The sequence below is a fragment of the Streptomyces sp. NPDC085932 genome (genome assembly GCF_044540525.1).
GTDB lineage: Bacteria > Actinomycetota > Actinomycetes > Streptomycetales > Streptomycetaceae > Streptomyces > Streptomyces levis.
In genome coordinates this window covers 302327-359997 of record NZ_JBITSJ010000006.1, presented here as the reverse complement: position 1 = coordinate 359997, position 57671 = coordinate 302327, and the positions used below count along the sequence as shown (strand labels likewise).

The 57671-nt window shown below is 72.7% G+C and carries 36 protein-coding genes and 1 pseudogene (1 of these 37 cut by a window edge); 25 read left to right on the top strand and 12 right to left on the bottom strand.

Going from position 1 to position 57671, the window contains the following annotated elements:
• Positions 1-127: 127 nt before the first annotated feature.
• On the bottom strand, positions 128-1057 hold the full coding sequence (locus tag ACIGAQ_RS28780; protein ID WP_399787779.1) for an SDR family NAD(P)-dependent oxidoreductase: 930 nt from the start codon (positions 1055-1057) through the stop codon (positions 128-130).
• A gap of 140 nt (positions 1058-1197) precedes the next feature.
• On the bottom strand, positions 1198-2085 hold the full coding sequence (locus tag ACIGAQ_RS28775) for an SDR family NAD(P)-dependent oxidoreductase (RefSeq protein WP_399787776.1): 888 nt from the start codon (positions 2083-2085) through the stop codon (positions 1198-1200).
• A gap of 72 nt (positions 2086-2157) precedes the next feature.
• Between ACIGAQ_RS28775 and ACIGAQ_RS28770 the strand changes: the two genes are divergently transcribed.
• Positions 2158-3072 (top strand): LysR family transcriptional regulator, encoded by a 915-nt coding sequence (locus tag ACIGAQ_RS28770; protein ID WP_311678446.1) that lies wholly within the window; start codon positions 2158-2160, stop codon positions 3070-3072.
• Between the two features lie 172 nt (positions 3073-3244).
• On the opposite strand, the gene ACIGAQ_RS28765 is transcribed toward ACIGAQ_RS28770, so the two are convergent.
• From ACIGAQ_RS28765 to ACIGAQ_RS28750, 4 genes are all read right to left on the bottom strand, one after another.
• On the bottom strand, positions 3245-4444 hold the full coding sequence (locus tag ACIGAQ_RS28765) for a S8 family serine peptidase (RefSeq protein WP_399787773.1): 1200 nt from the start codon (positions 4442-4444) through the stop codon (positions 3245-3247).
• A 487-nt stretch (positions 4445-4931) separates the two neighbouring features.
• Complete coding sequence (locus ACIGAQ_RS28760; RefSeq protein WP_399787771.1) at positions 4932-5312, bottom strand: hypothetical protein; 381 nt, start codon at positions 5310-5312, stop codon at positions 4932-4934.
• 24 nt (positions 5313-5336) lie between these two features.
• Entirely contained in the window at positions 5337-6533 is a 1197-nt protein-coding gene (gene lysA / locus ACIGAQ_RS28755) for a diaminopimelate decarboxylase (RefSeq protein ID WP_399787768.1), read from the bottom strand.
• A 14-nt stretch (positions 6534-6547) separates the two neighbouring features.
• Positions 6548-6889: an SAV_915 family protein gene (locus ACIGAQ_RS28750; protein ID WP_362284647.1), complete on the bottom strand. Its 342-nt coding sequence runs from the start codon at positions 6887-6889 to the stop codon at positions 6548-6550.
• Between the two features lie 345 nt (positions 6890-7234).
• On the opposite strand from ACIGAQ_RS28750, the gene ACIGAQ_RS28745 reads away from it, so the two are divergent.
• A complete protein-coding gene (locus ACIGAQ_RS28745) occupies positions 7235-8179 on the top strand; it encodes an SDR family oxidoreductase (protein WP_362284650.1) in 945 nt (314 codons plus the stop codon).
• Positions 8180-8242: 63 nt separating this feature from the next.
• Here the strand turns inward: ACIGAQ_RS28745 and ACIGAQ_RS28740 are convergent, their stop codons facing one another.
• Complete coding sequence (locus ACIGAQ_RS28740; protein ID WP_311678453.1) at positions 8243-9115, bottom strand: LysR family transcriptional regulator; 873 nt, start codon at positions 9113-9115, stop codon at positions 8243-8245.
• A gap of 259 nt (positions 9116-9374) precedes the next feature.
• Here ACIGAQ_RS28740 and ACIGAQ_RS28735 point away from each other — a divergent pair, with 259 nt between their 5' ends.
• A complete protein-coding gene (locus ACIGAQ_RS28735) occupies positions 9375-10247 on the top strand; it encodes an aldo/keto reductase family oxidoreductase (RefSeq protein ID WP_399787763.1) in 873 nt (290 codons plus the stop codon).
• Here ACIGAQ_RS28735 and ACIGAQ_RS28730 read toward each other — a convergent pair.
• Both ACIGAQ_RS28730 and ACIGAQ_RS28725 read right to left on the bottom strand, forming a co-directional pair.
• Positions 10244-10711: an antibiotic biosynthesis monooxygenase family protein gene (locus tag ACIGAQ_RS28730; RefSeq protein WP_399788445.1), complete on the bottom strand. Its 468-nt coding sequence runs from the start codon at positions 10709-10711 to the stop codon at positions 10244-10246. The genes ACIGAQ_RS28735 and ACIGAQ_RS28730 overlap by 4 nt on opposite strands.
• Positions 10691-11068, bottom strand: a pseudogene (locus ACIGAQ_RS28725) (RidA family protein); the annotation flags it as partial. The pseudogene ACIGAQ_RS28725 and the gene ACIGAQ_RS28730, both read right to left, overlap by 21 nt.
• Before the next feature lie 72 nt (positions 11069-11140).
• Here ACIGAQ_RS28725 and ACIGAQ_RS28720 point away from each other — a divergent pair.
• On the top strand, positions 11141-12052 hold the full coding sequence (locus ACIGAQ_RS28720) for a LysR family transcriptional regulator (RefSeq protein WP_399787760.1): 912 nt from the start codon (positions 11141-11143) through the stop codon (positions 12050-12052).
• Positions 12053-12156: 104 nt separating this feature from the next.
• Positions 12157-14181 (top strand): FxSxx-COOH system tetratricopeptide repeat protein, encoded by a 2025-nt coding sequence (gene fxsT, locus ACIGAQ_RS28715; protein ID WP_399787757.1) that lies wholly within the window; start codon positions 12157-12159, stop codon positions 14179-14181.
• A gap of 187 nt (positions 14182-14368) precedes the next feature.
• Here fxsT and ACIGAQ_RS28710 read toward each other — a convergent pair whose 3' ends face one another.
• Complete coding sequence (locus tag ACIGAQ_RS28710; RefSeq protein ID WP_399787754.1) at positions 14369-15544, bottom strand: serine hydrolase domain-containing protein; 1176 nt, start codon at positions 15542-15544, stop codon at positions 14369-14371.
• A gap of 121 nt (positions 15545-15665) precedes the next feature.
• Here ACIGAQ_RS28710 and ACIGAQ_RS28705 point away from each other — a divergent pair, with 121 nt between their 5' ends.
• The 7 genes from ACIGAQ_RS28705 to ACIGAQ_RS28675 all read left to right on the top strand — a co-directional run bounded on the left by ACIGAQ_RS28705 (position 15666) and on the right by ACIGAQ_RS28675 (position 23700).
• The gene (locus tag ACIGAQ_RS28705) at positions 15666-16112 is read left to right on the top strand and encodes a hypothetical protein (protein WP_399787751.1); all 447 of its coding nucleotides are present in this window, start codon (positions 15666-15668) and stop codon (positions 16110-16112) included.
• 168 nt (positions 16113-16280) lie between these two features.
• Positions 16281-17390 carry a glycoside hydrolase family 43 protein gene (locus ACIGAQ_RS28700; protein ID WP_362284667.1) on the top strand — a complete coding sequence of 370 codons (1110 nt, stop codon included), beginning with the start codon at positions 16281-16283 and terminating at the stop codon, positions 17388-17390.
• A 121-nt stretch (positions 17391-17511) separates the two neighbouring features.
• Entirely contained in the window at positions 17512-18180 is a 669-nt protein-coding gene (locus tag ACIGAQ_RS28695; RefSeq protein ID WP_399788442.1) for a class I SAM-dependent methyltransferase, read from the top strand.
• Between the two features lie 334 nt (positions 18181-18514).
• Positions 18515-19135, top strand: a complete 621-nt coding sequence (locus tag ACIGAQ_RS28690) for an SRPBCC family protein (RefSeq protein WP_399787748.1) — start codon at positions 18515-18517, stop codon at positions 19133-19135.
• Positions 19136-19171: 36 nt separating this feature from the next.
• Positions 19172-21484, top strand: coding sequence for an FdhF/YdeP family oxidoreductase (locus ACIGAQ_RS28685; RefSeq protein ID WP_399787745.1), 2313 nt, complete (start codon positions 19172-19174; stop codon positions 21482-21484).
• A gap of 177 nt (positions 21485-21661) precedes the next feature.
• Positions 21662-22504 carry an alpha/beta fold hydrolase gene (locus ACIGAQ_RS28680; protein ID WP_399787742.1) on the top strand — a complete coding sequence of 281 codons (843 nt, stop codon included), beginning with the start codon at positions 21662-21664 and terminating at the stop codon, positions 22502-22504.
• Between the two features lie 197 nt (positions 22505-22701).
• Entirely contained in the window at positions 22702-23700 is a 999-nt protein-coding gene (locus tag ACIGAQ_RS28675) for an aldo/keto reductase family protein (RefSeq protein WP_399787739.1), read from the top strand.
• A gap of 26 nt (positions 23701-23726) precedes the next feature.
• On the opposite strand, the gene ACIGAQ_RS28670 is transcribed toward ACIGAQ_RS28675, so the two are convergent.
• Positions 23727-24467 carry a mannose-binding protein gene (locus ACIGAQ_RS28670; protein WP_399787736.1) on the bottom strand — a complete coding sequence of 247 codons (741 nt, stop codon included), beginning with the start codon at positions 24465-24467 and terminating at the stop codon, positions 23727-23729.
• A gap of 1009 nt (positions 24468-25476) precedes the next feature.
• Here ACIGAQ_RS28670 and ACIGAQ_RS28665 point away from each other — a divergent pair.
• The 4 genes from ACIGAQ_RS28665 (at position 25477) to ACIGAQ_RS28650 (ending at position 32117) form a co-directional block, all read left to right on the top strand.
• Positions 25477-26175 carry a type VII secretion system-associated protein gene (locus ACIGAQ_RS28665; protein ID WP_399788439.1) on the top strand — a complete coding sequence of 233 codons (699 nt, stop codon included), beginning with the start codon at positions 25477-25479 and terminating at the stop codon, positions 26173-26175.
• Positions 26172-27422, top strand: coding sequence for a ricin-type beta-trefoil lectin domain protein (locus ACIGAQ_RS28660; protein ID WP_399787733.1), 1251 nt, complete (start codon positions 26172-26174; stop codon positions 27420-27422). The genes ACIGAQ_RS28665 and ACIGAQ_RS28660 overlap by 4 nt, the downstream gene beginning before the upstream one ends.
• 145 nt (positions 27423-27567) lie before the next feature.
• Positions 27568-30885, top strand: coding sequence for a right-handed parallel beta-helix repeat-containing protein (locus tag ACIGAQ_RS28655; protein WP_311678472.1), 3318 nt, complete (start codon positions 27568-27570; stop codon positions 30883-30885).
• Entirely contained in the window at positions 30882-32117 is a 1236-nt protein-coding gene (locus ACIGAQ_RS28650; protein WP_399787730.1) for a S8 family serine peptidase, read from the top strand. Before ACIGAQ_RS28655 ends, ACIGAQ_RS28650 begins: the two co-directional genes overlap by 4 nt.
• A gap of 94 nt (positions 32118-32211) precedes the next feature.
• Here ACIGAQ_RS28650 and eccCa read toward each other — a convergent pair whose 3' ends face one another.
• The gene (eccCa, locus tag ACIGAQ_RS28645; RefSeq protein ID WP_399787727.1) at positions 32212-36213 is read right to left on the bottom strand and encodes a type VII secretion protein EccCa; all 4002 of its coding nucleotides are present in this window, start codon (positions 36211-36213) and stop codon (positions 32212-32214) included.
• Positions 36214-36665: 452 nt separating this feature from the next.
• On the opposite strand from eccCa, the gene eccD reads away from it, so the two are divergent.
• The 9 genes from eccD to ACIGAQ_RS28600 form a co-directional block, all read left to right on the top strand.
• Positions 36666-38066 carry a type VII secretion integral membrane protein EccD gene (gene eccD / locus ACIGAQ_RS28640; protein ID WP_311678475.1) on the top strand — a complete coding sequence of 467 codons (1401 nt, stop codon included), beginning with the start codon at positions 36666-36668 and terminating at the stop codon, positions 38064-38066.
• Between the two features lie 42 nt (positions 38067-38108).
• The gene (gene eccB / locus ACIGAQ_RS28635) at positions 38109-39683 is read left to right on the top strand and encodes a type VII secretion protein EccB (protein WP_399787723.1); all 1575 of its coding nucleotides are present in this window, start codon (positions 38109-38111) and stop codon (positions 39681-39683) included.
• Positions 39684-40225: 542 nt separating this feature from the next.
• Positions 40226-40561, top strand: coding sequence for a hypothetical protein (locus ACIGAQ_RS28630; RefSeq protein WP_311678478.1), 336 nt, complete (start codon positions 40226-40228; stop codon positions 40559-40561).
• 87 nt (positions 40562-40648) lie between these two features.
• Entirely contained in the window at positions 40649-40957 is a 309-nt protein-coding gene (locus tag ACIGAQ_RS28625; protein WP_094053083.1) for a WXG100 family type VII secretion target, read from the top strand.
• Positions 40958-41064: 107 nt separating this feature from the next.
• Positions 41065-41535 (top strand): type VII secretion system-associated protein, encoded by a 471-nt coding sequence (locus ACIGAQ_RS28620; protein WP_311678481.1) that lies wholly within the window; start codon positions 41065-41067, stop codon positions 41533-41535.
• 129 nt (positions 41536-41664) lie between these two features.
• A complete protein-coding gene (locus tag ACIGAQ_RS28615) occupies positions 41665-45327 on the top strand; it encodes an AAWKG family protein (RefSeq protein WP_399787719.1) in 3663 nt (1220 codons plus the stop codon).
• Between the two features lie 158 nt (positions 45328-45485).
• The gene (locus tag ACIGAQ_RS28610) at positions 45486-45941 is read left to right on the top strand and encodes a YbaB/EbfC family nucleoid-associated protein (RefSeq protein ID WP_094053085.1); all 456 of its coding nucleotides are present in this window, start codon (positions 45486-45488) and stop codon (positions 45939-45941) included.
• Positions 45942-45944: 3 nt separating this feature from the next.
• Entirely contained in the window at positions 45945-46322 is a 378-nt protein-coding gene (locus ACIGAQ_RS28605) for a hypothetical protein (RefSeq protein WP_399787716.1), read from the top strand.
• 81 nt (positions 46323-46403) lie between these two features.
• Positions 46404-57671, top strand: the 5' portion of a protein-coding gene (locus ACIGAQ_RS28600; protein ID WP_399787713.1) for a hypothetical protein. The gene runs 10260 nt beyond the window's last position; only the first 11268 of its 21528 coding nucleotides appear in the window; it begins with the start codon at positions 46404-46406; the stop codon falls past the right edge of the window.

The following is a 57671-nucleotide window of genomic DNA, read 5'->3' as shown; positions in this document are numbered from 1 at the left end:
CGGAGATCAGTAGAAGACTGGCCCGAAACCGGGGTGGCGACCGGCCGGAGACCGGGTGACGACCGGCCGGAGGTTGGGTGGCCACCGCGTGCTGACGGTGGGCGGCGGTCGTGGCCGGCAGAGGTGCTCAGTGAGCCTGCGCGAGGAGTTCCCGCGACAGCGCCCACAGGCGCCCGGCGTTGTCCGGGTCGACGGCGTAGCGGGCGACGCCGTGCAGGGTGCCGGTGCGGCGGTCGACGACGTCGCTCTCGTTGCAGTCGACGAAGTAGCGGCCGCCCACGCCGTCGAGGAGCGGTGAGGCGGCGAGCAGGACGGAGGTCGCCGCTCCCTGCTCGACCGTCTTGATCAGATGGTCGGGCACGAGCCCGCTGCCGCGGCCGGAGGTGTGGCGCTGCAGGTTCGTGTGGATGGCTCCGGGCATGCACGCGTTGACGGTGATGCCGTCCGCGGCCCAGCGGCGGGTCGCTTCGACCGCGAAGAGGACGTTAGCGGTCTTGGACTGGCCGTAGGCGAGCCACGGATCGTAAGGGCGGAAGGCGAAGTTCACGTCGTCCCACACGATCGGGGAGCGCTGGTGACCGGAGGAGCTCACCGCGACGACACGCGCGTCGCCGGCGGCGGCCAGCGCCCGGTGCAGGCCGGTGGCGAGAGCGAAGTGCCCCAGGTGGTTGGTGGCGAACTGCCACTCCCAGCCCTGCACGGTGTACCGCTCGGGGCAGGCCATGACGCCCGCGTTGTTCACCAGGACGTGCAGTGGGCCGCGCCAGGCGGCGGTGAAGGCACTGACGGCGGCGGGTTCGGTCAGGTCCAGGTGCGCCACGTGCACCTCGTCACGTCCGGTGGAGGCGGCGATGTCCTTGGCCGCGCGTTCGCCGGAGGCGACGTCCCGCACGGCGAGAGTGACTTCCGCCCCTGCGGCCGCCAGGGCCCGGGCCGTCTCGGCGCCGAGCCCCGACGAGGCACCGGTGACCACCGCACGACGGCCGGTGAGATCGACGCCCTGCGTCACCTCGTCCGTCGTGCTGGAGAAACCGAAGGGGGTGGTGATGAGGCTCATGGGTGAACTCCTCGATGTGGATGTTCTGTGTGGTCGGAGCGGGCCATGCCTTCGACCGGCCGTGTCTGCAGGCCGGCGTGACGACCCGGCGCGACGACCCGGCTTTTTGAGTTGGCGTCCTGACTCGGCGTCTTCGGGGGTCAGGGGGTGAGCATCCGGTCCTGTTCCACCGGAGGTGTGCCGTCGTGCCAGGGCAGGACCTTTCCGAACCGGACCAGTTCGCCGTACAGGGCGGGATCCACGTGCTCGGCGAAGACGAGGTCGAGCACGGCCTCGGCGGCTCGGGCAGGGGTCTGGGCCCGGCTGTGGTCACCGAACCAGGGCCGCGAGGTGGCCGTGTCGACCATGCCCGGGCACACGGCCGCGATCAGGGTGCCGTCGGCCAGGTCGCGTGCACGGCGCTCGGCGGCGACGGCACGGACGGCGGCGACCTGAGCGACCTTGGACGGCACGTTCAGCCACAGGGGCCAGCCCGCCTCCTGCGCCGTCCTGCTGTGGATTGCGCTGCGCCAGGACTCCACGGCGTACTCGACCTGGTCGAGGCTCGCACCGTCGAAGAGGTGATGCAGCCGGGTGTCGAGATGGCCGAGCGTGCCCAGGCTGCTGGCCACGACCAGGAGCCGGCCGCCCGGGCGCAGAACGGGGCCGAAAGCCCGCAGCACCGCGTGCGTGGCGGTGTTGGAGACGTCGATGAATTCATCGGCCCGCTCGGCCTGCGACTCCTCGGGCGACAACCGGGCGACCGCGTTGGACAGCACGACGTCGACCCCGCCGTGGCGCGCTCGGAGCTCGCCAGCGAGACGGGCGATGGCATCGGTGTCGGTGACGTCCAGGACGTGGCCCTCGACGCGGGCGCGTGTGCCGGGCAACCGGCCGACCTCGTGGGCGGCCTCCCCCACCCGCCGGTGGCTGCGGCCGGTGAGCAGGACGAGATCGTCCGCGTTCATACGGGCCGCCAGCCCCTCGGCCAGGGCGCGGCCCAGCCCCTGGTTGGCGCCGGTGACGAGAGCGATACGAGAAGCGTTCATGCCTGCCACGCTAAGAACGCGGCGCGTCATGCGTCCAACGAAAGTTCGGCACATCTGGTATGCGTAAACGTCATGGACTTCGAGGATGTCTCCCTCACCGCGCTGCGCGTCTTCCGCGCCGTCGCCGAACACGGGACCTTCACCGCGGCCGCCGCCTCTCTGGGCTACACCCAGTCCGCCGTGTCCCGGCAGGTGGCCGCGATCGAACGGGCCGCGGGCACGCAACTGCTGCAGCGCCGGCGCGAAGGCGTCCGGCTGACCGCGGCCGGCCGCACCGTCCTGCGGCACGCGACGGTCGTGCTCGACGAGATCGAAGCGACCGCCAGGGAACTGTCCGGCCTGCCCCCAGCGGCCGGTACCGTCCGCCTGGGATGGATCCCCAGCGCGGGAGCCGTCCTTCTCCCCCGGGCCCTCACCGAACTCAGCCGCACCGACCCGGGTCTGCGCGTGGTCAGCCGTGAGGGCACCACCCCCGTCCTCGTACGCGCCCTGCGCGCCGGCAGCCTGGATGTGGTTCTGCTCGGCTCAGCGCCGCCCTTCCGCTCGCCGGACACCGAGACGCCCCCGCTCGTGGTGGAGACACTCACCGAGCGTTCCCTGCGCCTGGCGGTACCGGTCTCCCATCCGCTCGCCCGGGGCGACTTCGTCGATGTGGCCGATCTCCGCGGACAGCGCTGGATCGCGGGCCCCTCCTCCGGCGAGGACCGCCTGATGGGCGTATGGCCGGGCCTGGACGAACGCCCCGAGATCGCCCACACCGCACGCGACTGGCTTGCCAAACTCCACCTCGTCGCCGCGGGTTTGGGGCTGACCACCGTGTCGGCGGCGCTCGCCCCGGCCGCACCCGAGGGTGTCCGCATCCTGCCGGTGCGCGGCGGACCTCAGGAACAACGGCGCCTGCTCCTGGCCCGCCTCGATCGCCCGTCCACGCAGCCGGTCGCCCGGGTGGCGGCTGCCCTCCGCGCCGCCGCCCTCGATACCACCTGACGGCGACTGCCGGCCGCGGCCGGTGCCGGCGGTGCGGTGTGCGGGGGTGGGGGGTTGCCGGCGCACGGACGAGGGCCGTCGGCGGTCGGCGGCGGGCAGCCGTCCCGGCAACGGCCGGCGCCCGCCGCGGCCCCGGTCGGGGGCGGTACGGCGGGCGCCGGGTCGGCTGTGGCTACTCGACGATCTTGAGCAGCTTGTTCGCGGTGCCCTGCGACGGGTTGGAGATCTTGTCGGGAGTGGCGCCGTCGGTGAGGGCCTTGGCCACCTGGTCCGGCGTGGCGTCCTTGTGGCCCGCCAGGTAGACGGCCGCGGCACCTACGACGTGCGGGGTGGCCATGGACGTGCCCGAGATGGTCTTGGTGCCGTCATCGCTGTCGTTCCACGCGGAGGTGACGTCCGAGCCGGGGGCGTAGATGTCCACGACCGAACCGAAGTTGGAGAAGTCGGACTGCTGGTCGTCCTTGGTCGAGGAGGCGACGGTGATGGCCTCGGCGACACGGGCCGGGGAGCCCTGCCCGGCGTCGGCGGAGTCGTTGCCCGCGGCGACACCGAAGGTGACACCGGCCGCGATGGCCTTCTTCACGGCTTCGTCGATGGCCGGGTCGGCGCCACCGCCCAGGCTCATGTTGGCGACCGAGGGGCCCTGGTGGTTCTTGGCGACCCAGTCGATGCCGGCGATGACCTGCTCGGTCGTTCCGGAACCGTTGTCGTCGAGCACCCGGACGGCGACGATCTTCGCCTTCTTGGCCACTCCGTGGGCGGTGCCGGCGATCGTACCGGCGACGTGGGTGCCGTGGCCGTTGCCGTCATTGGCGTCGTTGTCGTTGTCCACCGCGTCGAAGCCCGAACTGGCCCGTCCCGCGAAGTCCTTGTGCGAGATCCGTACGCCGGTGTCGATGACGTACGCGGTCACCCCCTCGCCCGCGCCGTCGGGGTAGGTGTACTTGCTGTCGCCGGCCGTGTCCGCCTGGTCCAGGCGGTCCAGGCCCCAGGAGGGCGGGTTGTCCTGGGTGGCGTCGATACTGAACTTCTTGACCTGTACGACCTTGGCGACCGCCGGGTCCGCGGCCAGCCGCCTGGCCTCGGCCGATGACAGGCCACTGGCGGAGAAGCCGTTGACGGCGGTCGAGTACGTGCGCCGGAGCTTGCCGCCGTACTCCTTGGCGAGCGCGGACTTGTTCGCCTTTTCGTCCAGCGTGACGATGAAGCTGCCGGGAACGGCGTCCTTTGCGCCGAGTCCGTACACGGTGCCTTCTGCCGGGGTGGGTTCGGGTGCCGTGTGCGCGTGGGCCGTACCGATGGTCGTCAGGGTCGCGACGACAGCAGTAGCGGTGAGGAGCTGCATTCTGCGTGTGAATGCGCGAGATGCCATGTGAGGGTTCTCCTCGTCAGGTGGTGTGGGGGGTGTGGAGTTCGGACCGAACCTGCGTCGGGTCCGCCTCGAACCTGACTGATTGATGTGCGCAGATCAAGGACTTCAAGCGGATCGGTGCCGTAAGCGCAGGTCGACAGCACGTGAACCAGCCATCACGTCCGCACACTTGGCCCTCACATGGCCGACGCTCATGCGGACATCGTGTCGAGAATATGTGCCCATACAGGAGAGGCCGACGTGGCCGTGCGAAATGCGGGTAGGCGCCGCCGGTTTCACAGCAAGCGATTGCGGAACCGGCGGTCCGACCGGGCCTGAAATTGGTGCAGACCGCGTCGCGGCCCGGAAAGCAGGCCGGTTTGGAACCCCGGAAAATGCGTGGGCGATGAACCGGGATTCATCTGTTTTCTCCCGCAACAATTGAAGGGGAGGCGTGAAAGCGGGCAGGGTGCCATGCACCCTGCCCGCTCTCCTTGCCGACTGTGCGTCAGAAGGCTTTGCGCAGTTTCTCCTTCCAGCTCGCAGAAGCAGGGACCTCGGCCTCGCTCTCCGCCTGCTGGTGCATCAGTCGGGCGACGCTCACTCGTACGTGGGCTTCGCGGCCGCGCTGCCTGACGGACACCACCCACGAGCCGTCGGGAGTGAGATAGGCCTCCCTCGCGGGCTGATCGCCGGGTCTGGCATGCCGGGCGATCACGGCCGGCACGTGCCGCAGGGCGAGCCGCTCGGCTTCCGCGGCCGCCTCCTCCGCGGTCGAGCCGACGCCCCGGGTGGCCACCAACTTCCACCGGTGCAACTTGAGTTCCACGCCCTCGGCGTACTTGGTCTCCCGTGTGTCCTCTTCCACGAGGACGTACCAAGTGGTCATGGCAGGAGCTTAGGCCCCGCGCCGCTACAGGCCCATGTCCCGGCTGCGGACATCCTCCAGGGACTCCCGGCGGACCAGGAGGCGGGCCAGACCGCCGCGTACGGCGACCACGGGCGGGCGGCCGACCACGGTCGCCCGGGCCGGGCCCGCCGTGCTGCGGCGGCCGATGAGGCGCGGTGCGTAGCGGACTCCGTACAGGGCGGGGTGGTTGTCGCTCATGCCGCCGTCCACGGCCACGAACACGGTACGGCCCGTGTGTTTGACGGACAGGACACGGTAGAGGGCGACTCCGGCCGGTCCGACGATCGCCCGCCCGGGCTCGATCACGAGGCGCGGCACCGGGATGCCGGCCCGGCCGCACGCCTCGGCCGGCTCGGTGCGGACCCCGCTCGCCAGGGCCGTCAGGTCGAGGACCTGGTCACCGGGGCGGTAGGCGATGCCGTGTCCGCCGCCGAGGTCGAGTTCGGGCAGGACCAGGCCGTGCTGTTCGTGGAGGCGGCTCATCAGGCCGACCATGCGGCGGACGGCGACGAGGTACGGCCGCACGCTGGTGATCTGCGAGCCCACATGGCAGTGCAGGCCGGTGAGCCGGAGTTGCGGTTGGCCGAGGATGCGCGCGATGGCGTGCGCCGCGTGGCCGTCGGCGATGGACAGGCCGAACTTCTGGTCGTCGGTGCCGGTGCGCATCTTCTCGTGTCCGCCCGCGCTGACACCGGGCACGACGCGCACCATCACCCTCTGGTGCCCGTCCGGGCCGACCGCGGCGGCGAGCCGGGCGGTCTCGGCGGGGCTGTCGATGACGACCCGTCCGACGCCCAGGCGCAGTGCGGTGTCCAGGTCGCGCGGAGACTTGGCGTTGCCGTGCAGCACGATGCGCTCCGGCCGGAAACCGGTGGTGACGGCCACTTCCAGTTCCCCAGCGGAGCAGACGTCCAAGCCGAGACCCTCCTCGGCCGTCCAGTGGGCCATGGCCCGGCACGGGAACGCCTTGGCCGCGTAGAGGACCTCGGCGTCGGGGAAGGCCTGGCGGTAGGTGCGGCAGCGTTCGCGGACCTCGGCTTCGTCGAGGACGTGGACCGGTGTGCCGAAACGGTCGGCGATCTCGTTGAGCGGAACGCCTCCCACGGCGAGATCACCGCGCACCGGCTCGGTGGTGGACGCGGGCCACACCGGCACCCCGGCGGGTGTGGGCGTGGTGGCGGGTTCGTGGACCGTGGTCATGGTGTCGGCCCCTCTCAGGCGGTCAGCAGCGCGACGCTGGACGCCGATGCGGGAGTGGTGACCGGCGTGGGAGCCGGGGCGGCGAAGAGCGGGTCCACCGTGACGGTGGTGATGCCGAGCGGGGCGGTCAGCGCGCGCAGGGCCGGTTCGGCGAGTCGGATCCACCGCTGGTGGGGGCCGAGTGTGCCGGTCAGTGTGCGTTCGCAGGTGAAGCCGACGGCCGTACGGACGCCGAGGGGCGTGCGGAACAGCCGGGTCACGTATCCGGTGGGTCCCGGCCGGACCGGCACGTACAGCGCTCCGGCCGGGAACCGATCCGGAGGTTCGGACGTGTCACCGTCGATCAGTACTGCCATGGGGGCCTCCAGCGGTCGGAAGGTGTGTTGTCGAAGGCCCCGGACGCGGGGAGGCGGACCGGGGCTCACCAGCGACGTTATGCCCGGTGCTCCGTGTCGCTGGACGCCTCTGACGGAACACTGACGGAACTCCCGGCCGCCTTGACGGCATGCTGACGCGGCTGCCGTGGGCAGGTGCCGGCTTCCCGGCTTCCGCCCTCGCTGCTCGCTGCTCACTGCTCGGCGGCTGGGTGGCGGTGCCGCCGAATGCGCGTTGTATCTCGAACGCATCCATGCGGCCGGGTATGACGGAAGGGGTGCGAAGGCGCCGTCGGCGGGACGGTGTGGGTACGGAGCGAGGGACGTATGAGTGAGATCCCCGGGTCGGGAGGAGCTCCGGAGGTGGCGGGCTCGCCGCTGGCGGGGCGGGTCGCGGTCGTGACGGGTGCCGCCCGCGGTGTGGGTGCGGCTCTCGCGCGGCGCCTGTCGGACGCGGGGATGCTCGTCGCGCTGATAGGGCGCGAGGAGGCCACCCTCCGCCAGGCCGCCGCGGCTCTGCCGGGCCGCAGCCTCTGCGTCGAGACCGACGTCACCGACCGGGACGCGCTCGACCGTGCCGCCCGCGAGATCAGTGAGGCCCTGGGACGGGCGAGCGTGGTCGTGGCGAACGCCGGGATCGCCACCGGCGGGCCCTTCGTCCACACGCCGGCCGACCTGTGGCAGCGGGTCATCGACGTCAATCTCACCGGCTCCGCCAACACCGCCCGGGCCTTCCTGCCTCACCTCAGGGACACCCGCGGCTACTTCCTGCAGATCGCCTCCACCGCCGCCTTCGGCTCGTCCCCGATGATGAGTGCGTACTGCGCCTCCAAGGCCGGAGCGGAGTCGTTCGCTCTGGCCCTGCGCGGCGAGGTCGAACCGGACGGGGTCGGGGTCGGCATCGCCTACCTGCACTGGACCGGAACCGACATGATCACCGGCATCGACGACCACCCCGTCCTGAAGGCCCTGCGCCGCAATCAGCCCGCCTTCGCTCGCAAGGTCCACAGCACCGAGCAGGTGTCGGCATGGCTGGCCTCCGGCATCAGGCGCCGTGCCCGCCACATCTACGCGCCCCCGTGGCTGCGCTGGTGCCAGCCGCTGCGGCCCGCCTTCCCCGCCCTCGTCTCCCGCCTGGCCCGCCGGGAGCTGCGCCGGCAGCCACCGAGCCGGCTCGCGGCGGACACCGGCGTCCTGGGCGCGGGCGGCAGGGCCGACTACGACGCCCACCAGGCGGCGGCACGGCCGCACCCACCCGAGCAGCGTTCCTGACCAACCTGCGAGCCGGCATCCGCGAGACGTACGGGAAGGACCAGGCGTCTCCTCGTGGAGGATTCAGAGACGTGTGGCCGTGCGGATCAGTGCCGCGAGGGCCTGGGAGCGGCTGTGTGCGGGCCAGGCGATGTGGGTGACGACCTCAGGCGCGTCGGTCAGGGGGACGGCGGTGTGCTCGGCCCAGAGCCAGGCGCGGGCCGAGTCGGGGAAGATCGCCACGGTGCGTCCCAGGGCGATGAGTTGGGCCAGTTGCGTCTGGTCGTGGATCTCGGGGCCCGGGCCGGGGAGGGTGGTGCCGTCGCGGGTCCAGCGGGCCAGTGGGAGGTCCGGGATGTCGGTGACGTCGGCGAGGGTCAGTGTCCTGCGCGCGGCGAGGGGATGTCTGGCGGGCAGGATGGCGATCTGCCCTTCGGTCAGGAGCTCCTCGCTGTCGAACCCGGCGAGGGAGTTGAACGGTGCGTGCATGAGCGCCACGTCGGCGCGGCCGTCGCGCAGCATGTCACCCTGCTCGCAGGTTCCGCTCGGCAGCACCTCGACCTCGACCGCGTCCGGCTCGGCGGCGTAGGCGTCGAGGAGTTTGTGCAGCAGTTCGTGGGAGGCGGCGGCCTTCACCGCCAGCACCAGGCGGTTGCGGCGGCCGCCGGAACCGTCGGCGCCTGCGGAGCGGCGGGTGCGGCGCGCGGCGGCGGTCACCGCGTCGAGGGCTGCGCGCCCCTCGTGCAGCAGCATCTCCCCGGCCTCGGTCAGGGCGACGCCGCGGCGGTTGCGATCCAGCAGGCGGACGCCGAGCCGCCGCTCCAGCTGCTGGATGGCCCGGGACAGAGGCGGCTGGGCCATGCCGAGGCGCTCGGCGGCGCGGCCGAAGTGCAGCTCCTCCGCGACGGCCAGGAAGTACCGCAGCTCCCGGGTCTCCAGGGTTTCCAGGGTCTCCATCGGTTCAGCGTACGCGGTGATACCCGCCGGGTATGACAGGGCACCGCATCGGTATTGGTCGTATCCCTTCCGGGCGGGTGAACATCGACGGCATCGGGGGCAGCGCATCGCGGTCCCGTGGCCGGCACGGGCGCTTGCCGCGAGCCGAGCGCTTCGACGCGTCGAGCGGTGGGGACGCGCTGAGCGGTGGGACGCGCCGCGGTGGGCCACGTGACACGCAGCCCCGCAGGACATCCCGCTCAGCCAGGAGGAGACAAGCATGAACACAGTCACGACCCCACTGCCCGGCGGCGTCCGGCCTCTGGGCGACCTCACCGTCACCCGCTTCGGCTACGGAGCCATGCAGCTCGCCGGTCCCGGGGTCATGGGCCCGCCCGCCGACCGCGAAGGGGCACTCGATGTGCTGCGGGAGGCCGTCGAGCTCGGCATCACCCACATCGACACCGCCGGCGCCTACGGGCCACGCGTCACCAACCGGCTGATCCGTGAAGCGCTGCACCCCTACCCCGCGTCGCTGCGCATCGTGACGAAGGTCGGTGCGGTCCGCGACGCGCAGGGCGGTTGGCCCCCTGCCCGGGAGCCCGATGAACTGCGCCGCGCCGTCCACGAGAACCTGGAAGACCTCGGCGTCGACGTGCTCGACGTGGTCAACCTCCGGCTCGGTGACGCCCAGGGTCCCCGGCCCGGTTCCCTCGCCAAGCCCTTCGAGACGCTCGCCGAACTCCAGCGGCAGGGACTGATTCGCCACCTGGGGGTGAGCAACGCCACCGCGGAACAGGTCGCCGAGGCGCGGGACATCGCACCGATCGTGTGTGTGCAGAACCTGTACAACCTCGCCCACCGCCACGACGACGCACTGATCGACGACCTCGCCGCCGAGGACATCGCCTACGTGCCGTTCTTCCCGCTCGGGGGCTTCACCCCGCTGCAGTCCGCGGCACTGTCCGCTGTCGCCACCCGGCTCCGGTCGACGCCCATGTCGGTCGCCCTGGCCTGGCTGCTGCAGCGGTCGCCGAACATCCTGCTCATCCCCGGCACCTCGTCGGTGGCGCACCTGCGCGAGAACGTCGCCGGCGCGGGACTGTCGCTCTCCGCGGAGGACCTCGCCGAGCTGGACGCGATCGGCGGCTAGCGGGGGCCCGTACCCGGGGTGGGAGACCCGGCGGAGCGTGCGGCCGGCGCTTCGCTCGCGGCCCGAACGGACCTGAACCCACTGCTCCGTTCCACCTTCGCCACGTGCAGCGTGTAGCTGCGGTACCACTCGGCTCGCCCGCGCTCCTGCGCCGCGCGGTGCTCGGCGTCCGTCCGCCACTCCGTCAGAGCGTCCGCGTCGCGGAAGTAGCCGACGGTGATGCCCAGACCGCCGGGGGTCTGCGCGTGGTCCATGCCCAGATATCCGGGGAGGTCCTTCACCCGTTCTTCCATACGGGCGTCGGTCTCGCCGTAGTCGGTCTGGTTCGGGCTGCGCACGGTGGTGAAGACAGCGACGTAGTAAGGGGGTTCGAAGGCCTCGACCGGACGGACGGGCGCTGTGGAGTACCGGCGGGTGGCGTTGTCGGTGTGCGGCGGGACTTGCCGCCGCGCCTCCACCTCCATCTCGATCTTCATGCGCGGGTCGGCGAGACCGCACACGAGCATCGTGGCGGCCGGCCGGACGTCGCCGAAGCAGCGGCGCAGGACCGGCCAGCAGGGCTCGAAGTCCTCGCGCTCGGGCAACAGGTAGCGCACGCGCACCACGTCGGCGAAGGTGCAGCCCGCTTCGGCCAGTGCGGATCGCACATTGCGCAGACACTGCTCGGCCTGCTCCACCACGTCGTCGGAGATCGTCATGGTGGCGTAGTCGAAGCCGGTCGTCCCGGATACATGCACCCGGTCGCCGTCGACCACGGCGCGGGCATAGCCGATCTGCTCCTCGAAGGTCGAGCCGCTGAGGATGGCGCGTCGCTCTGTCATGCGCCGCACGCTAAGTGCCCGGCACTGATACGTCTAATACGGCCACCCGCATCACCTGATATCCCTGGGCGTATGGAGCGCCCCGAGATCCCGCTGCCGCAGCTGCACGCCTTCGTCGTGCTCGCGGAGGAACTGCACTTCGGCCACGCGGCGGCCCGCCTGGGCATCGCCCAGCCGCCGCTGAGTCAGCAGATCCGCCGCCTGGAGGACAGGGTCGGGCACGCGCTGTTCACCCGCGCCCCGGGGCGGGTCACCCTCACCCCGGCGGGCAACGAACTGCTGCCCGCCGCCCGGCGGGCCCTCACCGAGCTCGCGGACGGCCTGGCCGCGGCCCGGGCCGTAGGCAGTGGCAGGGCCGGCAGCCTGCGGATCGGCTTCGCCGCCTCCCTCGCCCTGACGGTCCTGCCCGGTCTGCTGCGTACGTTCCGTGACCGGACGCCGGACGTGCACCTGGACATCCGCGAGATGACCACCACTCCACAGATCGCCGCCCTGCGCGACGAGACGATCGACGTCGGTCTCCTGCGCGAACCTCCCGGCGAGGAGACCGGGTTGTGTTTCAGGACGGTGGTCAGCGAACCCTTCGTGGCCGTGCTGCCGTCCGCCCATCCGCTGGCCGGGCAACGCAGCGTACGGCTGGCGCAGCTGGCCGACTCGCCCTTCGTCCTGCTGCCCCGCGCGGTGGGTCCGGCGCTGCACGACCGGATCATCGGCCTGTGCACGACAGCGGGATTCACACCGCGGATCGTTCAGCACGCGGTGGAGTGGCAGACCGTGTGCGCCCTCGTGGAGACCGGTTTGGGCGTTTCCCTGGCCCCGGCGGGCATCCGGCGCATCCGTCTCAAGGGTGTCGCCTTCCGCCGGATCGAGCCCGGCACGGCTCGGACGCGGGTGGCCGTCGCATGGCGGGAGAACGACCTCAATCCCCTGGTCACCCGTCTGTTGGCGAGCGTCGGCCAGGAGCCTGCGGACGGGCCACGCTGACGGCGGCCTGACTACCGGTACGGCTCCCGTCGCCGATGCGTCGAGGAGCCGGTCCTCGGTTACGATCGCGTCGGCCGTCGTGGAACCGACCGGGGAGGAAGCCCATGTGGCGCAGGCTGGTCGGCGCGGTGGCCGCTCTGCTGGTGCTGTTCGTCGGCAGTCTCGCCTTCAACGCCGCTTCGGAGCAGAGCCGGTGGCCCGGGCCGCTGGACTTCGTGCGCCTCCATCCGTGGGTGGTGCTGCTGCTCCTGGTTCCGCTCGCCTGGCTGGGCCTGCGCCCCGAGGCACGCGGTGACCGCCCGCCGCACCGTCCGGCCGCGCCGATGACGTACCGTCTGCCGCCGCGCAACACCCACTTCACCGGTCGCGACGTCGCGCTGCGGGAGCTGCGACGGCAGTTCGGCTCGGCGGGTGAGGTCACGACGGTGGCCGTGCACGGGCTGGGCGGTGTGGGCAAGACACAGCTCGCGGTGGAGTACGCGTACCGCCACCTGTCGAAGTACCGGTTCGTCGGGTTCGTCGACGCGGAGGACCCCGACCTGCTGGCCTCGCAGTTCGCGTCGCTGGCCCGTCAGTTGGGTCTGGCCGACGCGGGCTCGGGGCAGGTCGTCCCGGGTGTGTACGCCACCTTGCGGGACCGCAGACCCTGGTTGATCATCTTCGACAATGCCGAGAAGCCCGGCCCCCTGCTGCACGCACTGCCGTCGGGTGACCTGGCGAAGAACGGCCACGTCCTCGTCACCACGCGGGTGAGCGCGTGGTCGGGCACGGCCGGTGTGCTGGATCTGCACGAGTTCTCGCGGGAGGAGTCCGTCGACCTGCTCATGCGCCGGGTGCCCGGCACGAGCGCCGGGACGGCGGACCGGATCGCGGAGCACCTGGGCGACCTGCCCCTGGCGTTGGAGCAGGCCGCCGGCTACATGAACTTCAACCACACGTCCGCCGACGCGTATGCGGCGCTGCTGGCCACGCGCTTGGAAGAGATGATCGCGCGCGGTGAACTGGCCGACCGGCCCGCGGTGGTCGTCTCCACCCTGTGGCAGCTGAGCGTGCGCAGGCTGCAGGAACAACACCCCCAAGCTGTGGAGCTGTTGCGGCTGTGCGCCCTCCTGGCTCCCGAGCCCGTCCCGCTGGATCTCTTCACCGGAGACCCTGACCCGTTGATCGCGGCGGCCCGGGACCCACTGGCGTGGGACGCGACGGTCGGTGCGCTGGCCGGCCTCGGCCTGGCGCGGCGCGAGGACTCCGCCCTGGTGGTGCACCGGCTCGTACAGGCGGCCGTCCGCGCCTCGATGACACCGGAGGAACTCACGACGTCCCGGTCCCGGCTGCGCCGCGCACTGCTGGAGGTCGTACCGCGCGACATCCACGGCGACCCGGACGCCCAGCCACGCTGGCACACCCTGCTCCCCCACGTGCTGGCCGTCACCAAGGACGACCCGCCGGTGGAACACGCGGCCGAGACGGCACAGTTGCTCCGGCCCGCCTCCGAGTTCCTCCTCGCGATCGGCGACCGGGCACTGGCGCTGCCCCTGTGCGAGCGCGCCCTCGCACTCGACGAAACCCTCGACGACCGGGACGCGGAGATCGGCTTCGATCTGATCACCCTGGCGCAGATCCACCGGGACCTCGGAGCACCGGAGACGGCACGCCCTCTGGCGGAACGAGCACTGCGCCTGCACGAGTCCTGCCTGCCCGCCGACAGCCCCGTCATCGCGACGGACCTGGCCACCCTCGCCCGGACGCTGTGCATGCTCGACGAGCACCGGGCGGCACTGCCCTTGGCCGAGCGGGCGCTGCGGATCGACGAGGCCGCGCACGGCCCGGACGACCCCTATGTGAGCTTCGACCTGGTCGCCCTGGCGACGGTCCACTTCGACCTCGGCGATCCGGCGGCGGCCCTGCCGTACATCGAACGGGCCCTGCGGATCCGCGAGGCCCACTACCCGTCGGACCATCTGTACATCGGCTACGCCCTGCTGTTCCACGCCAGAGCCCTCCACGCGGTCAACGACCCGGCTGCCTGGGAACCGGCGCGTCGAGGCGCGGACATCTTGCGCAGCCGACTCGGCGCGAGTCACCCGAAGACCGAAGACGCCGTCAGGCTCGCGGACAGCTTGCGGCGGTGACACGGTCGGATCGCACCCCCCATCGCAGCACACCATGCCGCGCCCTCCGTGGGGTGGCGTGCGGTGCGCTGATCGTCTGCGGTGTGCCGTGAGACGTCGGGTGCAGTCGACCCGCCGGTCGCCGAACCGGGTGAGCCACGTGACGGCTGACCGCTGGCGCGCTGCTGAAGCGAAGTGGGACAGGGTGTCACCCCCCGGCACGCATGCGATCCGCGATGCCCAGCGTCAGGGCCTCCGCGTGGTCCTCCAGGTTCCACGCCCCGTCACGGTGGGCGTGGTTGCTGATCCAGAAGACGAGGAGGCCGTCACGGAGGAACCGGCCCAGGAACCCGAGGGACCAGTCGTTTCCGCCGTCATGCCAGGCGAGAGGGCCGTGTGCGGTGTCCCGGATGCTCCAGCCGTATCCGTACGCGCTGTCCGATTCCGGCTCCGGTACACGGGGTGCGAACAGTTTGCTCCTGGCCCGCGCCGGAAGGACGTCGTCGCGCAGGAGTGCCCGGTGCCAGCGCAGCATGTCCTGGGCGGTGGAGAGCATGCCGCCGTTGCCGCGCAGGTTCCAGTACGGTCCGTCGGCGGCCCAGGGGTGGTCGAAGGGCCTGCCCTGACTGCGGCCCTTGCGGTCGTACTCCACCGCGACGAAGTGGCGCGGCCAGCGCGGCAGGACGTATCCGGTCTGTTTCATCCCGGCCGGGGCGAACAGGTGCCGGGCCAGGAACCGTTCGTACGACTCCCCGGACGCCTCCTCGACGATCGCGGCGAGGAGGCTGTAGCCGGTGTTGGAGTAGTGGAACCTCGTGCCGGGGTCGGACAGCAGTTCCGACGACAGGGCGCGGCGCACCAACTCCTCACGCGTCATGGGGTCGTAGTCGCCGCCGAGCCCTTCGGCCAGACCCGACGTGTGGGTGAGCACCTGCTCGATCGTGATGCCCCGCTTGTCCCGGGGCACCTGCCGCCGGGGCCCGAGGAACCGGCTGATCGGGTCGCTGACGCGGAGCCGGCCCATCACCTCCAGCTTCACGATCGCGGCCGCGGTGAACTGCTTCGTGATCGACATGACGTCGTAGACGGTCCGGCAGCTCGCGGGTGTGCCGGTGGCACGGACCGCCGTTCCGAACCCGCCGCAGTGGACGAGCCGGTCGCCGCGGGCGGCGACCACGGTGCCGCTGGGCCCAGTGGGCAGGGTACGGCGGATGAAGTCGGCGACCGTCTTGCCGTCGCGGGACCGCGGGTTCGGCGTGCGCGCCGTCGACGCCCGCGCGCCGCCGCGCCCTTCGGTACACCCGCCGAGGGTGAGCGCCACGGCGACGGCAGCGGCGAGGGCGGTGCGGCGGCGCGGGCAAGGGCGAGAGACGGTGGTGCTCACATGACCTCCGATGTCGGTGATTCCTACGGAGGTTGGCCACCGCTCCAGGCGTTCCTCAAGCCATCATGGTGTTCGGGCTTGTGCGAGCCCGTGTACGTCCAGGTCGACAGGGGGAACCGCGATGACCACAGCACCGCCCACACCGCCGGACACCGACGCGGCAGCCTTCGTGGCAGCGCTCCGTCGCCTCAAGGCGTGGTCGGGCCTCAGCTACCGCCAGCTGGAACGCCGCGCTAAGGACGCGGGCCACGTCCTGCCCTACTCCACGGCGGCGACGATGCTCGGCAGGGACCGGCTGCCTCGCCAGGAACTGGTCGCCGCGTTCGTCGCGGCCTGCGGGGTGCGCGGGGACGAGGCGCAGGCGTGGCTGGACGCACGGGTGACCATCGCGTGCGGAGGGCCCGTCGTGACGACGCGCTCCTCGCGGAAGCGGTGGTCCTGGCAGCGCTGTCGGGCGTTCGCCGGCGCCTTGGCGCTCGCCGGCGCGCTCCTCGCTGCGGCGGGCGGCCCGTTCACCGATGACGTGGAGGTCGACGAGGTGGGCGTCTCGCATCACCTGCCTGGTTGAGGAGGAGAAGCTGAGGAGCGTCTGCGGCTGAGCCGCGCGTGGTGCGCCTGCGGGCGCTGATGTCGTCGCCGGTGCGGGGCCCGGCCCGACGCGGTCCCTTGACGCTCCTCCGCCGGGCGGGGACCATCTGAGAGCGCTCTCTGACGTGAGCATGATTAGGAGGCCCGGATGTCCCCCTCCCGTCGATGGCTGGCGGCCCTCGTGCCGTTCGCCCTGGCCGCAGCGCTCGTCGTCGGGGAGGTCTCCGCTCCCGCGGGGCGTGCGCACGCCGCCGCCACGGGCACGGAGGACACGTCCTCCGTGCGCGGCCGCACCACCCTCGGCGGCGCCGACCCGAGCGTCATCAAGGTCGGCGACCTGTACGTGGCCGCCAAGTCCGTGGACGGCGGTATCGCCGTGCGCACGGCGACGACGCTGGAGGGCATCGCCGCCGCTCCCAAGCGCCAGGTCTGGAACGACACCGGCGGGCTCGGCGAGGTCTGGGCCCCCGAGATCGTGCACCACGACGGCCAGTACCGCATCTACTTCGCCGCCGGGACGGGCGCCGCCCACCGGATGTACCACATCAGCTCCTCCCGTCCGGACACCGGCTACTCCCCCGCCACCAAGGTCGCCCTGCCCGACGACAAGTGGGCGATCGACGGAGTGCCGTTCACCTTCGGCGGCCAGCGCTGGTTCGTGTGGTCCGGCTGGGCCGGGGACACCAACGTCGAACAGAACCTGTACATCGCGCGGATGAGCAGCCCGACCGCGGCCACGGGCGGCCGCCACATCATCTCGCAGCCGCGCGAGCCCTGGGAGCGCGTGGTCGGCAACCCGTACATCAACGAGGCGCCGCAGCCGGTCGTCGACCCGGACGGCCGCCTGCACATCGCCTACTCCGCCAACGGGAGCTGGAGCAGCGACTACTGCATCGCCGACCTCAGGCTGCGGGCCGGCGGTGACCCGACCTACGTGTGGGACTGGTACAAGAGCAACGGCTGCCTGTTCGGATCGCGCGCCTCGTCGATGATGGAGGGGTGGCACCCCACGTTGTACGTCGACGGCCCGGGGCACCACACCTTCGTCCTGCCGCGCGGCGACGTCGCCGCCGGTCCGCCCGCGGGTCCTCGCTTCCCGACCATGTTCCACGCGGTCCAGAAGGGGACGCCGTACTCCTGGGCCAACCGGTACTGGTACACCGGCACGGCCGTCTGGTGGGGCGGCACGACCTACCGCCGGGCCAACGTGCCGGGATCCCCCACCGACGTGGGCTTCAGCCTGAAGTTCTTCGAGTGAGCGCGCAGCCCGGGCCCGGTGCCGTTTGCCGAACCGGCAAGAGGACTGGGCGGGCCCGCGCGGAGTGGGCGACGGTGGGTGGGTGACCGACGACATCGCAGCGGGACAGCCCGCATCCGACATCGCAGCGGGACCCCCCGCTTCCGACCTGCCCTCGCCCGCCGACGGATACGTGGGCGATCCCGCCGTACGGGCCGAGTGGGACGACCGGTACTCCGACCGGCAGCAGCTGTGGAGCGGCCGGCCCAACGGCGCGCTCGTGGCCGAGGTGGCCGGGCTCGCACCCGGGCGCGTGCTCGACGTCGGCTGCGGTGAGGGCGCGGACGCCATCTGGCTCGCCCGCGCCGGCTGGGACGTGACCGCGCTGGACGTCTCGGGCGTGGCCCTGGAGCGTGCGGCCGGGCACGCGCGGGACGCCGGCGTCACGATCCGCTGGGTGCATGCCGCGCTGACCGGGGCGGTGCTCCCGCCGGGCTCGTTCGACCTGGTGTCCGCCCAGTACCCGGCCCTGCTGCGCACCCCCGACGCGGCGGCCGAGCGGGCGCTGCTCGCCGCCGTCGCGCCCGGAGGCGTGCTGCTGTTCGTGCACCACGCGGGGGTGGACGCCCGGCAGGCCCAGGAGAGCGGATTCGACCCGGCCGACTACGTGTGGCCCTCGACGGTCGTCGACCTGCTCGACGACGACTGGGAGGTGGAGGTGGACGAGCAGCGGCCACGGGCGATGCCCGAGGGGGGCGCCGGCGCGCACCACACCGACGACCTGGTGCTGCGGGTGCGCAGGCTGCGCTGAGACCCGGACGGGGTGATCCTCCCCCCTGGTGGATCACGGGAGTGGCGGATGGGCGGGCCGGGGACGACGCTGGTGGTGAGCGCTGATCTCCCACGGTCCCGGCCGGAACGCCGTCCTCCCGGGCGCCCGGGAGGCCCGGGCTCAGCGGTCGGCCGGCCGCCGTGGGCCGGCACCGTCACCCGGTCCGCCCTGCTGCGGAGGGCGTCGCCCGAAGACACGGACGCATCCGGGGGACTCGAAGGACTCGATGAGGGAACCGGAAGAGCAGCCCTGACGCACGAGGGGAGGCCCGGGTGCCCCGACGCCCGGCTCCCTCACCGGAGGAGAGACCGCGATGGCGCACGCAGACGACGCCCAGCAGGCCGTGCCGAACACGCCGGGGACGCGCACCGACGGTGACGGCGTCACGCGCCGCCGTCCGCTGCGGGAGCGGCACGTCGAGGAGACGATCGAGGTCGCGGTGCCGGTGCGCACGGCGTACAACCAGTGGACGCAGTTCAAGACGTTCCCGCGCTTCTCGGCCGTGGTGCGTGACGTCGAGCAGATCAGGCCCACCGTGACCGCCTGGAGCATCGGCTACGGGCCCCTGCGCCACCGTTTCGCCGTCGAGATCCTGGAGCAGGACCCCGATGCCTACCTGGCCTGGCGCGGCCTGGAGCAGCACCCCTCCCATCAGGGCGAGGTCGAGTTCAGGCCGACGGGCTCCGGCGGCACCGCGATCACCGTCCGGATCCTCCTGGAGCCGCGGGGAGCCGCGCGGGTCCTCACCCGCTCGTCGGGGGCCACCCGGCTCACGGCCCGGCTCGTGCGCGGCGAACTGCTGAACTTCAAGCACTTCATCGAGGGTCTGGGGCAGGAGGGCGGGGCCTGGCGCGGCACCATCCGCAACGGGCGCGTGCAGCACGACCACCCGGAACCGCCCAGGAGCCGCGTGGCCCAGTGGCCCGTCGGCTGAACGGTGTGCCGGACACGGCGAGAGAAAGGCGAACCGATGCAGAACCCGCCCGGCGAGGAGCCGGAGACCACCCTCTCCGTGACGCCGCCGAAGAAGTGGGCGGCCGGAGTCCCCGCGGTCGTGCACGCCCTGGAGTACTCCCTGGAGCAGACCTCCCCCCGCAAGACCGGGGTGGACCTGCTGGCCATGAACCAGGTGGGCGGGATCGACTGCCCCGGCTGCGCATGGGCCGATCCGGCCCCGGGCCGGCGCCACCGCAACGAGTACTGCGAGAACGGCGCCAAGCACATCAACGACGAGGCCACCACGCGCCGGATCACCGCCGGCTTCTTCCGTGAGCACAGCGTCTCCGACCTCGCGGCCCGCTCCGACAAGTGGCTCAACCAGCAGGGCCGGCTCACCGAGCCGATGATCAAGCGGCCCGGCTCCGACCACTACGAGCCGATCGGCTGGAACGACGCCCTGGGCGTCCTCGCGCGGGAACTGCGAGCGCTGGACTCCCCCGACGAGGCCGTCTTCTACACCTCCGGCCGCGCCAGCAACGAGGCCGGCTTCGTCCTGCAGCTGTTCGCCCGCGCCTTCGGCACCAACAACCTGCCCGACTGCAGCAACATGTGCCACGAGTCCAGCGGCTTCGCCCTGAGCGAGACCCTGGGCACCGGCAAGGGCACCGTCAGCCTCGACGACCTCCACCACGCCGACCTGATCTTCCTGGTCGGGCAGAACCCGGGCACCAACCACCCGCGCCAGCTCACCGCCCTGGAGGAGGCCAAGCGCAACGGCGCCCGGATCGTCGCGGTCAACCCGCTGCCCGAGGCCGGACTGCGGCGCTTCAAGAACCCCCAGAAGCCGCGCGGGATCGTCGGACGCGGCACCCAGATCGCCGACCGCTTCCTGCACATCAAGCCGGGCGGCGACCTCGCCCTGTTCCAGGCCCTCAACTGGCTGCTGCTGAAGGCCGAGGACGCCCGGCCCGGCACCGTGCTCGACCACGACTTCATCGACGCCCACACCACCGGCTTCGAGGAGTTCGCCCGGCACGCCCGCACGATCGACTGGGACGACGTGCGCACCGCGACCGGACTGACCCGCCAGGAGATCGAGAAGGTCCGCGACGAGGTCCTGAACAGCGAACGCGTCATCGTCTGCTGGGCGATGGGCATCACCCAGCACAAGCACGGAGTGCCCACCATCCGGGAGATCGTCAACTTCCTGATGCTGCGCGGCAACCTGGGGCGCGCCGGTACCGGCGCCTGCCCGGTGCGCGGCCACAGCAACGTGCAGGGCGACCGCACCATGGGCATCTGGGAGCAGATGCCGGACACCTTCCTCGACGCGCTGCAGCGGGAGTTCGGCTTCGACCCGCCCCGCCCGCACGGCCTGGACTCGGTGAACGCGATCAAGGCGATGCGCGAGGGCCGCATCAAGGTCTTCCTCGCCCTGGCCGGCAACTTCGTCCGCGCGGCTCCCGACAGCGAGGTCACCGAGGAGGCGATGCGCTCGTGCCGGCTGACCGCCCACATCTCCACCAAGCTCAACCGCTCGCACACCGTGTGCGGCGACACCGCGCTGATCCTGCCGACCCTGGGGCGCACCGAGCGCGACGTCCAGGCCCACGGGGAGCAGTTCGTCACCGTCGAGAATTCCATGAGTGAGGTGCACACCTCCCAGGGCCGCCTCGAACCGGCCTCCCGGCTGCTGCTCAGCGAGGTCTCCATCCTGTGCCGGCTGGCCCGCCTCACCCTGGACGGCAAGCCGGACATCCCCTGGGACACGTTCGAGGGCGACTACGGCACCATCCGCGACCGTATCTCCCGCGTCGTGCCGGGCTTCCACGACTTCAACGCCCGGGTCACCCGCCCCGGAGGCTTCCAGCTGCCCAACCCGGTCAACGAGGGCGTGTTCAACAACAAGGTCGGCAAGGCCCTGTTCACCTGCAACGAGCCCGTGGTGCCCCGCGCGCCCGAGGGGCACCTGCTGCTGCAGACGATGCGTTCGCACGACCAGTGGAACACCGTCCCGTACACCGACAACGACCGTTACCGCGGCATCCACGGCAGCCGCCGCGTCGTGCTCGTCAACCCGGCCGACCTCAACGAACTCGGCCTGGCCCAGGGTGATCTCGTGGACCTGGTGAGCGTGTGGGCGGACGGCACCGAGCGGCGGGCCGAGGACTTCAAGGTCGTGCCCTATCCGGCCGCCAAGGGCTCGGCTGCCGCCTACTACCCGGAGACGAACGTCCTCGTGCCACTGGACAGCGTCGCCGACATCAGCAACCAGCCGACGTCCAAGGGCATCGTCGTCCGCCTGGAGCCGGCCCGCGACCGGGCCCGGCCCGCGCCCGCCTGACCGCCCGCACGACCCAATGGGGCCCGCCGTTCCGGCGGGCCCCGTCGGTTGAGTAACCGCCGGTGGCCTCGCGCATCCCGGCCCGGGGTCGTACGAGCGATGACTTATGGCGCTGGAACGGGTCTGCCCCCGCATGACAAGCATCATCACTGACCTGCGCCCTGTCGAGGTGATCCGGTGACCACGATCGACGTCGGTGGGATCACCCTGGGCATCGAGATGTTCGGAGACGGCGACGCGCCCCTCGTCCTGCTCGCGGGTGGGACGACGATGCTCTCCTGGCCCGACGCGCTGTGCGAGCGCCTCGCCGCCGGCGGGCGCCGTGTGGTGCGCTACGACCTGCGCGACAGCGGGGAGTCGACGACTGCGGACCCGGAGGCGCCTGCCTACACTCTGCGCGACCTCGCCGCCGACGCGGCTGCCCTCGCCGACGCGCTGGGTGGAGGGCCCGCGCATCTGGCCGGGATCGGCGTGGGCGGGATGGTCGCCCAGGTGGCCGCGCTCGACCATCCGGCCGCGTTTTCGGCGCTCACGCTGGTCGGCACCCGCGCGGTCGCCCCGGGTCCGCCCGACGACGACCTTCCCGACCACGACGGGGCGACGATGCGCCGGCTGTTCGCGCGTCCCCTGCCCGAGTGGACGGACCGCGAGGCGGTCGCGGGGTTCATGGCCGCGGGTGCGGAGATCCTGGGCGACGATCCCGTCACGGCGCGCGCCCTGGCGGCGCGGATCTGGGACCGCACGCCCGGCACGGCGCCCCAGGTCCAGATGGCCAACCAGATGGGCATGGTGTTCTCCAGGCTGGACTGCGCACCCCGCTGGCGCGAGCGCCTGCCCGGGATCCGGGTCCCCACGCTGGTCGTCCACGGCCGCCGCAACCGATTCTTCCCCGTCGGCAACGCCGAGGCGATCGCGCGGGAGATCCCCGGGGCGCGACTGCTCCTCCTGGAGGAGGCCGCCACCACGATCCCGGAGGCGGCGGTCGGGCAGGTCGCGGAGGCGATGCTCGGGCTTGGATGAAGGGACCGACCGGGCTCGGGAGGGGCCGGTGGGCACGGCCGGGTGACCGGGCACGGCGGCTCACCGACCCTGCGCGCGGCTCTCACCCCTGGGGCCCGGACCTCCCGGCTTCACCGATTCCGCCCCGGGAGCCGGTGGCCCGGCGGTGGTACGGGGTAACCGCCGTCAGGTACGCACAACGGAAGCGAGGAGCATCCATGCGGTACCGCACACTCGGCAACTCGGACCTCCAGGTCTCGGAGATCTCGCTCGGGTCATGGCTGACCTACTCCGGCGGCATCGAGGCCGACGCGACCCGTGCCTGCACCGAAGCGGCCTTCGACGCCGGCATCAACTTCTTCGACACCGCCAACGTCTACGGGCAGGGGGCCGCCGAGACAGCCTGGGGCGAGATCCTCTCGAAGCACCCGCGCGACTCCTACGTCCTGGCCACCAAGGTCTACTTCCCCATGTCCGACGACCCGGCGGACCGGGGCCTGTCCCCCGCGCAGATCGCGAAGCAGATCGACGCCTCCCTCACCCGTCTCAGGACCGACCACGTCGACCTCTACCAGGCACACCGCTTCGATCCCAGCGTGCCGATCGAGGACACCGTGGAGGCGTTCCGGAAGGTCGTCGAGCAGGGCAAGGCGCGCTATGTCGGCTTCAGCGAGTGGACCCCCGAACAGATCCGGACGGCCGTCGAGATCGCCGGCCCCGACCTGTTCGTCTCCTCCCAGCCGCAGTACTCCATGCTGTGGCAGGCCCCCGAGGCCGAGGTCTTCGGCCTCTGCACCGAGAGCGGCATCTCCCAGATCGTGTGGTCGCCGCTCGCTCAGGGCGTGCTCACCGGGAAGTACAAGCCCGGGCAGCCCGTGCCGGAGGGCAGCCGGTTCGCGTCGGCTGACATGGCGGTGTCCAAGGACCTCGTCTACAGCGACGCCGCCCTGGAGGCGGTGCAGCGGCTCGTCCCGGTCGCCGAGGAGGCCGGGCTGAGCCTGCCCACGCTGGCCCTCGCCTGGGTCCTGCGCCGCAACGAGGTCGCGTCCGCCATCACCGGCGCCTCCCGTCCGGAGCAGGTCCACGCCAACGCCGCCGCCTCCGGTGTCGCGTTGTCCGACGACGTGCTCGCGGCCGTCGACCAGGCACTCGGGGACGTTCCCGTCACCGAGCCGACCCTCGCTCCGGCGGCCCGGCCGGGGGTCAAGCGCCGCTGACGGCGGCAGCGTTGGCGCACCCGTGGTCAAGTCGACCAGACGACCCGGCCGTTGTGCACGATGACCACCTTGGCGTCGGCCCGCAGGACGAGTTGTGCCCCGTCGTGGCCATGGCTCTTCGAGGCCCATATGGGGCGGTCCGCGGCGTTGTGGATGACGAGGTTGCCGTCGCCCTGGAAGATCGCCCTGTGGTTCTGGCCGAAGGTCATGGACGCCCAGATGGGCTTGCCCTTCTCGTTGTAGACGACGAGGTTGCCGTCGGTCTGCATGACCATGCGGATGCGGTTGGTGGTCCAGGCCTGGTTGACCTCCAGGACGCTGACCGCCGAGACGGTCTCGGTGCTCCAGTTCGGCTGCGGGGTCTGCTTGGGCTTGGGCTTCGGTTTGGGCTTGGGCTTCGCGGTCTTCGTGGGTGAGCTGCTGGGCTGCGGTGCGGCCGGCGCGGGTGGGGGCGCGGCGGCGACCGGCGCCGCGCTCTTGGTCGGCTTCGCCTTGCTCGGGGACGCGCTGGGCTTCTCGGCCACGTAGTCGTCCAGGGCGGCGGGCGCCGACTCCTGCCTCAGCACGGTGTCGGCATCCTCCGCCGCCACGGTGCGGGAGGGGTCGCGGCCGTCGTCGTTCCCTCCACCGGCGAGCAGCAGTGGTACGGCGATCAGCACGGCGCCGACGACCGCGGCTCCGGCCAGGACCGGCTTCCTGGGCCGCCCCGTGTCCACGCCGGTTGCGGAGGTGACGCTCGGAGGGGCCGCGGCGACAGCTGCCGCCACGCCGATACGCGTGGCCGAAACGTCTGTTGCGGGGGCCGCGTCGGGAGCGGTGGACGTCTCGGAAGCGGTGGACGTCTTGGGAGCGGTGGACGTCTCGGATGTCTCCGGCGCGGTGGACGCCTCGGGCTCCGGGGCAGTGCCAGGCGCCGTGGCAGTGCCAGGCCCCGTGGAGGTCTCCGGCGCCTTGGATGCGCTCTGCGCGCTGCCGGGCTCGGCTGTGGGCGCGGTGGGCTTCCCATCCGGCGCGGCAACCGGCTCCGTGCCGCCCGGCTCCCCTTCGGACGCGGTCGGCTTCGCAGCCGCGGCCGTACCCGAGGGCGCTTCGGACGTGGTGGCCCGGCCGGCCTCCTCCCCGTTCGCTGCGGAGCGTTCCGGTGGGGTACCGGCCTCCTCCGCGCCGGGGCCGGCGGCCTTCTCCGCTTTCGCGCCGGGGGTGTGGTGCTGGGGGGACATGCGCTTACTCCTCCTCGGTGGCGGAGCTCTCGATGGTGGGCAGGGACTGCGCGACGGCCTGACGGGCACGGCACGGGCCGTCGTACCCGGCGAGCCTCGGACAGGTGCCGTACCGAGAACCGCCGATGCATCCCGGTCGTTCCGGTCGCCCCGGTCGTACGCCCGGCCCCGGCCCGGCAGGGGCAGGCAGCAGCCGGTCCGACGCCCTGCGGATCGCCCGCTCCCCCGTACGGCTCCGGCCTGGCCATCCGGCCGGACGGCACGCACTGTACGTCGACGAGATCGACGACAAGGCCAACTTAGCCCGTATCCCGGACGACGACCGCGCTGCCGCCTCAACCGCCTCCGTCGTTTTGACCCCCGTCGCCGCGCTGGTCCCGGAACGTTCCCCACCCGGGCGGGAAACGGGCATGCCAGCGGCCCAAACGGAGCCAACCCGGGCGCCCACGGGCCGAGTTCGTGTGGCATCCTGTTGGCCCCCGACTGATCAGCGTCGGCATCCAGCAATGCCGTTCGGCACCCCAAGTAGGCGTAGGGACCCAAGAGTTCAGTGGAGATGCGGCCCCAGGAACGGCACGTGGTCAGCCCAGGCGACCTGCCCGAGGCCGCCGACACCCCTGACATACCCGACGCCGTGCGTGCCGCCGCACGGCAGGCGCCGGGTCACTGGATCGGTGTGGTGGACCCGGAGTGGGCCGAGGGACGGCCACCGCCGGACTGGGCGCTCGTCGGGGAATGGCAGGCGGACGAGAGCGGCGAGGTCACGGAGTTCCGCGCGAACCCCGCCTACCGTCCCTCGGCGCGGGCGCTCGGCTGGCCCGAGCCCACCGATCCGGTGGACGCGGCGGCACAACGTGCCGCCACCGGTTACGGCACGGTGGACGAGGCTCTCGCGGTGCTGGCCGAGGCGGAGGTCGACGTGGTGCGCGGGCCGGACGGCCGACCGCTCGTGGCCGCCGGACGCGACGGGGCGCCCGTGGTGCTGTTGTTCACCTCGCCGGTCCACGCGTTCATGTCCCCGGCACTTCACCACGACACGGTGGAGGTGCGGAAGCTGGTCCGATCATTGAGTGGGTCCGGCACCCTGCTGATGGTCAACGCCGGGGCCGCGGCTCCCCTGCTCGTCCCGGCGGACGACCTGCCCGGAGCCACCTCGGCGGCGGACCCGGGCGCCTCCGCGGCCGCGTCCCCCGTCGGGCCCCGGAACGACGCCCTACCCGAACCCTGGCCTTCCACCTCAGGGAGTACCCCGTGACGCGATCCGCCCAGCAGCCCTCCGCATCCCCGGGGGCGGGTACGGAGTCCGCTGCCGAGGGCGGGCGGGCGCCCGCAGCGAAGACCGCCGTGGCCTCCCGAGCCCCTGTCCCCGGCTCCGGCTCCGGCGACGAGTCCGCGCCGCCGGCCACCACCGGGAAGGCGGAGGCCGGAGCCCCGGCCACGGCGGTCGTCTCCGCCACCGGGCCGTCCTCCGGGCCCACGGGCGCTGACGGCGGCGACGGGACGGAAGCGCCTGAGGCTGCCCCGTCCCGGACCGCCGCATCCACCGCCGCGGACTCCGAGACGGGCGCTTCCCCCGCTCCCCGCTCCACCGGTGAGGCCGATCCGGGGGCCGCGGCGGCGGCCAAGAGCAGGCTGCCCGCGCTCGTGCGGACCATGACCGAGACCGCCATCGACCGGCCTCGGCAGCAGGCCGCCCCGGTCGGACGGCCCGGCAAGGCGGTACTGGCCGGAGCGGCCGTCGCGGGCGCACTGCTGGTGTCGGTGCCGTTCCTGGTGCTCGGCGGCAATGACGACGAGAGCCGCAAGGCCTCGGCAGGCGCCGGAACCGTGCTCGGCGACGACGGCCAGGAGGCGCCCGGCCAGTTCGTGGTGTCGTCACCGGACAGCAGCCCCTCCGCCAAGGCGCGCGAGCGTGCCGGCACACCCCGGACGACCACGCCGGACACCCCCGCTTCCCCCAGCAGCGGGGACAAGAGCGAGGACGAGCCGAAGAAGGACACCGCCGCGAAGGAGCAGCCGAAGGCTCCGGCGAAGGGCCGGCAGGACGCGCGGGGTGGTGGCGGCACGTCCGGCGGCGGCAACGACCGTCCGGCCGCGGCCGGTTCGGGTGTGACGTTCAGCTCCCCGGTGTCCCTGCGCAGTCATCTCTCGGGCCGCTGCGTCGACGTGCCGGACGGCGACTTCAGCGACGGCAAGCAGCTGTGGGTGTGGGACTGCAACAACAGCCCGGCCCAGAAGTGGCAGTTCGCCTCGGACGGCACCATGCGCATCGGAGGCAAGTGCCTGGACGTGGCGGGCGCGAACTACGGCGACGGCACCCCGATCCAGATCGCCTGGTGCAACGGCAACGCCGCGCAGAAGTTCACGCTGAACGCCAGCCACGACCTGGTCAACACCGTGGTGGGCAAGTGCGTCGACATCAAGGACAACAACCGGGGCAACGGGGCCGTGCTGCAGCTGTGGACGTGCGCCGGCACCGACAACCAGAAGTGGAGCGTCTGACCGGGCTCCGCCCACCGGGAGACCCCCTCCCGGCACCCGCCCGCGTCAGCGCGGGACATGATGGCAACCGTCGGCTCGCCGACACGCGCCCCCGGTCCGAGCGGGGCGCACGCTGAGGACGACGCCGTAGCAAGGAGGTTGGTGCGTGTCGCGCCAGGTACTGACGGTCGGTCCGGGAGACCGGGACCGCTACCGGACGATCGGTGAGGCGCTCTCGGCTGCCCGCACCGGCGCGCTCATCAGCGTCCGGCCCGGGACCTACGCGGAGAATCTGGTGATCCACACCCGGGTCACCCTCGCCGCCGCCGAAGGGCGGGGCACCGTGGAGATCAGGCCGCGCTCGGGCACCGTGCTCGCGCTGCGCGCCGACGCCGTGATGCTCTCCGAACTCACCCTGCGCGGCGGCGACGCCGAGCAGCCGGCCGTGGACGTGCGGCGCGGGCAGGCCGCGCTGGACGGCTGCGAGATCGTGGGCGCCTCCTGGACCGCGCTGCTGGCCGGGGGCACCGGCTCGCTCGCCCTGCGGGACTGCCGGGTGAGCAACGCGCAGGGGGCGGGTGTCGTGGTCACCTCGACCACCCCCACCACCGTGGAGTCCTGCACGTTCGAGCACCTGGGCACCAGCGGTGTGGTCCTCGCCGAGCAGGGTGAGGCACGGATCCGGGGCTGCACCGTGCGCGACGCCCGCGGCAACGGCCTGCTCGCCAACGGCGAGTCCCGGGGCACCGTGGAGGACTGCGACCTCTCCTCCACCGACAAGCCCTCCCTCGCGCTGGAGCAGAACTGCTCCCTGTCGGTGATCCGGACCGTGGTGCACGACACCAGTACCGGGGTGCACCTGAGCAGCGCGGGCCGTACGACGCTGGAGGACGTGCGCGTCACCGGGGCCTCCGGCAACGGCATCACGCTGGCGGCCGGCACGGACCCGGTGCTGCGCCGCTGCCGCGTCTCGCGCACCCGCGGCCACGGCGTGCTGGTCACCGACCGGGCCCGGGGCACCTTCGAGGACTGCTGGGTGGACGGTGCGCAGGGGGCGGCGCTGCGGGTGGCCGGGGCCGCCTCGCCGGCGCTCACCGGGCTCACGGTCCGCGACTGCGAGCAGACCGGGCTGCTCCTGGAGGAGGACTCGGCACCGGAGCTGGACCGACTGGAGGTCATCGGCGGCGCGCCGGCGGTCCTGGTGCGCGGTGGTGCCAACCCGTTGCTGCGCCGGGCCCGGCTGGTGGAGCCCTCGGGTGACGGTCTGTCGGCCACCAAGGACGCCCGGGGGCGGGCCGAGGACTGCGAGGTCGTCCGGCCTCAGGGCGCGGGGGTGAGGGTCGCCTCGGGCAGCACCCTCTACCTGGCCGGCGGCTCGGTGTCCGACGCGGCGGCCTGCGGCCTGGTCGTGGAGGACGGCGGCAATGTCACCGTCCGCGATCTCCGTGTCGAGATGTCCGGCGAGGAGGGCGTGGTCGTCGCCGCCGGTGGTGAGCTGACCGCCAACCGCACGACGGTGCACGCCCCGCAGGGCCACGGGTTCCTGCTGCGTGAGGGCGCGCTCGCCTCGCTGAGCGGCTGTGAGGTCACCGGCGGCGCGCAGGACGGTTTCCGGGTGGAGTCCACCGCACCGGTCTCCCTGGTCAACTGCCTGGCCCGGGAGAACGAGGGTGGGGGCCTGGTGCAGACCGCTCCCGGTGAGCGACTCGCCGTGGAGGGCCTGAACAGCACCGGCAACGGCAAGCGGGACGCCTGGGGCAGCGGCAGTGCCGAGAACACCGACCCGGCCGGTTCCGGCGCGGCGGACGCGCCCCCGGCGGACCGTGCCGACGGGCCGCTCGGCGCCCTCAACGCGCTGATCGGCCTGGAGAACGTCAAGCAGCAGGTGCGCACCCTGGTCAACCTGACGCAGCTCGCCCAGCGGCGTGAGCAGCTCGGCATGGCGGCCCCTCCGATGAGCCGCCACCTCGTCTTCGCGGGCCCGCCCGGCACCGGCAAGACCACCGTCGCCCGGCTGTACGGGTCGATCCTGGCCGAGCTGGGGTCGCTGCGCAGCGGGCACCTGGTGGAGGTCTCCCGCGCGGACCTGGTCGCCCAGGTCGTCGGCGGAACCGCGATCAAGACCACCGAGACGTTCCAACGCGCGCTCGGCGGTGTGCTGTTCATCGACGAGGCGTACACCCTCACGTCCGACAGCAACCACGGCGGTGCCGACTTCGGCCGCGAGGCGGTGGACACGCTGCTGAAGCTGATGGAGGACCACCGCGACGACGTGGTAGTGGTCGCCGCGGGCTACTCCCGTGAGATGGAGTCCTTCCTGGCCTCCAACCCGGGCCTGGCCTCCCGGTTCTCGCGGACGGTCGAGTTCGAGAACTACTCGGTGCCCGAACTGGTCGCGATCATGGAGAACATGTGCGCCCAGCACCAGTACGAGCTGGGTGAGGGCACGGCACAGGCCCTGGCCGCGCACTTCGAGGCGATGCCCCGGGACGCCGGCTTCGGCAACGGCCGTGCGGCCCGCGGGGTGTTCGAGGAGATGGTGGACCGCCAGGCGGTGCGGCTCGCCTCCCAGCAGCACGTCGGCGAGCACGACCTGCGGCTGCTGCTGCCCGAGGACGTCTCCGCCACCGCCGCCGCGAAGGCCGGCGAGAGCGCCGCTCCCGCGGACGACCCGCTGACCCGCCTCGGCGACATGATCGGTCTGGCCGAGGTGAAGCGCGACGTGGCGGACCTGGTCAATCTCATCACCACCGCCCGCCACCGCGCGGCGGCCGGACTGCCGGTGCCCTCGCTCAGCCACCACCTCGTCTTCACCGGCCCGCCCGGCACCGGCAAGACCACCGTCGCCCGGCTCTACGGAGAGATCCTGTCCCAGCTCGGCATCCTCGAACGGGGCCAGCTGGTGGAGGCGGCCCGCGCCGACCTGGTCGGCCGCTACATCGGCCACACCGCGCAGCTCACCCGGGAGGTCTTCGAACGGGCCCGCGGCGGTGTGCTGTTCATCGACGAGGCCTACACCCTCACCCCGCGCGGCGGCGGCAACGACTTCGGGCAGGAGGCGGTGGACACCCTGCTGAAACTGATGGAGGACCACCGCGACGAGGTCGTCGTCATCGTCGCCGGGTACACCGACGAGATGGAACGCTTCCTGGCCTCCAACCCGGGCCTGTCCTCGCGGTTCCCCCGCCGGGTCGCGTTCGCCGACTACTCCTCCGAGGAACTGGTCACCATCGTGCGCGCCCAGGCCGCCGGCATGGGCTACGAGTGCGGTCCGGGCACCGGGCCGCTGCTCAAGGAGTACTTCGACGCGCTGCCCCGGGACCGCTCCTTCGGCAATGCCCGGCTGGCCCGCCAGGTGGTCGAGTCGATGGTCACCCGGCAGGCGGGACGGCTCAGCTCGCTGGCCGCCCCCACCCTGGACGACCTGCGTGTCCTCCTGCCCGAGGACGTCGTGACCGCGAACCCGAAGGCGGCACCCCGATGAGGTCCTCCGTCCGCGGGACCGCCCGCCTGCTGTCCGGCGCCGGTCTCGCCGCCGCCCTGCTGCTGCCGGCCGCTCCGGCGCTCGCCCTGACCCCGTCCGTGCTGCCCGCGGCCGACGGGCCGGGTCAGCAGCTGCCCGGCATGCCCTCCACGCTCGACGCGGACGCCGGCCAGGCCTGCACCCCCGCCTCCGGCGAGAAGGCGAAGAAGCAGGACTGGTCGCGCCAGCGCCTCGACCTCGACCGGCTGCACCGGCACGGCACCGGCGCGGGCGTGACCGTCGCCCTGATCGACACCGGGGTCGTCGCCGGCGCCACCGGCCTCGACGGCCGGGTCACCGCCGAGGGCGCGGCCGGTGCCGACTGCGTGGGGCACGGCACCTTCCTGGCCGGACTGATCGCCGGGGACGGCGGAAGCACACCGGGCCTTGCCGGAGTCGCGCCGCGTGCGAGGATCCTCGCCCTGCGGGGTACCGACGAGCGGGGGCGGGCGGACGCGGACCTGGTCGCGGAAGCGGTGCGCGACGCGACCCGGGCCGACGCCGAGGTGATCGCGATCGCCGTCGCCCTGCCCCGCCGTGACGCCGGGCTGACCAGCGCGATCGCCGACGCCCGCCGCGCGGGCGCGGTGGTGCTCGCGGCCGCCACGCCCGACCCGCCGTCCCGGGGCTCGGGCGACGAGATCCCGGCCCGCACCTACTGGCCCGCCGGTGAACCCGGTGTGCTGTCCGTCGCCGACATGCTGCCCGACGGGGCCCGCCCGGACGGCTCCCTGCGCACCGGCGGCATCGACCTGGCCGCCCCCGGCGCCGGAGTGGTCTCCGGCGGCCCGCGCGGAGACGGCCACTACCTCGGTGGCGGCGCCTCGGTGGCCACCGCCTACGCCGCCGGGGCCGCAGCGGTCGTGCGGGCCGCCCACCCGGGCGCCTCCCCGGCGGTCGTGACGCGCCGTCTGACCGCCACGGCCTACCCCGCCGACCTGCCGCAGCTGGATCCCTACGCCGCCGTGACCGCCGTCCTCGGCGACGCGACCCCGGCGACGGCGGGCCGCGCCGGCTCCGGCCCCGTGTCCCTGCACGACACTTCCGCCGCCGATCGCGCCACCGGCCGCGCCACTCTGTTCGTCCTGCTGGGCACCGCTGCCGTGCTGTCCGTCCTGTGGGCCGCCTTCGCCGTTCCGCGGGCTCGCGCACGCGGGTGGCGAGCGGCGGGTGCGGGCGAGCCGGACCGCTGAAGAGCTGACCGTCCAGGCGCGGAAATGCGAGCGGGGGCCACGTGCACGTGGCCCCCCGCTCGCATTTCCGTGCGCTCCGCGTGCGCCCGCCGCCTCAGGTCTGCTGTCCCTCGCCCTCCCCCACCAGGGCGGTCTGCATGAGCCGCTCGCGGCGGCGGGCGATGTGCAGGGCCCGGCCCGGGGGCAGGTTGCGCGGTTTGGCGTTGCCGAACAGCCGGCCCTCGGTGGGCGGGCAGGACAGCAGGACGGCCGGGTTGTTGGCCTCGTCGAGGCGGCGCAGCAGACCGTCGCTCAGGCCGCGGCCGGCGCCCATGGCGCTGCGGGCGACGACCAGGTGCAGGCCCATCTCGAAGCCGAGGGTGAGGTGCTCGAAGAGCGGCTCGAAGGGGCTCTGGAAGGCGTTCCCGGAGACCATGTCGTAGTCGTCGACCAGGATGAACAGGCGCGGGCCGCTCCACCAGTCGCACTGGCGCATGCGCGCGGGGGCGATGTCGGCCCCGGGGACGCGGGTCTTCATGGCGCGGGCCGCGCCCTCGACGGTCTCCTTGAGGTTGTCCAGCGAGATCACGTGCCCGATGCGGTACTCCTCGGGCACGGTGTCCACGAGCGTGCGCCGGTAGTCCACCACGATGATCTTCGCCTCGTTGGGGGCGTAACGGGCGGTGATGCCCTCGGAGACGCGGCGCAGCAGGTTGGTCTTGCCGCTCTCGGTGTCGCCGACCACGATCAGGTGCGGGGTGCGGCTGAAGTCGTGCCAGACCGGTTCGAGGGCGTCCTGGTCGATGCCGAGCGGCAGGCGCATGCCGCCGCCCTCGGTGGCCTCGGGGGCGGGCAGTTCGGCGAGCGGCAGCCGGTGCGGCAGCATGCGGACCTGCGGTGCGGACGCCCCGGGCCAGTGCCGTGCGACCTCGGCCACCAGGTGGGCGACGCCGTCGCCGAGATCGTCGAGGGAGCCGCTGCCGTCGAGCCGGGGCAGTCCGGCCAGGAAGTGCATCTTGGTGTCGGCGGTGATGCCGCGGCCGCCGCTGCGGGGCACGGAGCGGGCCTTGCGGGTGTCGATCTCGGAGTCCATCGGGTCGCCCATCCGCAGCTCCAGGCGGGTGGCGGCCTGGTCGCGGACCTGGGCGGACAGCTCCACCCAGCGGGTGGTGGTGATGAGCAGGTGGATGCCGTAGTTCAGGCCGCGGGCGGCGAGTTCGTTGAACTTCGGGATCAGGTCGTCGTAGTCCTGTCGGACCGTGGACCAGCCGTCGACCACCAGGAAGACGTCGCCGAACGGCTCGTCGGGGAACTCGCCGGCGGCCCGGCGGCGCCGGTAGGACTGCATGGAGTCCAGGGTGTGGTCGACGAAGAACTGCTCGCGACGGGCGAGCAGCGTCATCACCTCGGCGACGGCCCGGTGCACCCGCTCGGGGTTCAGGCGTGCCGCCACACCGCCGACGTGCGGCAGCCCGGCGAGCTGGGAGAGGCCGCCGCCGCCGAAGTCGAGGCAGTAGAACTGGATCTCGGCGGGTGTGTGGGTGAGCGCGAGGGCGCCGATCAGGGTGCGGGCGAGGGTGGACTTGCCGCTCTGCGAGCCGCCCGCGATGGCTACGTGGCCGCCCGCCCCGGACAGGTCGACGATCAGCGGGTCACGCCGCTGCTCGAAGGGCTTGTCCACCAGGCCGACGGGGACACGCAGCCTGCCGGTGCCGGGCCAGCCGGTGGCGGTGAGGCCGCGCTCGGGGTCGGGGGCGATGCCGGGCAGCAGGGCGTCCAGCGGGGACGGCTCGTCCAGCGGCGGCAGCCACACCTGGTGGGCGGCGGGGCCGGAGTCGCGCAGCCGGTCCAGGGCCACGTCGAGCAGGGTCTCCTCGTCGCCGGTCTCCTTGGTCTCCGGCTCGGGTTCGGGCGCCGCCTCCAGGGTGCGCGGCACGACCCAGCCGCTGGTCCAGGGCACGACCTGGCTGGCCACCCGCGCCTGGACCACGGCGCCGGTGCGGCGCCGGTAGGTGCCGGAGGAGTAGGCCGCGCGGAAGCGGGTCAGTGCCTCCACGCCGGCCTTCAGGTAGCCGCTGCCGGGCTGCGCGGGCAGCTGGTAGGCGTCCGGGACGCCGAGCACGCCGCGGCTCTCCATGGCGGAGAAGGTGCGCAGGCCGATGCGGTAGGACAGGTGGCTCTCCAGCTGGTGCATGCGGCCCTCGTCCAGGCGCTGCGAGGCGAGCAGCAGGTGCACCCCGAGGGAACGGCCGAGGCGGCCGATCATGACGAACAGGTCCATGAACTCGCGGTGCGCGGAGAGCAGTTCGCTGAACTCGTCGACGACGACGAACAGGCTGGGCAGCGGGGTCAGATCGGCACCGGCGGCGCGGGCCCGCTCGTACTCCAGGGCGGAGGTGTAGTTGCCGGCGGCGCGCAGCAGCTCCTGGCGGCGCATGAGTTCGCCGTGCAGGGCGTCCTGCATGCGCTCGACGAGGGCGACCTCGTCGGCGAGGTTGGTGATGACGGCGGAGGTGTGCGGGAGTTCCTCCAGGCCGAGGAAGGTGGCGCCGCCCTTGAAGTCGACGAGGACGAAGTTGAGCGTCTCCGAGGAGTTGGTCAGGGCCAGGCCGAGGACGAGGGTGCGCAGCAGTTCGCTCTTGCCGGAGCCGGTGGCACCGATGAGCATGCCGTGCGGGCCCATGCCGCCCTGCGCGGACTCCTTGATGTCGAGTTCCACGGGGCGGCCGTCCACGCCGACGGCGACGGGCACCCGGAGCCGGGCGGAGCCGGTGTGCCGGGCGAAGAGGGTCTGCGGGTCGTGCCGGTGCAGGTCGGGGATGCCGAGCAGGGTGGTCAGTTCGACGTCGGTGTCCAGGGGCTGTGCGATGTCGGTGCCGAGGCTGATGCGCCGGGCGGTGAGCAGCCGGGCCAGTGACTCCGCGCCGAGCGGGCCGAGCCGGTCCGGGCGGCCGAGCGGCACGGAGCGCTCCTTGCGGCTGCGGTCGGTGCGCACCAGGCTGACCTGCTCGGGGCCGACGGTCAGCCGCAGGGTGTTGCGGCCGGGGCGCCAGCGCAGCGCCCCGGAGACGTCGAGGACCACCGCGTTGCGGTATCCGTGTCCTTCCCAGCGGTGTCCCTCGGGGACGGTGACGCCGTCCAGGACGACGACGGTGTAGGGCTCGTCGCGGCCGGGGCGGGCGTCGGCGTCGAACCCGGGGCGTTCGGCGAACTCGGCGCCGAGCAGGTCGTCCAGCTCGGTCAGGTCGGCGGTGATGCGGCGGACCTGGCCGGCGCCGTCCTCCTCGTGCGGGTGCAGGGCGTGCGGCAGCCACTTGACCCATTCCCAGTCGGGCCGGCGTTCGTCGCTGGCGCACACCGCCAGCCACAGCTCCTCGGGGGCGTGGAACACCGCGAGCTGGCCGAGCGCGGCGCGCACCAGGGCGCGGACGGCGTCGCCTCCCGCGTCCCCGGCCGGGGCGCCCGTGGTGCCCGGCTCGGCGGACGGGTCGCCGGAGGTCTCCTCGGGGCGCAGCAGGATCCGGGCGGAGGAGCGCAGGTAGAGGCCGAGGGGCTGCTCGGGGATGGTGGAGTAGGCGCGGATGAACCGGCGCAGGGCGTGGGCGCACAGCGGTTCGAGGTCCTCCACGGGGCGGGTGGAGACCGGTTGCAGGGTGAGGGCGAGCTGCTGTTCCCCGACGGCGAGGCGGACCTCGCCGAAGTCCTCGTCGGCGGGGCGGCGTTCCCACAGCCGCGAGGTGCGGGCGAGCGAGCGCAGTGAGGCGGGCTCGGGGTGGCGCCAGGCGAGCGCCCGCTGCTGTTCGACGATGGTGGTCCGGACACGCTTGCGGATCTGGGCCAGGTAGCGCAGGTAGTCGCGGCGTTCGCCCCTGAGCCGCTGCTTGCGCTCGCTGGAGCGGCGCATCAGCTGGCCGAGCAGCATGGCGGCGGCGGACAGGGCCATGACGCCCATGGCCAGGTAGATGAAGACGCCGTTGCCGCCGCCGGGGCGCAGGAACATCAGCATCATCGACACCGACATGAGCGCCATCGGCAGATAGGTCCATATCGCCGAGGTGTCCGGGACCGTCTCGGACAGGACCGGCGGTTCCTGGAGGGTCAATTGCCCCTCGGGCATCTCCGGTCCGCGCCGGCGGGCCGGCCGGCGAAACAGCACCACGCTCAAGGGACAGAACCTCCGGGTTCACTGGGCTTTCCGGCCCGCTCCGAATGCCGCTACGGGCGGTAGCGGGAAAGTGTCGCACCGTGCCGACGCGGCTTGGTTTCCGGGCACGGCGAAATGCGGGGCGTGTTCCGGGCGGGAAGGGCGGTCAACTACACGTGTGGATCGGCTCCGTGGCCGGCGCGGGTCCGGTCCGCAGCACAATCCGGCGGGCGTCGGCAGTAGTCTGCATTCACCCGACGCGACCTGTCCACGCGGGAGGGGTACCTGCCGCCGCGTATGGCGCAATTCCCCTGCCCCGGGCCGGTGTTCCCGGCCCGCATATACCTTACGTACTCTGCACCCGTTCCCCATTCCCGGGGGACGTTTCCCTGCCAAGCCCCCCACGGAAGACGAGAGTTCAGCTGATGACCGACAGTGCGGTGGCCGAACTGTGCCGCCTGACCGTACGCGCGCCGAGCGTCTCCGTCGATCTGGCGGTGCCCGCCGACGTGCCGGTCGCCGATCTGCTGCCCACGCTCCTGCGCTACGTCGGCGAGGAGGCCGAGGAGTCCGGTCTCGACCACGCCGGCTGGGTGCTCCAGCGGCTCGGCGACGCCCCGCTCGACGAGGAGACCACCCTCGCCCACGCCGGGCTCACCGACGGCGAGGTGCTGTATCTGCGCCCGCACACCGAGGCGCTGCCGGAGGCCCGGCTCGACGACCTCGTGGACGGGATAGCCGACACCACGGGCCGGCGGCTGCACGACTGGCACCCCGGGGCGGCCCGCGGCCTGCTGGTGGGGACCGCGGTGGCGACCGTGCTCACGGCTCTGCTGCTGGTGTTCTGGCCCGGGGTGGGTTCCTCCGTGCGGCCGGTCCACGCGGGGGTGACCGGATTGCTGCTGCTGGCGGGCGCGGGCACGGCCAGCCGTGCGGTCGGTGACCGGCTTTCGGCCGCGGCCCTCGGTCTGCTGGTGGCGCCCTGCCTGGCTCTGGCCGGCTGGGTGCTGCCCGGTGGCGATCTGACGGGCCCGGACGCGGCGCAGGTGGTCGGGGCGCGGCTGCTCGCGGCGGGTGCCGCCGGCGCGGGCGGGGCCGTCCTCGCGCTGGCCGCCACCGCGGTCGGCGCACCGGCCCTCACGGCCACCGCCGTCGTCTCGGTGGCCGCCGCCGTGGCGGGGGCCCTGATCGGCTACAGCGGCCTGGACGCGCCGGCCTCTGCGGCGCTGGTGGCGACGGTGGTCGCGCTCGGCGCCGGCGCGGTGGCGCCCTTCGCCTTCAAGCTGGCCGGCATGCGGATGCCCGCGCTGCCGTCGTCCGCCGGCCAGCTCCAGGAGGGCATCGAGCCCTACGCGGGCAGCGAGGTCGCCGAACGCACCGAACTGGCCGGGCGCTGGGTCACCGCGCTGTTCGCCGCCACCGGCGCCGTCTCGGCGGCCGCCCTGGTGGTCCTCGCCGAGCATCCGAACCTGCCCGAGGTGCTCACCGGTCTCGCGCTGAGCCTGCTGCTGCTCCTGCACAGCCGTGGCCTGGTGCACATCGCCCAGCGGCTCGCCCTCGCGGTGCCCGGGGTGTGGGGCCTGCTGCTGCTGGCACGCGCCTGGGCGGTCGACAGCGGTGGCGTCGGCCGCACGGTGGTGACGGCCGTCCTGCTCGGCGCCGCCGCCGCGCTCGTGGTGGCCGCCTGGGTGGTGCCCGGCCGCCGGGTGCTGCCGTACTGGGGCCGGGCGGCGGAGTTGGCGCACACGGGCCTCGCGGTGGCGCTGTTGCCGCTGAGCCTGTGGGTGGCGGGTCTGTTCGGCTGGCTGCGCGGGCTGTTCGGCTGAGGCCCGGACACCGGTTCACCGAGAACGAGTTGAGGAGAGGCTGTGCAGTCCAAGCGCGACCAGGTACAGGCCCACGCTTTCATGATGGGCAGGCTCAGCTCGGGCCTGCTGACGGCCGACCCGGACGCCCCGGAGAGCCCGCTGGGACGGACCACCCGCGGTGTGGTGTTCGGCGTGCTGTTCACCGTCCTGATCGGCGCGGGCGCGACCGTCTACGGCCTGCTGCGTCCGGGCGGCAACGACGGCTGGCGGGACGGCGAGCACCTGGTGATCAACCGTGACACCGGTGCCCGCTACCTGTGGACGGGCACCGACGGGGTGCTTCACCCGGTGCGCAACTACGCCTCCGCACGGCTGATCGGCGGCTCCGACCTGGAGACCAGCGACGTGGGAAGCGCCTCGCTGCGGGACACCCCGGTGGGCGCCCCGGTCGGCATCCCGGGCGCTCCGGACACCGTGCCCGACGCCGGTCAGCTGGACGACGGAGCCTGGCACATGTGCGTCACCGGGCCGCAGGGGGCGCTGCCCAGCACCTCCCCGGCCGCGACGGACACGGGAGTGAACAAGCCCGGTGCGACCACGGTGGTCGCCGGGGCGCCCGTGGATTCTCGCGGCATGGACGGTGACCGCGCGGTGCTGGTGCGCGGCCCGGACGGCGTGGAGTACCTGGTCTGGCGGGGCAGCCGGCTGCCCCTGGACCGCGCCTCCGACGCCCGCAACGCCCTCGGCTACGGCTCCCAGCGGCCGATGCCGGTCTCCGCGGCCTTCCTCGACGCGCTCGCTCCCGGACCCGCCCTGAGCCCGCCCGACGTGCCCGGACGCGGTGAGGCCGGCCCCGAACTCGGCGGCGAGGCGAGCCGGATCGGCCAGCTGTTCAAGGTGAGCGTGCCCGGCGGGGACAGCACGTACCACCTGCTCCGGAAGGACGGCCTGGTGCCGCTGACCCGGCTCGGCGCCGCCCTGGTGCTGGGCGATCCGGCCACCCAGGAGGATGCCTACCAGGGGAAGTCGCCCGAGGTGCGCACGGTCGGCGCGGACACCCTGCGCGAGCACCGGGCGAAGGATGCGCCCCCGGCCGGGTCCGCGGAGCTGCCGGACGCCCCGCCCGCAGCCCTGTCCACGCCGCGGGGCAGCGCGCTGTGCGCGAAGGTCGACGGCGCCGACGGCGGCGTCCGTATCAGCTCGGTGCTGGTCCCCTTGTCCCGGCTCGCCCCCGTGGCGGTGCCGGAGGGCACCGACGAGCCGCTGGAGCCGGCCTGCGCGCCGCCGGACGCGGCGGTCGTGCGGCCGGGACACGGTGCGCTGGTCCGGGCTCTGAACGCGAGCGGCGCCGCCCACGCGGGCACCACCTACCTGGTGGCGGACAACGGCGTGAAGTACCGGGTCGCCTCCAAGGACGCGCTGTCCGCGCTCGGGTACGAGACCGGGGACATCGACTCGGTGCCGGCGCCGCTGCTGGCCTCCTTCCCGACGGGCGCGGACCTGGACCCGGCCGCCGCCTCCGGGGCCGCCGGGACCAGGGTCACGGCCCCCGCGTGCGCGACCGGTGCGCCGGCGGGCAAGCGCGCGGCGGAGGGTGGGGCGGACAAGGCCGACACAGTCGGCACCTCGCGGTGATCCGGACAAGGAGCCCGTACGCACCGAACGAAAAGGAAAGGGTCGACGGCGAGGGCGAATTCCAGCCGAATTGATCTGCGGTGGCGCGTAGTCGGCGGGCCGGGCGCGGGCACCGGACGCAGCGGAACACCCGGGGCCGGCCCGCGCTCCCGCCGAAAGCCGGCCCGGGGAATGCCCGGAGCCGGGAAGAAACCTCAGATAAAGCTCAGAGAATGCCGACGGGCAGCCCCGCGGCGAATTCCGCGGGCTACGCGGACATTTCGGAAACGCACCTTCACGGTGACCGTTTCCCGCCTTCGCGTGCCCGTTTCATGCCCGCATCGCGCGCCACGAGGGAAAGACGGTCGTGAACGTGTCGGACGGACGGGCCGATACCTTCACCCCGGCGAAACCTCCCCGCAACTCGACTTGTATGTAAGGTCTTTGAAGAAGCGACCGAAGCTCAAAAACATCCCTGCGCGCGTTGCGCGGAACGCGAGGTTCTCTTTAGCCTCGGCGGGCAACGTGGCGATCAGGACTCGCTCGAACGAAGGGAGCGCGACGTGGCGGACAGTGCCGCGAGGAAAGCGGATTACGCCAAGGGCTTGGGGGGCGTCTCGTCCCTGGAGTCGGCCCGGACCCAGGTCGAGAAGATTCAGACCAACGTGGCCGAACTGGCGGCGCGTTCGGGCGTCGGCGGCGACGAGGGCCAGGCCCTCCTCAAGCTCTTCCGCAGCTGGAACGCCGAGGCGCAGAAGGTCGTCGTGCAGATCAGCAAGATGATCGACGCGCTCCAGGAGAACGTGACCTCCGCCGACCGGCTGGCCAAGGAGAACCAGGACCTGACCGAGGTCCTCAACAGCAAGACCACCCAGGGCGTCTTCGAAGCACTGCGCTGATTTCCCCCTCCGGCGTCGGCCTGCGGACGAGGCCGGACCCCGTGAGCTTCCCGGGCGAGGGCGCCCGGCCACCCGAGAGGAGACGTCATGGCCGACGGCATCATCGACGTGCAGTACCCCGTGGTCCAGCGGGCCATCGAGGATCTGCGGGACCAGACCCAGCAGATCATCAACACCCTCAACACCCTGGAGGACGAGCTCAAGCCGCTCGTCAGCTCCTGGGAGGGTTCCGACCAGCAGATGTACGTCCAGGTCCAGGCCGAGTGGGACCAGGCCACCAAGAACATGGCCATGCTGCTGGGCGACAGCGGCGAGCTGATCCAGAGCATCCACGACAACCACTCCCGTGACGAGCGCCGCAGCGCCGACAACTGGGGCAACGTCCGGGCCCGCTAGCACCGGCCCGCCCCCCTCACCGGTACGGCCTCCCGCGCGCCGGACGCCGCCCGGCCGTACCGGTGCCGCTCGCCCCCGTCCGGCACCAAGTCGCAGGAGGACGTCCCATGGCCGGTGAGAAGGCCGACGTCAAGCACTTTGATCTCAAGCAGATGGAGAACTTCCGGGACAACGAGGTGCAGCCGGTGTACACCGCCGCGAAGAAGCACCGCGAGGACGGCGACGGCGCCCACATCCGCCCGCTCGGCCACCTCATCGACGGGCACACCACCCCGGGCAACCTGGACCAGAACCAGCAGCTTCTGCGCATCGGCAAGATGGTCACCGAACCGCTGGTCTCCGGCCCGAAGCTGATCGAGGACGTGCGCGCCGCGGCCGAGTCGATCGACAAGCTCCTCGGCGACCAGATGGAGCTCTTCAAAGAGCTCAAGGAGGCCCTGAGCGACACCATCGACGAGGCCAACAAGACCAAGGACAAGAACCTCTCCGCCATCGACGCGCAGACGCTGCTCATGACCTTCGAAGAGGTCGACACCCTCACCGCCGGCGGTTCCGGCGGAACCGACGACGACACCTGACATCACGCCGCGCGTGCCGGCCCGCTCCCGGGCCGATGGGCACGCCCCCGTGGCACACCCCGGCTGCACACGGCATGAGGACGCCGTGCACCGGCACGGATGACAGGCACCGACCAGAAAGGGCGCCCGGTGGCCGATCGATACGATCCCAACTCCGTTGCGAACCTCGACAAGTTCGACAACGCCAGCGATCCGTCGTCCGACACCTGGGCCACCCTGGTCACCCACATCACCGGCTATCCGGTGCCCGACCGCAGCACGATCTTCGACACCCTGCGCTCGGACCACGGCGGCAAGCTGTTCCGCATGGACATCAAGGACCGCAGCCTCAGCGTGCTCGTCAAGGACTCCGGCTTCCTGGTGAACACCGGTGAGGACTACGACATCTGGTTCTTCGACCGGGGCAAGAGGACCCAGATCAAGCAGGCCCGGATCGTCTTCGAGGGCCGGGTGAAGGCCGGCGAGGAAATCATCTTCGCCAATCCCAACGCCGACAACGTGCGCGACGCCCAGGTCCGTGAGGGCAACGAGTTCACGGACTACAACAAGGACAAGATGAGCACGATCCCGCTCGCCCGGTACATGAACGGGCCGCGGGCGGCGCTCCTCGCCCTGCTCGGCGGCAGCACCCAGGACGCCCGCTTCAGCAACCTGGGCGTCGGCGGCGGCGACGTGGTCGACCTCAACTCCTTCAACACCGCCGGCGAGTCCTTCGACTACGCGGCCAAGTTCTTCAAGGACCACGCGGTGGTGCTGAAGGAATGGGAGGACCGCTTCGGCCGGGACGACGCCAGCTGGAAGGGCGAGGCGGCCGAGGTCTTCCGCAGCCTGCTGAAGAAGATCCGCGAGAACTACGACAACTACGTCGAGACCTTCAACTCCAGCCCGGGCTCCGGCAGCGAGACCGGCACGGGCAACACGGTCTACTCCCGCGCCCTGTCCCTGGGCCGCAAGTACCTGGAGGACGCCGCCGACACCCTGCTGAAGGCCTGGCTGGACTGGGCCAAGTCCCCCTACTACGACCCGCACCAGGTGCTGCGCTACGTGCTGGACGACCTCGCCCAGTGGGTGGACGCGAACAACGTCGCCAAGACCGACATCAAGGTGTCGTACTCGCGCTACAGCAGCTCCACCTACCACACGCCGCAGGCCGGCTTCCTCCAGGAGCACCCGGAGTACGGCGACCTCACCGACATCGCCAACTGGGCGAAGGTCGGTGACAAGGCGGTCAAGATCTGGACCCAGGGCGTCGACGAGTACCTGGGCAAGCCCGCCGCGCAGGTGCAGTCCTCCCTCAACAACCACTTCCTCGATCTGGGCAAGGACTTCTCGGAGAACCTGCCCGAACCGAAGTCGACCACCACGGCGGCCGACGACTACGAGAGGAAGAAGCTGGAGGACGAGAAGCGGGAGATCAACCGGCAGAACGAGGAGAACCGCAAGTACCAGGACGAGCTGCGCGCGGAGCAGGAGCGCCAGCGCGAGGAGGACCGGAAGTACCAGGAGGAGCTGCGCAACGAGCAGAAACAGCAGCAGGAGGAGGACAAGAAGTACCAGGACGAACTGCGCGCCGAGCAGGAGCGCGAGCAGGAAGAGGCCAGGAAGTACCAGGAGGAGCTGCGCAACGAGCAGAACCAGCAGCGCGACGAGGACAAGAAGTACGCCGACGAGCTCCGCGAGGAACAAAGGCGCGAGCAGGAGGAAGCCAAGCGCGAGGCCGAGGAGCAGCGCAAGGCGATGGAGGAGAGCCTCGGCGGCCTGAACGACCCGAACGGGCCCCAGCAGCAGAACCTCGGCAGCCTCGACGACCTGCTGAACCAGAACATCCCGGTCACCGAGAGCCTCGGCGACGTGAACGGCACGGGCGGCGACGGCCAGGGCACACCGGGCGGCGTCCCCCCGGTCACGAACCTGGGCAGCTTCGGTCCGCTCAACAATGGTCCCGGCGGCACGAACAACAACGCGACCGACGACGCGATCACCCAGAACCTCGGCAACCTCGGCGCGCTGAACAACGGTCCGGGCGCCTCCCTGCGCACGCCGACCGGAGCCAGCACCCAGCTCGACGGCGGCAAGCTCACCACCGGTTTCCCGGACGGCAGCAGCACCTCCTTCGACCCGGACACCGGGGTGCTCACCACCACCTTGCCGGACGGCTCCGTCACCACCGCGGACCTCGGCAACGGCGCCACCGTGACCAACCCCGACGGCTCGACCACCACCCTGGGCGACGACGGCAAGCTGACGACCACCTTCCCCGACGGCACCACCCAGACCGTCGACCCCGGCACCGGCCAGGCGACCACCACCCACCCGGACGGCACCACCACGACGACGGACCTGGGCAGCCTCGAAGGCATCAACGGCGGCGACGGGGTGCTCGACACCCCGACCGGCGGCAACGCGCAGCTCACCAGCGGCGGCGACCTGACCACCGAGTTCCCCGACGGCGGACGCTCCTCCTTCGACCCGGACACCGGGGTGCTCACCACCACCTTGCCGGACGGCTCCGTCACCACCGCGGACCTCGGCAACGGCGCCACCGTGACCAACCCCGACGGCTCGACCACCACCCTGGGCGACGACGGCAAGCTGACGACCACCTTCCCCGACGGCACCACCCAGACCGTCGACCCCGACACGGGCCAGGCGACCACGACCCGCCCGGACGGGACGACCACCACCGAGAACCTCGGCAGCCTGGGGAACCTCAACGCCCAGAACCGGCTCGGCGATCTCGGTGATCTCGGCGATCTGAATGACCTCGGAGGCCTCGACCGGGACGTGACGACCGAGTCGCTCGGCGACCTGGGCGATCTGAACGGCTTCGACACCGACCGGTCCGGCCTGGAGACGCCGACCGGGGGACACACCTCCCTCGACGCCGACGGCGACTTCGCCACCACGTTCCGGGACGGCAGCGAGAGCGTCTTCGACCCGGACAACGGGATGCTCACCACCACCCACCCGGACGGCACCACCACGACCACCGACCTCACCCACGGGGCGAAGGTCACCAACCCGGACGGCTCCACCACCCGCCTGGACAACGGGATGCTCACCACGACCTTCCCGGACGGCAGCACCCAGGTCATCGACCCGGACACCGGCGTCGCCACGGTCACCGACCCGCAGGGCCGTACCGAGACCGTGGACCTGCGTGACCTCAACGCGCGGAACAGCGGCGGCGGTTCGGACATCCTCGACGGCCTGGGCAACCTCGGCGACCTGAACACGACCGGGGGCGGGAGTGACTTCACGACCTCCCGGGACGTGCCGCTGTCCGACCTCGGGCTCGGCGGAGGCAGTGGCTTCTCCGCCGGCACAGCGGCTCCCGGCGGCCTCTCCGCGGGAGACTCCTTCCCCGCGGACGGTTCCGGCGTCGCCCCGCTCGCGGAGAGCCAGACCGGCGGCCCGCTCAGTCCCGCCGCCCTGCCCGGCGCCCCGGGCAGCCCCGGCATGCCCGGCAGTCCCGGCATGCCCATGGGCGGCATGGGTGGCATGGGTGCGGGCGGTGAGCGGGGCAACGGCGAGCGGGTGCGCGCCGTCCTCGTCGACGCGGCCGAGGAGAGCGAGCGGCGCAACCGCCGCCGGCGCAGCCCGTGGAACCGCCAGGAGGACGACGACACCTTCCTCGCACCGGCCTCCAGGGTGGCGACCACCGGCGGCGAGTCCCCCCAGGAGGAGACGGAGCCGGGCCGCAGGTCCACCACGTCCGCCGACTACCTGGAGGAGGACGCGGACGTGTGGGGCACCGACGAGGGCGGCGCACCGGCCGTCATCGGCCGGTGACCGGCACGGTCGGCGCACCGCCGGCCGGCCCCGGGTTTCTCCCCGAGGGCTCGACGAGGCAAGATCGTCAGGACGGTTGACGGTCCGGGCCACCGGACCGGGTGACGCAGGGACGTCCGCCCGCACGGACGGATGGACGCAGAAGGGAGGGGCCGGACGTGACGGAACCGCTGGAGAAGCGCCTGGAGAAGGCGATGGCCGAACTCCAGGCCGCCCAGGAGGCGGTGGCGCGCACCGAACGCGAGCTGCGGCAGGCGTCGTTCGCGGTGCTCTCCTCCGACCGCGCGGTACGGGCGACCGTGGGCCCGCAGGGCGAACTGACCGGGATCGAGTTCCTGGAGCACAAGTACCGCGACATGTCGCCACAGGAGCTGGCCGCCAGCGTCCTGGAGGCGGCCGGTGCGGCACGGCTCAAGATGAACCGGCACGTGATGAAGGCCATGGCGCCCTTCACCGAGCCCAGCAGCAACGTGCCGGAGCTGAAGGGCTTCGAGGTCGACTGGGAGCGGATCTTCGGCCCCGAGGTGCTGCGCGACGACGACGAGGACACGGCACGCGGCGCCGAGCAGGGCCCCGCCTGGCGGGACGCGCTCGACGAGGACGGGGAGGACTGAGCGTTGGGACAGCGGTACTACGTAGACCCGCACCGCATCGAGGCGCTGGCCGGGCAGCTGGAGGAGATCGGGTCGCTGGCCCGCAGCATGACGGAGGAGTTCCTCGACGAGCTGGCGCCCACCGTCCGCTGGCCCGGCACGGAAGGGGAGTTCGCCGAGAAGGCCAAGCCGCAGGAGCAGAAGGAGCGGCAGACCACCAAGGACACGATGATGTCCATTCGCGACGCCCTGTTGGGCATCACCGACGCCACCCTCGGCCAGGTGCGGATGATGAAGGACACCCGTGACCGCAACATCGAGGGCATCGAGCAGCGCAACAGCCGGATCGAGACCGACGGGCTGAACGGCGACGGGGGCCCGACCGGGCATGGCCGCCGCTGACCGCAGCCGCCCCGGCCGCTCCCGCACCGTGCCGGGAGCGGCCACTGCCTGCTGCCCGCACACCGTTCAGGACGGCCCCCGATGAGTCTGCAGGCATCGCCCGAGGTCAACGCGATGATCTTCATCCTCACCGGGGAGAAGCTCATCGACGCGGACGAGGACCTGGCCTACGACAGCCGCACGCCCTACTCCGGGCTGGGCCGCAAACTCGACCGGCTCTCCTCGCTGATCGAGAAGTCGATCCACGACATCGCCGAGTCCATGCCGGACGACCTGGCCAAGTCGTACGCCAAGGCGATGGGCATGCTCATCGACGACGGCGGCAAGAACTACCTGCGCGAGTTCGCCGAGCAGCTGGACAAGATCGCCGAGGGCCGGCGCAAGACCTCCATGGACATCATGGAGTCCAAGTGGCAGGTCATCGCCGAGGTCATCCGGCTGCTCATCGAGATCGCCATCTACCTGGCGATGTCCTTCTTCACCGGAGGCGCCTCGGCCAGCCAGATCATGATGGCCAAGCTGCGCAGCCGCTTCATGATCCTCACCACGCTCAGCCATCTGCTGCAGCGGCTGCACCTGGCGCCGTCCCTGACGGAGGCCTTCGCCGAGGCGTTCACCACCTTCGCGGTGCGCCTGGCGATGATGAACTTCGCCCCCGACGGCCGCCGCCCGGACGGCTTCGACTGGAACGACATCCTCAAGTCCGCCGCGTTCGGCGCCGCCGCGGGCTTGTTCACCAGCGTCTTCGACGACTTCGCGAAGAGCATCGTCAAGAGCTACGACCACAACTTCCTCAAGAACGGCCCCGACGGCTCCTTCAAGAAACCCCCGAACCTGGACCTGAAGGACGGCCCAGGCCCCCACCTCGACCACACGCCGAAGGACCGCCCGGGCCCGGACCCGTCCCCGAACGGCCCGACCCCGCACCGCGACACCCCGACCACCTTCCGGGACGGCCCCCTCTCCTTCCGGAACAACCCCACCCTGTGGCGCAACAACCAGCTCCTGCGCCACAACGCCGACCGGCCGGGCGCGCTGGCAGGCCACTACGGGCTGAAGGGCACCGCCGACTTCCTCGCCGCCGGCTCCGGCGAAGCCCTCGCGGAGATCCTGATCAAGGGCGCGTTCGACGGTGACTGGTCCACCAGCTGGTCGACGTTCGTCGGTGCGGGCATCAGCAGCCAGGTCGAGGCGACGCTCACGGACATCGCCATCAACAGTGGTGCGGAACTGCGCCATGCCATCGACAAGTTGCGCCTCGCACCGCCGACCGTTTCGGGCGGCGACCACGGCAACGCCGATGCCGCACGCTCCGGTGACGGCACCGGCAAGGGCGACCGCACGGGCGGCCCTTCCCAGCACGCCCCCGGCGGCGGCGACTCCACCACGCCCGCCGACACGTCGACCACCGGCTCGGACACCCTGGACGGCACCCTCTCACCGTCCACCGACCTCACCCAGGGCACGCCCCCGCCGCCGTACACGAGCGTGGACCCGCCGGCGTACTCCCCCGGCCCGCTGCCGGTGACCGCCGCCGAGAGTGCGCTGTGGCAGCAGGTCCACCACGGCACACCCGAGATACGGGACGCGGCGCTGCGCGACATCGCCGCGCTGCGCGGTTCGCAGTCTCCCGGCAGTACCGAGATCGGCGTGCGCGACGCCCTGCACGACAATCTGGCGCAGCGACCCGAGGTGCGGGTGGTGCCCGCCGGGAACAGCCCGGCCGCCCAGATCGACGCCGATGGCGTCCGCCGTGCTCTCGACTCGCTCGGGGTGACGGTCACCGTGGACGCGCCGCTGTCCGGCGGTACCACGCTCCCCGCGGACACCACGCTCTCCGCGGAGACTCCGGTCAGCCAGGACCAGGTGCAGACGCCTCCGCCCCAGGCGGCGACCGGTCCCGCCGCTACCGGCTCGACCACCGGCGGCTCACCCACCACCGGCACTGGTACTGGCACTGGCAGCGGCACTGGTACTGGTACTGGTACTGGTACTGGCAGCGGCACCAAGTCGGGCGGCGTCACCACCACAGGTTCATCGACGTCCTCCTCCCTGTCGTCCCAAGACGCCGGCACGCCGGACGGCACCCCTGCCTCGACGGACGGCGAGGAGACCGCCGCGCTGCCGGAGCAGTCGCAGGAACGGAGCGACGGCCAGGAACAGGACCAAGACCAGGCCATCCCGGCCACCGGCGACGACTCCCTCCGCCCCATCCGGACCGACACCTCGGAGGGCCCGGCCGAGACCAGCACCACCGGCTCGACGCAGTCCTCCCCCGATGCCGCCCACGACCTCACGTCCGCACCGCCGAGGGTGACGACGACCAGTTCCGCCGACACCGCCCCCTCCCCCGGTGACGTACGCACCGCGCCGGAAAACGACCCCTCGTCATCCGGCAGCGTCGACAAAGAGCCCGGCCCCGTCCTCACCGAGCCCTCCCAGGCGCCGTTCACCGTCGTCGTCTCCGAGCAGCCGCCGCCCGTGCAGGGGTCGCCGGAAGCGGCGACCCTGCTGGACGAGGCCGGCACCGACCGGGCCGTCGTACTCGGCCCGCCGACCGCGACGGACGGAGCGGGACGTCCGGTGCGCGCGGCCGTCGAGCTCACCCGCGAAGGACCGGCCCGGCCCGTCCAGGTGCGCCCGCTCGAGAGCCTGCCGCCCACCGCCGGAGTGGACACGGGCGTGGACAGCAACGCCGTCTTCCCCGGTTCCGACGTGCTGCTGCCGCTCGCCGACGCCCTCGGGGCACCCGCTCCCCCCGACCCCACGTCCCGGCCCGCCACCGAGAGCGGACCGACCCCTCCCACCACCACCTCGGACGGCGCCGACACCACGCCCTCCCCGGGCGAGAAGCCTCTCCGCACCGAGTCGGCGACGCCGAGCGCGGACCCCCTGTCCGTCAAGCTGCCACCCAAGGCCGAGCCCCCGGCACACGCCACCCCGACGGCTCCGGACACCGCCGTCGACGTCCCCGCCGCGGCCAAGCTCGCCACGCTCTCGCGCCCGTGGGCCGAACCCGCCACCGACATCCACCTGGAGTCCGGCGAGGGCACCGTCCTGCCTCCGTCATCAACGACACCACATGACGAGCCCTCCCAGCCCCACGCTCCCGTCACCGCGGCGCCCGTCACCTCAGGGCCCGTCACCCCGGGGCCCGTCACCCCGGGGCCCGTCACCCCGGCGCCCGCCCGGATCATCGTGCGGCCCGCGGACGACACACACGGCGCTGACAGCACCACGACACGGCCCCGGCCCCAGGGACAGCCGGTCGTCACCACCCTCACCGGCCACACGGTGCCCGTCACGCAGCTGCGCCGCTGGATGCCCGGCGCCGCGGCACCCCCGCAACCCGGACGCCCCGTACGGACGTTGACCATCTCGCAGAGCCCGGCAGAGGACGCGACGACGCACAGCGAAGGGCGCCGTGCACTCCTGGGACAGGACACCTTCCGCAGCGTGCGCACCACGTCCGCTCCCACCGCCCCGGATCCCGAGGCCACGCCCGTCGCGCCCCGGACCGTCTTCACCGGCCCGCCCACCCCGCTGCCCGGCTCCGGCACCGAGGACGGCGCCGACTACTTCGCCGGGCACGGCACCTCCCGTACCGTCACGCTCGGCACCGACGACGCCGCGCATCCCACGGTGAAGGTGAGCGGCGTCCAGTTCGGCGAAGTCCTCAAGTCCTGGTTCCGGGACGGCGATCCGAAGCGGCCCATCGTGCTGTTCTCCTGCGAGACGGGACAGCAGCCGCGGATCGCGGGCCTGCCCGTCGCCCAGCACGTCGCCAACCGCACCGGCCGGTCGGTGTACGCGCCCACCACCGAGGCCGGCACCGCCCGCGACCGCGACGGCAACGTCCGCGCGGTCCTGACCGAGGGCCCCGACGGGCCGGGCCGCTGGCGGCTGTTCACCCCCGAGCCCACCGGTGCCCGTCTGGAGGAACTGGCGCGCGCCGCCGGGCTGCACGCCGGACCCGAACCGGCCGACGCCTTCACCCTGGCCCGCACCCTCCAGCAGATCCGCACCCTGCGCGACGCACTGGGCCCCGACGCCGAACAGCGTCCGGAGAACCGCGAGTTGCTCGCCGGTCTCGCCTTGGTGGACAGCCTGCGCTGGCGCAGCCCCGACACCGCGCCCCGCTACGGCGACGGCCGTATGACCCCCGACCTGCTCCGCCGGATGGTCACCGACTGGAGCGGCACCACCGGGGCCACCGGCAGCGACCCCGCGACCGGGCCCACCCCCGAGCAGTACACCCGGTTCCTGCGCGCCGCGGCCGACCTGCGCTCCACCGCGGGCTCCGACGCCACCCTCGACACCCTGCTGCCCCCGCCGCCGCCCGCGCTCCCGCCCACCGCCCTCGTGTCCCCGCAGGACGTGCACGGACTGGCCTACGCGCCCTCCGCGCAGGTCACCTGGTCGCTGTCCGACACCCCGCTGCCCCTGTCGGAGCTGGCCCTCAGCCCCGAGGACACCGCCGAACTCGCCCGCCGCAGGCCCGACCTGGCCCCCGCGCCCAGCCGCCCGGAGAGCCTCGCCGAGGAGCTGACCCTCAGCAAGACCGGCACCGCACCCGCCCCCACGGTGCACGCCGACGGCCAGGCCTTCACCCGACTGGACACTCCCGGCGGCGGCAACTGCCTTTTCAGGGCCCTGCTCGACAGCGCCCGCAGCCGGCCGGTCCCACCCGCGTGGGCGGCACGGAACATCGCCGGTCTGCGCCGTCTGCTGCGCGACCGGATCGCTGACACCGAACTGGGCAGTGCCGCCACCATGGCGTTCCCCGACCCGGTGTACTCCGTCGTGGACGACCTGCGGATGCGGGCCCTGGCGGGCGTGACCGACGCCGAGGAGCGCGCGAGCGTCACCGCCGAGTGGAACGACATCGCCCGCGCCGTCGTCACCCGAGGTGACGCCCGGACGTGGCGGCAACTGCTGCGCTCCGGCGACTACCCCCAGCTCGCCGACATCGCCCCCACGCCCGCCGAGGCCCGCCGCCTCGGCCCGGGCGCCCTGGTCGCCGCGGCCGCCGAACACCCGGGCCTGTGGGCCTCCCCCTTCGCCGACCTGCTCCCGGAAGCCCTGGCCCACGCCCTGGACCTGGACCTGCGGTTGGTGCAGCCCGACCCGCGCACCGGCGGCTCGACCGTCACCTCGCTGCACCCCGGCGGCAGCGGCGGCACCCTGCACCTGGCCTACAACGGCACCGACCACTACGACGCCCTGGTCCCGGCCCCGGCCCCGCCTCCTCCCGTAGCGGACCCGGTCACGTCCCAGGACGCCGGCACCCAGGACTCCACCGCCCCTCAGGACATGTCGCAGCACGTCCCCGTCGGGGCAGACCTCACCGCGCAGGACTCCGACGGCAGCGAACACGCCGAGGTGACGACCGACGACAGTTCCGAGGGGACCGACACCGGGGCCGACACCGGGGCCGAGACCGGGGCCGAGACCGGGGCCGACACCAGGGCCGAGACCGCCGACCGGGGCGATCCGGTCCCGCTGGAGACCCAGCTCGACCGGCACCGTCCGGCGCGTCTGCTGACCGGCCCGGACGCCCCTCCCCCGGCCCCGGCGCCACGCACCGTCGTCTTCTCCGACGGCAGCCGGCTGCCCGAGGTCCTGCTCCACCCGGACGCGGACCCCGGCGACGGCACCCCGGCCGACGGCACCCGGACCGACGGCACCCGGATCGACGGGCAGGCACGGACCGGCCCCGCCGGACTGTTCAACGGCCCCGGCGTCACCACACTCCGCTCTCCCGAACTGGTCGCCCGGCAGATCATCGGCACCCTGCCCAAGAACCTGCGCACCCGCTTCGACGAGACGGAACTGCTCCGGCTGCTGACCGACCAGCCCGGCGCCTTCACCGCCCCGCGCGGCGCCCGCCTCGTCGGACGCGAGAAGTCCGGCGTCGGCCTGGAGATGACCGTCGAAGCCGTCCCCTACCACCGTTGGGAACGCTTCTCCGACGTGAACGGCGGCACGGTTCGCGTGGACACCATGCGGCGCGGCCAGGCCGGCACCGGCGGAGGACGCAGCGTCGGCGTCGGCCGCCGCATCGCCGGCGCGCTCAGCATGGGCCCTCCGCTCAACTGGCTGCTGAAGATCGGCGTATCCCTGGGCTGGACCCGCAGAACCGACTACACCCAGGGCACCCAGGCGTACAACCAGACCGAGTGGCGCGCGCACGAGGGCTCCCACCTCCACCTGGACGACGTGTACTACCGCGTACGGGTGGACCGCGTCACCGAATCCCCCAGGAGCGCCGCGCCCTCCGGCACGACCGGCGAGCCCGACCCCCGCACCCCGCAACCGGCGTGGCGGCGCACCCAGGTGCACGCGGCCGGCTTCGGGATGCGCGACGGACTGAGCTGGCGGCTGCCGGACGACCTCACCGTGCCCTTCAAGGGCCCCCGCCGCGCCCCTCGCACGCTCACCTTCCCGGACGGGACGGAGCCGCGGGTCACCGACATCACCGGCCTGCACCTGATCGACCCGCCCGAGGACATCGCGCTGGCGGTCTCGGGTTCCCGGCCCGGCAGTTCGGCGCACCGCACCGTGATCTCCTGGGTCCGCCCCACCCGGCTGCTCGCCCTGTTCGGGCGGATGACGGGCCCGGTGACAGGACCCGAACTGACCCGGGGCAGCGGACAGCATCCGCTGGGCCACCTGATCGTCGAACGGTCGGTGCCGCACCGGGCCACCCTGGTCACCGAGTCGGTCAAGGCGGAACTGCGCGACCTCACCCAGACCACCTATCAGAACGAACGCGGGCACGTCCGCGACACCCGTTTCGGCATCCAGGTCACCGCGGGTCCCAACCACACCCTCGTGGGCCCGGAGACGGACGTGCGCCTCCAGGGCGGGCCGCTGGTCCGCGCCGACCTGACCAGCGGTCGGGGCCACTACCTCGGCGCCGACGCGGCCCGCAAGACCACCGGCCGGATCCGCAACCACCCGGTGGCGCTGTACCGGGTCGAGCGCACCCTGATGGTGCGCATGCCCGGCGAGCCGGCGTCGGCGGCGCGTCCGGTCCGGGTCGTCAGCCTGGACTGGATGGCCACGCAGGACGCGCGCCGTCTCGCCGGCTGGGACGACCGCACGCCCGGCCGGACGGGGCCCCACCCGGACGCCGAGCCGCCCGTGCCGTGGTACCTCACCCGGGAGAACCCGGTCCACCTCAGCGGCCAGGTCCGCGCCGAGGGCTTCCGCCCCGACCGCCCGCTGACCCTCGGCCCCGGCACCGACCCGCCACAGGAACAGGGCAGAACCCCGCAGGACACGACTCGGCAGCCCATGCCGTCGGACAGGGCTGGGCAAGCCGTGCCCCCGGACACGACTGGGCAACCCGCACCGGCGGACACGGCTCGGCAACCCGCACCGGCGGACACTGCTCGGCAACCCGCACCGGCCGACACTGCTCGGCAACCCGCGCCCGCCGACACGGCTCGGCAGCCCGCGCCCGCCGACACGGCTCGGCAACCCGCGCCGCCGGACCCCATGCGTGCCTTCACGGACGCGGTCCTCGACACCCTGCACCGCTCCTACCCGTCCTTGTTCGTCCCGCCGCTGATGCTGCGTCATCCGCGGCTGGCCAAGTTCTGGTACGGCGACGGCCGGATGCGCACCGCGCTGCACAACGACCGTCAGATCCGCGAGGCCCTCAACCGGCCGAGCCTGGCGCAGAGCCTGGACGACCTGACCACCACCGGCGTCCCGGTCACCCTCACCGAGGACGGCAAGGTCCGCCGGGGCCACCACACCCTCGTCCTGCGGGCCCGGCTCAGCGACCGGCAGTTCGAGACCACCATGAGCGAGCGCTCCCTGCGCAACGCGGTCATCGGCACCGAGATCTCCGGCCAGGGGCAGCAGGCCTCCCTCACGCTCTCGGGCGGCGTCGAGCTCGGCATCTCCCCGCGCGACCACGACAAGGTGCCCGAGGCGGGGCTGCCCCGTCAGACCGGCAACGTCACGCTCGGCGCCCGCTACGCCAAGACCGATCAGAAGGCCACCAGGAACACCGTCGCCGTCGCCCACGACCACCTCACGTTCCAGAACGGCGCCGACCTCTACAGCTACCGGGTGGAACTGGGCGCCACCTTCGAGGGACACCGCCGCCCCAGGGGCTGGGCGCGCCTGGCCACCGTCGGTCTGCTCGGCGCGGGCGTCTTCGTCAGCAAGGTCGCGGAACGGCCCCTGTTCACCCAGGGCAGCGAGACCGTGGGCCGGGTGGAACTCGCCGTGCCCGCCGCCCACGGCTCCGAACGCCACGCGCCCGCCGACCCGCCACCCGGCCGGTCCGCGCCCGCTCCCACGACCGCCGCTCCACGGCAGCTCTCCGCCACCGAGGCGGACCAACTCCTCGACGGCACCCGCCCGCTGCCCCGCGTGGGCTCCGCCGACCGGCGCCTCACCCTCAAACTGCTGAGCGCACCCCACGTCGTCCTCAGCACCGAGGGCGGCCCGCAGCGCCAGCAGCTCATGCAGGACACCGCCGACCGCGCCACCGGCTCGTCCTGGCACGTCGGCGCGCCCGGCGCCCCGGCCCGGACGGCACTGCGCCGGGCCATGGCCAACCTCTCCGTGGCCGGACAACTCGGCCAGTACCTCGGCCCGTTCGGCTCCCGCATCGCCGGACTGACCGGCGCGGGACCGCTGCAGACCCATTACCTCAAGGCGGCGATCCGCGGCGAACTGCACAACCTGCGCGTCAAGAGCGACCCCAAGCCGGCGAGCCTGGAAGCCACCATCGGCAACGAGCATCGCGTCGTGGGCAGCGCCAGCACCGTCTCGCACGCCACGGTCGGCCTCCAGGGCTCGGACATGCCGCTCCAGCAGGCCCCCGGGCAGCAGCCGGTGGTCGGCACCTACTCGACCGCTCTGCAGTACGCCTGGGGCCGCGGGCGCAGCATGGCGCAGACCCTCACCCGGGGCCGCAACACGACCCTCACCTTCGCCGGACGCATGTACCTGGTGGTCGCCGACGCCGCCGAGACCATCGCGGTGCGCGACCGCTGGACGGCCGCGATGGGCCTGGCCGGGACGCGCGCAGGGGGCAGGATCAGCTCCGCCGCCGGCCGCCTGTCCGAGCACCTGGGCCGTCGCCTGGCTCCCCGCCGGGCCGCAGCAGCGCTCCAGCGCGTCCGCGACGCGGTGATGTTCCACCTGCCCATGCAGGACGCCATCGAGGCCGGACTCGCCCCGGACGGTCTGGGCACCGCCACGCCGCGCAACCTGGGCGGCGGTTACCGGCTGCCCGGCTTCCTGCGTGGGCGGCGCTTCCCCACCCACCCCAGCGGCCAGCTCGACGCGAGCCGCGCCGCCCAGCACCTGCTGCCCCAGCTCGAGAAGATCGGCGTGCCCTCCCACGACCGCGAGCAGGTCCTGCAGCGGCTCTCCCCCGACTTCCTCCGCGCCCACCTGCACGAACTGACCACCGACGGGATGACCCTGCCGGTGCGTCACCGCACGTGGCGGAGCCCGCACCACCTGCCGGTCGGCGGCAGCCCGGCCCAGCTCCACTTCAAGCTGACCCCGGTCACCACCACCGTGGAACGGTTGCGCACCGGCTTCGAGCTGGAGGACTACCGCACCATCGCCCGCGACACCGCCATCGCCGCCTCCCAGGACCGTGGCGCCGACGTGACGATCAGCGCCGCCCAGCGGGCCGCGGGCGACAACGCCAACGTCCTCACCGCCAGCCCCTCGGCGCAGGGCACCGCGGCCAAACAGCGCTCCAGCGCCCGCAGCGAGACGCACGGCAGCACCGCGATGCCGAACGTCGCCACCACCCAGGCGCACGCCGAGATCGTCACCAGCTACGTGCTGACCGTCACCATGGCCGACGTGAGCGGCACGCCCCTCGCGCCCCGCGTCGGCGCCTCGGTCGGCACCCTCAACGAGATCCTCCCGGCCGGCCTGCTCACCCCGAACGGGGACGGTTCCGACACCGCGCTCACCGAACAGGACGTGCCCGAACCCGAGCGCGCGGTCACGCTGCTCACCGCCGACCAGGCCCGTCCCGCCGCCATCGCCGCCTGGCGCACCACCACAGGCCAGGCCGCCACGGGCCAGGCCAACCCCGGTCCGGCCACCACCGGCCGGATCACCACGAGCGGAGCCACCGCTGGTTCGGCCACCACCGACCGCACCACCGCAGGCCAGGCCACCACCGGTCCGTTCACCACCGGCCCGGCCACCTCCGACGCCCACCCCACCGACTCCGACGTCCTCCCCTTCGACGACGCCATCGGCTCCGGCATCCTCGCCGTCGACATCCTCGGCGCGGACAACGTGCGGGACGGCCTCACCCTCGCCACCGCCCGCGCCGACGGTTTCGGCGACAGCGACCTCGGCCGCCGCCACACCGGCGACCTCCTCGCCGCCCGCGTGCGCATGGCCCGCCTCACCCCCCTCACCGGCCTGGGCACCGCCCCCGCCCAGGCCCAGCAGGAAGCCACCTCCCAAGGCGGCCTGACCGCGGGCTTCCGCGAGGCACTCGGCCCCGACGGCTCGCCCCTGCCCACCCAGTCCTCCGCCCGCCTCCTCGGCCAGTCCCACACCGCCGACTCCCGCCTCTACGCGAAGATGCACCGCACCGGCGCCCGCCTGCTCGCCGTGGAGAACAAGCCCCGCATGGAGGCCATGCAGCGACGCAAGACCTCCGACGCGCTGGAGGCCGGCATCACCGACAACGTCGAAGGCGCGGTGGGCACCTCCCCGCTGGCGGGCAACAGCAACGCGGGCGTGACCAACCCCGGCGCCACGGTGCCCATCGGCGGTGCGAACGACAGCACCGTCCTCAAGGGCTCCGCGGACACCACCCTCGGTACCCACGTCAAGGTCGTCACCGACCGCAGCATGCTCTTCGCCGTCCCGGTGAGCTGGCTGGCGGTCTCCGAGGTGCACCACCAGGTGACCGACAGCCGCCCGCTGCACGCCCTCGGCAAGGCCCGGCGCGGCCCCCGCGCGGCGGAGGCCCGCACGACCGCCCTGGTCTGGCTGCGCGAGGACATCGCCCGGGACTACGGTCTCCTCGACGACACCACCTACCCCGACGAGGTGAGTGCCGCCTGGGACGCCCAGGCGAAGGCCACCGCCGACCTCGCCACGGCCGAACAGCGCTACTACGACGCCCGCGCACGCGCCCGCGACACCTGGCTCGACCTGACCCCGCAGGAACAGACGGCGCTGGGCGACCCCACCACCGACCAGGCATCCGTGCCCGCCTCACCGGCCGTCACCGCCTGGCGGGCCGCCCGTGACGAGGCGCGCCTCTGGGAGCAGCGCACCGACGCCGCCGCCGCAGAACACCACCGCCTGCACCTCGCCGCGACCCGCCTCACC

Excerpts from the sequence above, each read along its gene's own strand:
- ACIGAQ_RS28780 (WP_399787779.1), bottom strand. The coding sequence starts at position 1,057 with ATGAGCCTCATCACCACCCCCTTCGGTTTCTCCAGCACGACGGACGAG.
- ACIGAQ_RS28775 (WP_399787776.1), bottom strand. The coding sequence starts at position 2,085 with ATGAACGCTTCTCGTATCGCTCTCGTCACCGGCGCCAACCAGGGGCTG.
- ACIGAQ_RS28770 (WP_311678446.1), top strand. The coding sequence starts at position 2,158 with ATGGACTTCGAGGATGTCTCCCTCACCGCGCTGCGCGTCTTCCGCGCC.
- ACIGAQ_RS28765 (WP_399787773.1), bottom strand. The coding sequence starts at position 4,444 with ATGGCATCTCGCGCATTCACACGCAGAATGCAGCTCCTCACCGCTACT.
- ACIGAQ_RS28760 (WP_399787771.1), bottom strand. The coding sequence starts at position 5,312 with ATGACCACTTGGTACGTCCTCGTGGAAGAGGACACACGGGAGACCAAG.
- lysA (WP_399787768.1), bottom strand. The coding sequence starts at position 6,533 with ATGACCACGGTCCACGAACCCGCCACCACGCCCACACCCGCCGGGGTG.
- ACIGAQ_RS28750 (WP_362284647.1), bottom strand. The coding sequence starts at position 6,889 with ATGGCAGTACTGATCGACGGTGACACGTCCGAACCTCCGGATCGGTTC.
- ACIGAQ_RS28745 (WP_362284650.1), top strand. The coding sequence starts at position 7,235 with ATGAGTGAGATCCCCGGGTCGGGAGGAGCTCCGGAGGTGGCGGGCTCG.
- ACIGAQ_RS28740 (WP_311678453.1), bottom strand. The coding sequence starts at position 9,115 with ATGGAGACCCTGGAAACCCTGGAGACCCGGGAGCTGCGGTACTTCCTG.
- ACIGAQ_RS28735 (WP_399787763.1), top strand. The coding sequence starts at position 9,375 with ATGAACACAGTCACGACCCCACTGCCCGGCGGCGTCCGGCCTCTGGGC.
- ACIGAQ_RS28730 (WP_399788445.1), bottom strand. The coding sequence starts at position 10,711 with ATGGAGGTGGAGGCGCGGCGGCAAGTCCCGCCGCACACCGACAACGCC.
- ACIGAQ_RS28720 (WP_399787760.1), top strand. The coding sequence starts at position 11,141 with ATGGAGCGCCCCGAGATCCCGCTGCCGCAGCTGCACGCCTTCGTCGTG.
- fxsT (WP_399787757.1), top strand. The coding sequence starts at position 12,157 with ATGTGGCGCAGGCTGGTCGGCGCGGTGGCCGCTCTGCTGGTGCTGTTC.
- ACIGAQ_RS28705 (WP_399787751.1), top strand. The coding sequence starts at position 15,666 with ATGACCACAGCACCGCCCACACCGCCGGACACCGACGCGGCAGCCTTC.
- ACIGAQ_RS28700 (WP_362284667.1), top strand. The coding sequence starts at position 16,281 with ATGTCCCCCTCCCGTCGATGGCTGGCGGCCCTCGTGCCGTTCGCCCTG.
- ACIGAQ_RS28690 (WP_399787748.1), top strand. The coding sequence starts at position 18,515 with ATGGCGCACGCAGACGACGCCCAGCAGGCCGTGCCGAACACGCCGGGG.
- ACIGAQ_RS28685 (WP_399787745.1), top strand. The coding sequence starts at position 19,172 with ATGCAGAACCCGCCCGGCGAGGAGCCGGAGACCACCCTCTCCGTGACG.
- ACIGAQ_RS28675 (WP_399787739.1), top strand. The coding sequence starts at position 22,702 with ATGCGGTACCGCACACTCGGCAACTCGGACCTCCAGGTCTCGGAGATC.
- ACIGAQ_RS28665 (WP_399788439.1), top strand. The coding sequence starts at position 25,477 with ATGCGGCCCCAGGAACGGCACGTGGTCAGCCCAGGCGACCTGCCCGAG.
- ACIGAQ_RS28650 (WP_399787730.1), top strand. The coding sequence starts at position 30,882 with ATGAGGTCCTCCGTCCGCGGGACCGCCCGCCTGCTGTCCGGCGCCGGT.
- eccCa (WP_399787727.1), bottom strand. The coding sequence starts at position 36,213 with ATGCCCGAGGGGCAATTGACCCTCCAGGAACCGCCGGTCCTGTCCGAG.
- eccD (WP_311678475.1), top strand. The coding sequence starts at position 36,666 with ATGACCGACAGTGCGGTGGCCGAACTGTGCCGCCTGACCGTACGCGCG.
- ACIGAQ_RS28625 (WP_094053083.1), top strand. The coding sequence starts at position 40,649 with ATGGCCGACGGCATCATCGACGTGCAGTACCCCGTGGTCCAGCGGGCC.
- ACIGAQ_RS28620 (WP_311678481.1), top strand. The coding sequence starts at position 41,065 with ATGGCCGGTGAGAAGGCCGACGTCAAGCACTTTGATCTCAAGCAGATG.